This window comes from Bacillus sp. V3-13 (assembly GCF_002860165.1).
Lineage (GTDB): Bacteria > Bacillota > Bacilli > Bacillales > Cytobacillaceae > Bacillus_BJ.
On sequence record NZ_PGUZ01000002.1, the window covers coordinates 56051 to 112422 of the forward strand.

General features: G+C 43.6%; 63 protein-coding genes and 3 riboswitches (2 of these 66 running past the window's edge). Of the genes, 47 read left to right on the top strand and 16 right to left on the bottom strand.

What is annotated here, in order from left to right; all coding sequences use genetic code 11:
• On the bottom strand, positions 1–231 hold the start of the coding sequence (locus tag CU633_RS00730) for an FMN-dependent NADH-azoreductase (protein WP_101657809.1). Its footprint begins 396 nt before the window's first position; only the first 231 of its 627 coding nucleotides appear in the window; it begins with the start codon at positions 229–231; its stop codon lies beyond the left edge, outside the window.
• A gap of 323 nt (positions 232–554) precedes the next feature.
• Here CU633_RS00730 and CU633_RS00735 point away from each other — a divergent pair, with 323 nt between their 5' ends.
• The 3 genes from CU633_RS00735 to CU633_RS00745 are packed head-to-tail and all read left to right on the top strand — an operon-like array spanning position 555 to position 1598.
• Positions 555–758: a hypothetical protein gene (locus CU633_RS00735; RefSeq protein ID WP_101657810.1), complete on the top strand. Its 204-nt coding sequence runs from the start codon at positions 555–557 to the stop codon at positions 756–758.
• The gene (locus CU633_RS00740; RefSeq protein WP_101657811.1) at positions 758–994 is read left to right on the top strand and encodes a hypothetical protein; all 237 of its coding nucleotides are present in this window, start codon (positions 758–760) and stop codon (positions 992–994) included. The genes CU633_RS00735 and CU633_RS00740 overlap by 1 nt, the downstream gene beginning before the upstream one ends.
• Entirely contained in the window at positions 969–1598 is a 630-nt protein-coding gene (locus CU633_RS00745) for a precorrin-2 dehydrogenase/sirohydrochlorin ferrochelatase family protein (RefSeq protein WP_101657812.1), read from the top strand. The genes CU633_RS00740 and CU633_RS00745 overlap by 26 nt, the downstream gene beginning before the upstream one ends.
• Before the next feature lie 37 nt (positions 1599–1635).
• Here the strand turns inward: CU633_RS00745 and CU633_RS00750 are convergent, their stop codons facing one another.
• Positions 1636–1845, bottom strand: coding sequence for a hypothetical protein (locus tag CU633_RS00750; RefSeq protein ID WP_101657813.1), 210 nt, complete (start codon positions 1843–1845; stop codon positions 1636–1638).
• A gap of 294 nt (positions 1846–2139) precedes the next feature.
• On the opposite strand from CU633_RS00750, the gene CU633_RS00755 reads away from it, so the two are divergent.
• Positions 2140–2376 (top strand): hypothetical protein, encoded by a 237-nt coding sequence (locus tag CU633_RS00755; protein ID WP_101657814.1) that lies wholly within the window; start codon positions 2140–2142, stop codon positions 2374–2376.
• Positions 2377–2435: 59 nt separating this feature from the next.
• On the opposite strand, the gene CU633_RS22630 is transcribed toward CU633_RS00755, so the two are convergent.
• Together CU633_RS22630 and CU633_RS00760 are read right to left on the bottom strand one after the other, a co-directional pair.
• Positions 2436–2600, bottom strand: coding sequence for a hypothetical protein (locus tag CU633_RS22630; protein WP_180954811.1), 165 nt, complete (start codon positions 2598–2600; stop codon positions 2436–2438).
• A 61-nt stretch (positions 2601–2661) separates the two neighbouring features.
• Positions 2662–2952 carry a helix-turn-helix domain-containing protein gene (locus CU633_RS00760; RefSeq protein WP_257958355.1) on the bottom strand — a complete coding sequence of 97 codons (291 nt, stop codon included), beginning with the start codon at positions 2950–2952 and terminating at the stop codon, positions 2662–2664.
• A gap of 171 nt (positions 2953–3123) precedes the next feature.
• Between CU633_RS00760 and CU633_RS00765 the strand changes: the two genes are divergently transcribed.
• Complete coding sequence (locus tag CU633_RS00765) at positions 3124–3504, top strand: helix-turn-helix domain-containing protein (RefSeq protein ID WP_101657815.1); 381 nt, start codon at positions 3124–3126, stop codon at positions 3502–3504.
• 190 nt (positions 3505–3694) lie between these two features.
• Here the strand turns inward: CU633_RS00765 and CU633_RS00770 are convergent, their stop codons facing one another.
• The 5 genes from CU633_RS00770 to CU633_RS00790 form a co-directional block, all read right to left on the bottom strand.
• A complete protein-coding gene (locus CU633_RS00770) occupies positions 3695–4450 on the bottom strand; it encodes a (S)-benzoin forming benzil reductase (RefSeq protein ID WP_101657816.1) in 756 nt (251 codons plus the stop codon).
• A 102-nt stretch (positions 4451–4552) separates the two neighbouring features.
• Positions 4553–5299 carry an energy-coupling factor ABC transporter ATP-binding protein gene (locus tag CU633_RS00775; RefSeq protein ID WP_101657817.1) on the bottom strand — a complete coding sequence of 249 codons (747 nt, stop codon included), beginning with the start codon at positions 5297–5299 and terminating at the stop codon, positions 4553–4555.
• Positions 5292–5993 carry an ABC transporter permease gene (locus CU633_RS00780; protein WP_101657818.1) on the bottom strand — a complete coding sequence of 234 codons (702 nt, stop codon included), beginning with the start codon at positions 5991–5993 and terminating at the stop codon, positions 5292–5294. The genes CU633_RS00775 and CU633_RS00780 overlap by 8 nt, the downstream gene beginning before the upstream one ends.
• 27 nt (positions 5994–6020) lie before the next feature.
• Entirely contained in the window at positions 6021–6866 is an 846-nt protein-coding gene (locus CU633_RS00785) for a substrate-binding domain-containing protein (RefSeq protein WP_257958356.1), read from the bottom strand.
• Positions 6867–6868: 2 nt separating this feature from the next.
• Positions 6869–7252 (bottom strand): substrate-binding domain-containing protein, encoded by a 384-nt coding sequence (locus CU633_RS00790; protein WP_101657819.1) that lies wholly within the window; start codon positions 7250–7252, stop codon positions 6869–6871.
• 271 nt (positions 7253–7523) lie between these two features.
• On the opposite strand from CU633_RS00790, the gene CU633_RS00795 reads away from it, so the two are divergent.
• Both CU633_RS00795 and CU633_RS00800 read left to right on the top strand, forming a co-directional pair.
• Positions 7524–7994 carry a FixH family protein gene (locus CU633_RS00795; protein ID WP_180954812.1) on the top strand — a complete coding sequence of 157 codons (471 nt, stop codon included), beginning with the start codon at positions 7524–7526 and terminating at the stop codon, positions 7992–7994.
• Between the two features lie 109 nt (positions 7995–8103).
• Positions 8104–9276 carry an FtsW/RodA/SpoVE family cell cycle protein gene (locus tag CU633_RS00800; RefSeq protein WP_101657821.1) on the top strand — a complete coding sequence of 391 codons (1173 nt, stop codon included), beginning with the start codon at positions 8104–8106 and terminating at the stop codon, positions 9274–9276.
• Positions 9277–9362: 86 nt separating this feature from the next.
• Here CU633_RS00800 and CU633_RS00805 read toward each other — a convergent pair whose 3' ends face one another.
• From CU633_RS00805 to CU633_RS00820, 4 genes are all read right to left on the bottom strand, one after another.
• A complete protein-coding gene (locus tag CU633_RS00805) occupies positions 9363–10424 on the bottom strand; it encodes a Ger(x)C family spore germination protein (protein ID WP_101657822.1) in 1062 nt (353 codons plus the stop codon).
• A complete protein-coding gene (locus CU633_RS00810; RefSeq protein ID WP_101657823.1) occupies positions 10421–11515 on the bottom strand; it encodes a GerAB/ArcD/ProY family transporter in 1095 nt (364 codons plus the stop codon). Before CU633_RS00810 ends, CU633_RS00805 begins: the two co-directional genes overlap by 4 nt.
• 15 nt (positions 11516–11530) lie before the next feature.
• Positions 11531–13024, bottom strand: coding sequence for a spore germination protein (locus tag CU633_RS00815; RefSeq protein ID WP_101657824.1), 1494 nt, complete (start codon positions 13022–13024; stop codon positions 11531–11533).
• Between the two features lie 171 nt (positions 13025–13195).
• Entirely contained in the window at positions 13196–14188 is a 993-nt protein-coding gene (locus CU633_RS00820) for an ABC transporter substrate-binding protein (protein WP_101657918.1), read from the bottom strand.
• A 177-nt stretch (positions 14189–14365) separates the two neighbouring features.
• Between CU633_RS00820 and CU633_RS00825 the strand changes: the two genes are divergently transcribed.
• From CU633_RS00825 to yunB, 33 genes are all read left to right on the top strand, one after another.
• Positions 14366–15370, top strand: coding sequence for a FecCD family ABC transporter permease (locus CU633_RS00825; protein WP_101657825.1), 1005 nt, complete (start codon positions 14366–14368; stop codon positions 15368–15370).
• A complete protein-coding gene (locus tag CU633_RS00830; RefSeq protein ID WP_101657826.1) occupies positions 15367–16419 on the top strand; it encodes a FecCD family ABC transporter permease in 1053 nt (350 codons plus the stop codon). The genes CU633_RS00825 and CU633_RS00830 overlap by 4 nt, the downstream gene beginning before the upstream one ends.
• 54 nt (positions 16420–16473) lie before the next feature.
• The gene (locus CU633_RS00835) at positions 16474–17298 is read left to right on the top strand and encodes an ABC transporter ATP-binding protein (protein ID WP_101657827.1); all 825 of its coding nucleotides are present in this window, start codon (positions 16474–16476) and stop codon (positions 17296–17298) included.
• A 68-nt stretch (positions 17299–17366) separates the two neighbouring features.
• Complete coding sequence (locus CU633_RS00840; protein WP_101657828.1) at positions 17367–17627, top strand: YusU family protein; 261 nt, start codon at positions 17367–17369, stop codon at positions 17625–17627.
• 207 nt (positions 17628–17834) lie between these two features.
• A complete protein-coding gene (locus tag CU633_RS00845) occupies positions 17835–18752 on the top strand; it encodes a proline dehydrogenase family protein (protein WP_101657829.1) in 918 nt (305 codons plus the stop codon).
• Between the two features lie 264 nt (positions 18753–19016).
• Positions 19017–21422 (top strand): 3-hydroxyacyl-CoA dehydrogenase/enoyl-CoA hydratase family protein, encoded by a 2406-nt coding sequence (locus CU633_RS00850; protein ID WP_180954813.1) that lies wholly within the window; start codon positions 19017–19019, stop codon positions 21420–21422.
• 61 nt (positions 21423–21483) lie between these two features.
• Positions 21484–22659 (top strand): acetyl-CoA C-acetyltransferase, encoded by a 1176-nt coding sequence (locus tag CU633_RS00855; protein WP_101657831.1) that lies wholly within the window; start codon positions 21484–21486, stop codon positions 22657–22659.
• A gap of 62 nt (positions 22660–22721) precedes the next feature.
• Positions 22722–24506, top strand: coding sequence for an acyl-CoA dehydrogenase family protein (locus tag CU633_RS00860; protein WP_101657832.1), 1785 nt, complete (start codon positions 22722–22724; stop codon positions 24504–24506).
• A gap of 220 nt (positions 24507–24726) precedes the next feature.
• Positions 24727–25083: an arsenate reductase family protein gene (locus CU633_RS00865; protein ID WP_101657833.1), complete on the top strand. Its 357-nt coding sequence runs from the start codon at positions 24727–24729 to the stop codon at positions 25081–25083.
• Positions 25084–25183: 100 nt separating this feature from the next.
• The gene (gene gcvH, locus CU633_RS00870) at positions 25184–25567 is read left to right on the top strand and encodes a glycine cleavage system protein GcvH (RefSeq protein WP_101657834.1); all 384 of its coding nucleotides are present in this window, start codon (positions 25184–25186) and stop codon (positions 25565–25567) included.
• A gap of 179 nt (positions 25568–25746) precedes the next feature.
• Positions 25747–26103 (top strand): toprim domain-containing protein, encoded by a 357-nt coding sequence (locus CU633_RS00875; protein WP_101657835.1) that lies wholly within the window; start codon positions 25747–25749, stop codon positions 26101–26103.
• A gap of 8 nt (positions 26104–26111) precedes the next feature.
• On the top strand, positions 26112–26426 hold the full coding sequence (locus CU633_RS00880) for a thioredoxin family protein (protein ID WP_101657836.1): 315 nt from the start codon (positions 26112–26114) through the stop codon (positions 26424–26426).
• Positions 26427–26644: 218 nt separating this feature from the next.
• Complete coding sequence (locus CU633_RS00885; protein WP_101657919.1) at positions 26645–27916, top strand: MFS transporter; 1272 nt, start codon at positions 26645–26647, stop codon at positions 27914–27916.
• 162 nt (positions 27917–28078) lie between these two features.
• The gene (locus tag CU633_RS00890) at positions 28079–28450 is read left to right on the top strand and encodes a sterol-binding protein (protein WP_101657837.1); all 372 of its coding nucleotides are present in this window, start codon (positions 28079–28081) and stop codon (positions 28448–28450) included.
• A gap of 58 nt (positions 28451–28508) precedes the next feature.
• Positions 28509–28633, top strand: a riboswitch (SAM riboswitch).
• 129 nt (positions 28634–28762) lie between these two features.
• Entirely contained in the window at positions 28763–30079 is a 1317-nt protein-coding gene (locus tag CU633_RS00895) for an O-acetylhomoserine aminocarboxypropyltransferase/cysteine synthase family protein (protein WP_101657838.1), read from the top strand.
• Between the two features lie 127 nt (positions 30080–30206).
• Positions 30207–30321, top strand: a riboswitch (SAM riboswitch).
• 195 nt (positions 30322–30516) lie between these two features.
• A complete protein-coding gene (locus CU633_RS00900) occupies positions 30517–31542 on the top strand; it encodes a methionine ABC transporter ATP-binding protein (RefSeq protein WP_101657839.1) in 1026 nt (341 codons plus the stop codon).
• Positions 31535–32203 carry a methionine ABC transporter permease gene (locus tag CU633_RS00905; protein WP_101657840.1) on the top strand — a complete coding sequence of 223 codons (669 nt, stop codon included), beginning with the start codon at positions 31535–31537 and terminating at the stop codon, positions 32201–32203. The genes CU633_RS00900 and CU633_RS00905 overlap by 8 nt, the downstream gene beginning before the upstream one ends.
• A 12-nt stretch (positions 32204–32215) precedes the next feature.
• A complete protein-coding gene (locus CU633_RS00910) occupies positions 32216–33070 on the top strand; it encodes a MetQ/NlpA family ABC transporter substrate-binding protein (RefSeq protein ID WP_101657841.1) in 855 nt (284 codons plus the stop codon).
• Between the two features lie 108 nt (positions 33071–33178).
• Positions 33179–33547 carry a carboxymuconolactone decarboxylase family protein gene (locus CU633_RS00915; RefSeq protein WP_101657842.1) on the top strand — a complete coding sequence of 123 codons (369 nt, stop codon included), beginning with the start codon at positions 33179–33181 and terminating at the stop codon, positions 33545–33547.
• Between the two features lie 209 nt (positions 33548–33756).
• Entirely contained in the window at positions 33757–33897 is a 141-nt protein-coding gene (locus CU633_RS22635; RefSeq protein WP_180954818.1) for a hypothetical protein, read from the top strand.
• Between the two features lie 343 nt (positions 33898–34240).
• Entirely contained in the window at positions 34241–35026 is a 786-nt protein-coding gene (gene sufC / locus CU633_RS00920) for a Fe-S cluster assembly ATPase SufC (protein WP_101657843.1), read from the top strand.
• A 17-nt stretch (positions 35027–35043) separates the two neighbouring features.
• Positions 35044–36354 carry a Fe-S cluster assembly protein SufD gene (gene sufD, locus CU633_RS00925; RefSeq protein ID WP_101657844.1) on the top strand — a complete coding sequence of 437 codons (1311 nt, stop codon included), beginning with the start codon at positions 35044–35046 and terminating at the stop codon, positions 36352–36354.
• Complete coding sequence (locus CU633_RS00930) at positions 36354–37583, top strand: cysteine desulfurase (RefSeq protein ID WP_101657845.1); 1230 nt, start codon at positions 36354–36356, stop codon at positions 37581–37583. Before sufD ends, CU633_RS00930 begins: the two co-directional genes overlap by 1 nt.
• Complete coding sequence (gene sufU, locus CU633_RS00935; RefSeq protein ID WP_101657846.1) at positions 37573–38013, top strand: Fe-S cluster assembly sulfur transfer protein SufU; 441 nt, start codon at positions 37573–37575, stop codon at positions 38011–38013. Before CU633_RS00930 ends, sufU begins: the two co-directional genes overlap by 11 nt.
• A gap of 120 nt (positions 38014–38133) precedes the next feature.
• A complete protein-coding gene (gene sufB, locus CU633_RS00940; protein ID WP_101657847.1) occupies positions 38134–39531 on the top strand; it encodes a Fe-S cluster assembly protein SufB in 1398 nt (465 codons plus the stop codon).
• 125 nt (positions 39532–39656) lie between these two features.
• Positions 39657–39769, top strand: a riboswitch (SAM riboswitch).
• Positions 39770–39905: 136 nt separating this feature from the next.
• On the top strand, positions 39906–41030 hold the full coding sequence (locus CU633_RS00945) for an iron-containing alcohol dehydrogenase family protein (RefSeq protein ID WP_101657848.1): 1125 nt from the start codon (positions 39906–39908) through the stop codon (positions 41028–41030).
• Positions 41031–41045: 15 nt separating this feature from the next.
• On the top strand, positions 41046–41879 hold the full coding sequence (locus CU633_RS00950; protein WP_101657849.1) for a MetQ/NlpA family ABC transporter substrate-binding protein: 834 nt from the start codon (positions 41046–41048) through the stop codon (positions 41877–41879).
• Between the two features lie 25 nt (positions 41880–41904).
• Positions 41905–42936, top strand: coding sequence for a methionine ABC transporter ATP-binding protein (locus CU633_RS00955; protein ID WP_101657850.1), 1032 nt, complete (start codon positions 41905–41907; stop codon positions 42934–42936).
• Positions 42917–43591, top strand: coding sequence for a methionine ABC transporter permease (locus tag CU633_RS00960; protein ID WP_101657851.1), 675 nt, complete (start codon positions 42917–42919; stop codon positions 43589–43591). Before CU633_RS00955 ends, CU633_RS00960 begins: the two co-directional genes overlap by 20 nt.
• Positions 43592–43813: 222 nt before the next feature.
• A complete protein-coding gene (locus CU633_RS00965) occupies positions 43814–44659 on the top strand; it encodes a DUF72 domain-containing protein (protein WP_101657852.1) in 846 nt (281 codons plus the stop codon).
• A gap of 60 nt (positions 44660–44719) precedes the next feature.
• A complete protein-coding gene (locus tag CU633_RS00970) occupies positions 44720–46102 on the top strand; it encodes a bifunctional metallophosphatase/5'-nucleotidase (protein WP_101657853.1) in 1383 nt (460 codons plus the stop codon).
• 93 nt (positions 46103–46195) lie between these two features.
• Complete coding sequence (locus CU633_RS00975) at positions 46196–46498, top strand: YunC family protein (RefSeq protein WP_101657854.1); 303 nt, start codon at positions 46196–46198, stop codon at positions 46496–46498.
• Between the two features lie 107 nt (positions 46499–46605).
• Entirely contained in the window at positions 46606–47364 is a 759-nt protein-coding gene (gene yunB, locus CU633_RS00980) for a sporulation protein YunB (protein ID WP_101657855.1), read from the top strand.
• Positions 47365–47434: 70 nt separating this feature from the next.
• On the opposite strand, the gene CU633_RS00985 is transcribed toward yunB, so the two are convergent.
• Positions 47435–48400 carry a M23 family metallopeptidase gene (locus CU633_RS00985; RefSeq protein ID WP_101657920.1) on the bottom strand — a complete coding sequence of 322 codons (966 nt, stop codon included), beginning with the start codon at positions 48398–48400 and terminating at the stop codon, positions 47435–47437.
• 233 nt (positions 48401–48633) lie between these two features.
• Here CU633_RS00985 and lipA point away from each other — a divergent pair, with 233 nt between their 5' ends.
• Together lipA and CU633_RS00995 are read left to right on the top strand one after the other, a co-directional pair.
• Positions 48634–49551: a lipoyl synthase gene (lipA, locus tag CU633_RS00990; protein WP_101657856.1), complete on the top strand. Its 918-nt coding sequence runs from the start codon at positions 48634–48636 to the stop codon at positions 49549–49551.
• Positions 49552–49765: 214 nt separating this feature from the next.
• Positions 49766–50086, top strand: a complete 321-nt coding sequence (locus CU633_RS00995) for a YutD family protein (RefSeq protein ID WP_101657857.1) — start codon at positions 49766–49768, stop codon at positions 50084–50086.
• Between the two features lie 224 nt (positions 50087–50310).
• Here the strand turns inward: CU633_RS00995 and CU633_RS01000 are convergent, their stop codons facing one another.
• On the bottom strand, positions 50311–50580 hold the full coding sequence (locus CU633_RS01000) for a DUF3055 domain-containing protein (protein WP_101657858.1): 270 nt from the start codon (positions 50578–50580) through the stop codon (positions 50311–50313).
• Between the two features lie 213 nt (positions 50581–50793).
• On the opposite strand from CU633_RS01000, the gene hepT reads away from it, so the two are divergent.
• A complete protein-coding gene (hepT, locus tag CU633_RS01005; RefSeq protein ID WP_101657859.1) occupies positions 50794–51231 on the top strand; it encodes a type VII toxin-antitoxin system HepT family RNase toxin in 438 nt (145 codons plus the stop codon).
• A gap of 179 nt (positions 51232–51410) precedes the next feature.
• Positions 51411–52175 (top strand): TIGR01457 family HAD-type hydrolase, encoded by a 765-nt coding sequence (locus tag CU633_RS01010; RefSeq protein WP_101657860.1) that lies wholly within the window; start codon positions 51411–51413, stop codon positions 52173–52175.
• Positions 52176–52270: 95 nt separating this feature from the next.
• Here the strand turns inward: CU633_RS01010 and CU633_RS01015 are convergent, their stop codons facing one another.
• On the bottom strand, positions 52271–52774 hold the full coding sequence (locus tag CU633_RS01015) for a phosphatidylglycerophosphatase A family protein (RefSeq protein WP_101657921.1): 504 nt from the start codon (positions 52772–52774) through the stop codon (positions 52271–52273).
• Between the two features lie 207 nt (positions 52775–52981).
• On the opposite strand from CU633_RS01015, the gene yutH reads away from it, so the two are divergent.
• From yutH to thrC, 3 genes are all read left to right on the top strand, one after another.
• Entirely contained in the window at positions 52982–53986 is a 1005-nt protein-coding gene (gene yutH, locus CU633_RS01020; protein ID WP_101657861.1) for a spore coat putative kinase YutH, read from the top strand.
• Positions 53987–54249: 263 nt separating this feature from the next.
• Entirely contained in the window at positions 54250–55545 is a 1296-nt protein-coding gene (locus tag CU633_RS01025; RefSeq protein WP_101657862.1) for a homoserine dehydrogenase, read from the top strand.
• On the top strand, positions 55545–56372 hold the 5' portion of the coding sequence (gene thrC / locus CU633_RS01030; RefSeq protein ID WP_101657863.1) for a threonine synthase. The gene runs 234 nt beyond the window's last position; 828 of the gene's 1062 nt are visible here — the first part of the coding sequence; it begins with the start codon at positions 55545–55547; its stop codon lies off the right edge, out of view. Before CU633_RS01025 ends, thrC begins: the two co-directional genes overlap by 1 nt.

Below are 56372 nucleotides of genomic sequence, written 5' to 3' on the forward strand. Positions count from 1 at the left end.
TGCTGCTTGCTGTTCTTCAGGTGTGAGTTCAAGACCGCGGCCGAGCTTGAACATACCGTTGATTTTATCAGTATCGTAATATGGCAGATTCTCTGCGAACAAATCTAGTTCTGTGATTTGATCTTCTGGATGGGATTCTTTATAGCTGCTTAGAAAAGCCTCGTATAATTGCACACTGACTGCTTGCTCAGCAGGACGTGAATTTGCTTTTACGAATAAAACATTTGCCATTGGCTGTTTCCTCCATTATCTATGTTGTCGTTGTTGTATTAGAAAGTGCAATTGTTAGCAGGGAGGTTAAATATGTAGTTAACAAATCTTCCTCTCGTTAAAATCTTTCAAATACGGATCATCCGGCCGCCAAACAACAATATGATCATAATGAACAATTTAAAAGATCACCTTGCCACATAGCTGCACAAACAAAATACTTTGCGATTATATAATAGCTATTTTTTGGCTGTCAAAAAAACTGCCTGCACCGGAGCGAGCTATGTTTTTGAATGGAACCTTTCGGGAAAAAAACTAACAACGATTTTGAAGGAGTGATAGACATGGCAGCTAACAAAAAAGAAAAAGAAAGCTTATTGGACCATCAGCGGAAAATACAAGAAGAACAAAAGCAGGAGAGTCAATTTAAGGAACAGGGAAGAGTGACGAACAGGAATTCAGCCGTCTTGCAGAAATGTTCCAATTCAATCTTGCTTCACAGGTTTATACCGGGTATATTAAAGCTGATCCCAATCACCGGGTTGTGATGAACGGAATCAATACGAATAAAGTGTATATCGTCCAACATTTTCTGTTTACGGATGGCTTTGCAAAGCAGATTTCAGAAAGTCTTGCAGGGGAAAAATCGATTTTGAGTGATCCAACCGGTTTTGATGCAAGGCTCCGAAACGTTCTGCGCAAAAGAGTTGCTGACACAAGGGTGAGCCGTGCTATATTTGGATGTAGAGGTGCTAAGGATGAAAGAAGAGTATTATCCGGTTAATCTTAATTTATCCGGAAAGCTGACTGTCGTGATCGGCGGGGGAAAAGTGGCCGAGCGAAAGGTTTACGGCCTTCTGAACACGGGCGCCAGGATTTGCGTCGTCAGCCCTGAAATAACGGAGGGCCTAAAAAAATTGGCAGATGGACAGAAGATTCTTTGGCGTAAAAAAAGTTTTTCCGCTGAGGATATTCAAGATGCAGCATTGATTTTCGCCGCTACAAATAATAAAGAAGCGAATATGGAAGTCCGCAGGGCTGCTTCGGATTTTCAGCTTGTCAGCATGGCGGATGATCCTGAGCATTCAGACTTTATCGTGCCGTCTGTTTTGAAAAGGGGAAAGCTTTTGATAACAGTCTCCACCTCCGGAGCCAGCCCCTCACTGGCAAAAGCAATACGGGATGACCTTGCCGAAGCGTATGATGAAAAATTCGAAAACTATCTCGCATTTCTCGATGATTGCCGGCAGCTGATCTTAAAAAATGTTACCGATCCCATCAAAAAACAACAGCTGCTCGCAGCCATCATTGATCCTGCTTTTTTAAACAGCAACACCAGGGAAGAAGAGTTTACAAAATTGTATGCGGAAATTTTAGGAACGGACTAATTCGCCTTCCCCGGTTGTTTTTTGCTGACAGGAAATTCTATAGAATATATGACAAAAGATAAATAATCGAGCCGATCAGCGAACACCCCGCAAAAATATAGACAATGTCTGATGCATCAATATCTTCTATATTTTCGATCTCCTCCAACTGATTTTCAAAATAAAATGTTTGATACGATTCGCGTGTTAAAGATTCTCCGTGGCTCATATATTCCAAGTTAGACGCCCTTACAGAATTTTCGTTCATTTCTTCATCTCCTTTTGAGAAAATATGATATTAATAAGGTGAAAATGTTTTTACTATAGATACCCATTGACAGCCTCTGTGAAACGTTTACGGAATTGGAAAATAAATCTAATGTAAATTTCACTTGGAAAATTCATTGTGTATAGTTTTTGCTCTTGGCTGGAAGGATTATCAAGTTATACTGCATGCTTATTTGGGTATTAACAAGATAAAGCCAGCAAATTCATTTTGAAAACCGGTGTAAAAGAAGGCAGCAATGAGAATACTAGGCTTGTCATTGGAGGAGGTTTTTAAATGAATAGAAAAGAAACGGAAAATAAACTGGTTGAGACGAATTTGAAGCTGAACAGCAGGGATACCGAGAGGCGAATTCATGGTTCCACTGAGGGCATGTCTGAGGCCGAAGCTGCAAATTTAAAGATTCAGGAAGAGTTTTATGGTGAGGAGCATCGTTCAGAATACTCGATATTGCCCTATATTTCAGGCAATCCCAACCCGATTCTTATAAAGAATCCTTATGAAAAGGAATAAATCGGCTTTCACAATGAAAGCCGATTTTTGCATGTCAGCGTGCCAACAACACTCATGAATTATTCAAAAGGATAGTGAACTCCATTCATTTCCCGAAGCAATTCTTTAATATCCTCAATCGCATCTTCCCGTTCATACAGTTCATCCTCGGTCATACGATGAAGGAGCCTTAACAAGGAAACTTGTATTTCTGCGATCGTTAAAGCTGTTTCGAGCTTCGTCATATAAGGATCTCCCCTTAATTCCATTTTCGTTCAGCTTTCAATTAGCGGGCTGCGGTACTCGTTACCCCTCATCAGGTTTTTTACTTCTATCGCTTTTGGGCTGCTCTAATGCATCCTCATTGCCAATACTATCGATTTCCCTTATAACTGCTTCCGTTAGTTTGTCATCAAAAAAAATACTCGGATTTACGTTTAAAATAAGTCCAATAACCTTAAGCCGTTCTGCGTCCAATCTGACACTTCCAGAAGCAATATGCCGATAACCCTGTAGAGATAAATTCAACTTCTTGGCCATATGTGTTTTTGTAACCCCTCTTGCCTGACGAATACGTTCAACATTTATATGAATCAAAGTACCCCCTCCAAAACAAGAATAACGATTTCCGTTAATAAAATGATACTACCATTTCCTGTTAATGTCAAATAAATTCCATCGGCTCTCAAATTCCGTTAGTTTTCTATCGAAATTAGTTACCAATTGGTATTATTGAAATAAATACTAATCCGATAGCAGGTGATTTATATGTCAATCGGTCACCGAATTAGAGAATATAGGAAGAAAAGAAAACTAACACAAAAGGAACTGGCTATAAAAGTCAATGTTTCGTCACAGGTCGTCTCAAATTGGGAGCGGGGATACACATCTCCGGGCACCGAAGATATTACCAGACTGACAAAGGTACTTGAAGTAACTGCGGATTATTTATTGGGCCGGGAAAACCAGGTGAGAGAACACGGTTATGAAAAGCTCGCCACGAAACAAGAGGAAAACGAGATACTCGAGCTTCTTAACGATCCAGAGTTTCGGATGTGGCGTGAAGAATTAAAGAATTCTCCAGAAGAAAATCGCCAGGAAGCTTTTCGTTTTCTCAAATGGCTAAATACGAAAGGGAAAAAATCTTAAAACCTGTACCGCATTCAGAAACTGAAAAAAGGCAGGGATTTCAGCGTAAAATAATAAGCTGATTTAAGCGAAACCCCGGCCTTTCTTTAGGAAAACTCTTTTTTATTCTAGCGAAAAAATACATCGTGAAGCGAAACGGGCGATTGTTTAAGCAAAACCATTTCCCCAGCTCTTTGCGGGGGCAAACGGATCATAACAATTCATTGATATGATAAATCCTGCCTGAATCAATTGTTCCGTTCAGCAGCTTGTCCATTAATGCATTGGCAACTGTGTGCGGGCTGCGCAAAGCGCCTGTTTCCTTGTATTGCTGAAATTTATCAACATCGTGAAAAGCTTCTGCTGAAGCGGAACGGATCGTCCCCTGCATGTCAGTATCCATTACACCAGGGCTAAAAGCAATGATTTTATGTGGCCGGCCTGCTGAACGTTGCTCAAGTGCTGCTGTTTGTGTAAACATGTTTAAGGCAGCTTTCGTGCTGCAGTAAATGCTCCATCCTTGAATAGGCCGCTCGCCTGCCCCTGAGGAAACGTTAACAATCTGAAGAGGTGTGTTATGGCGATTTGCTTCCGCAATGAACAGGTTTGTCAGTAAAACGGGTGAGGTTAAATTGATTTGAATGCTGTCTTCGACCAGCTGGTCATCAAGGCGTCCGACCGTTTCAATCGGTTCAATGGCACCGGCGTTGTTGATGAGATAAACAAGCTTTGGCTGCTTTGATAAAAGCGTTGTTGCAGCTGATTTAAAAGCTTCACGGGCCTGCGGCAAATCGGAGAGGCTGCAGGAGATATGCTGATAAAACAGACCCTTTTCAGCTGCGATCGTTTGCAATTCCTCGTTTGCGCTTCGGGAAACGGTGATGATGCCAATGTTCTCTGCGAGCATTCTTTTGGCGATTTCTGCACCCAACCCTTTTGATGCCCCGGTAATTAATGCATAGTCCATTATTTTCACTCCTATTTGACATGATTAACACTAGTGAAGCACAAAAATCCGCTGAAATCCAAAATAAAGCTGCCGTCACAACCATAAATGCGGGAGGGGGGACTAGTTTGTTTGTTCATCCATTAATGGATTCCAGCCATTTAAAAAGGTGGATGCCTGCCGATTGGGGTGAGCGATGACTTCTGCAGTTGGTCCTGCTTGAATAATTTTTCCTTCCTTTAAAATAATCAGTCGATTTGTTAAATACTCAATTTCCATTAGGTCGTGGCTGACGAGCACGACCGTTATCTTTGTTTCCTGGATGGCTTTCTTTAAATTTTGAATCAACTTCCTTTTTGTCGGATAATCAAGCGCGGAAAACGGTTCATCAAGGAATAATACCTCAGGTTCGAGCACAAAAGCCCGTGCAAGATTGACTCTCTGGGCTTCTCCTCCGGATAAATGCTGTGCCTGTTTTTTAGCAAGATGGCCAATTTCAAAAGCATCAAGCCAAAGCGCAACCTTGCGTTTTAACTCGTTTTTGCCGGAATTTCGGAATTTTAGGCCAATCGCGGCGTTCCGGTGGACTGAGGTATTGAACAACAGCGGCTGTTGCAGAGCAATCGCAAATCTTCTGCGCAATTCAAGAGGTGGCTTTTTGAGAGGGATTTTTTTTCCCCGAAAAAAATAACTTCCCATACATTTCGGTTCCAACAAAGAAAGGACCTTTAACAGCGTGCTTTTGCCTGCACCATTTGGACCCATGATGCCTAAGATTTCTCCACGGTTGATGGTTAATCGAGTTATATCAAGAATATTTTTTCCTTTCGCAGCCCGTTTCATCTCTTCAATGCGAATTAATTCATTCATAAGCTCTCGTCCTTTGCTGTAAGAAGGTTAGGCAGAATGTAATCATGAAAGCAAGAAGCATCAAAATAAACGACAGGGCAAGCGCAATATCAAAGTTCCCTTTTGAAACTTCCATGACAATGCTGGTCGTTAGTATTCTTGTTTCGCCGCGGATGTTTCCGCCGACCATCATCGCGGCGCCCACTTCCGCAATCACCCGGCCAAAGCCAGCCATCACAGCTGCGAGAATGCCAATCTTCGTTTCTTTTAAAAGGATTAACAGCATTTGCAGCTTTGTCGCTCCGAGGCCTTTTATTTGCAGCAGCATTTTTTCATCGATTTGTTGAAACGCGGAGCTTGTTAATCCTACAATCAGCGGGAGAGACACAACGATCTGGGCAATAACAATCGCTGCCGGTGTAAACAGAAGCGCGTAATCGCCGAAAGGTCCAGATCGCCATAATAAAATCGTAATCCATAATCCCGCAACAACAGGGGGAAGCCCCATTCCGATATTGACGAATACGAGCAGGAGCTTTTTTCCTGGAAACGAGAGTAAACCGAGACAAACTCCAACTGGAATCCCGATCACCGTACTGATGAGGACAGCTGTTAAGGAGCTTTTTAATGTGAGCCAGGCAATCTCGATCACTTCGGGATCCCCGGTTAAAAGCATTTCGAACGCCCGTTTTAGTCCATCCAGTAAAAGCTCCATATCGCTACATACCCTCCGTTAGTTTAGCTATTCTGAAAACAAAAAGAACAGCTGCTCGCCAAATTCTTTGACGCCAAATTGCTGAATCGTTTCCTGTGTCTTTTCATTGGTCATAAATTCAACAAATTGCTTTGCGCCTTCTTCGTTTACTTTCGGATGCTTTTCAGGATTTACTTGCATCACGTGGTAAACATTTAATAGCTCTTCATCGCCTTCAACCATTAATGCGAGGTCTGTGAGCTGTTTTTGCTGGGCAAGATAGGTGGCCCGGTCTGTGAGCACATAGGCGCGTTTTTCTGCAGCAACCCTCAGCGTATTGACCATGCCCTGGCCTGTTTCCAAATAAAAGTCCGCTTCGAAAGGCTGCAAATCAATGTTCTTCCATAGTTCAAGCTCTTTTTTATGGGTTCCGGAATCATCCCCCCGTGAAACAAACGGTGCTTTACTCTCATTTATTTTGTTTAAAGCTTCAGCCATCCCAAGTCCGCTTATCCCGGCCGGGTCTTCTTTTGGGCCGACCATGATAAAGTCGTTATACATCACTCTTTTCCGGTTAATCGCATCGTTGCTTTCGATAAGCTCCTGCTCCGCTTCCGGTGCATGAACGAGCAGGACATCCGCTTCACCTTTTTTACCCATGTCAAGAGCCTGTCCTGTTCCAACAGCGATAGTCTTAACATTTATGTTGTTTTCTTTTTCAAAAGCAGGAATCAGCACATCGAGCAGGCCGCTGTCCTGCGTACTGGTCGTTGTTGCAAGAATAAGATTTGGCGGCGCTTCTTTCACTGTCGAGCCAGATGCGGAAGAGCAGGCTGATAATAGGATGAGCATAGCTGCAATCAAGGAAGAGATGCAAAGGTTTTTTAAATTCAAGATTATTCCCCCTCGTTTTTAAATTGATAGATAATCTTTCCAAGCTCACTAACATCATAGCCGGATAGATTTGTAACCGTGTTTTTGAAATCCTGCGATTGGATGATATCGATTAATTGTTCAAGAAGCAGCGTATTTTCCGGTTTCCAGCGAAAGACAAGATCAAATGGCTCGCTTCTGATCGGGATAAAATCGAGATTCAGTTGCTCTGCGGCTGAACGAATACCGAATGCCGCATCGGCCAGACCGTTGCTTATATATGAAGCAGCAGCAAGATGGGTCCATTCCTCGTGGTCATAACCGTTTACGGCAGCAGGTTCAATCCCGGCCAAGGATAAAAAGTAATCGAGCGAGAAACGGGTGCCTGACCCTTTTTGCCTGTTTATTTAAAAATACAAGCAGCTGTGTCTTTCCATCTGTGATTTTTGTTACAATTCGTTTAGAATCGTTAAGTTTCGTCAAGGATTGTTAGGTTGATTCGAATAAATCTGGGTTTTTGCCTCCTTAATCCAGTGAAGCTTGCAGGTTGATCCTACTTTTGAAGGGGAGTTTTTATGAATTTTTTGTGACAATATGGAGAATTTTTTTGTTATAACGCATTTAGCTGGTATATTGAAGCTAAGATACTATTAACTGATGGTCAGGGAGAGAAAAAATATGAAAATAAGAATTACAGTAATGCTATTTGCAATGCTTCTTTTGGCAGGCTGCGGTACGTCTGATGAGGCGCCCGGTAAAAACGGGAATGGTGATGAAATGCCGGCGTTAATAGAGGCGGAGTTAAAGGTTCCTGAAAAAGCCGAAACGCCAGGGGAAGTTGAGCTGAGTGTCGTCGTTACCCAAGACGGTGAAGCCGTCGAGGATGCAAATGAGGTGAAATTTGAAATTTGGCGCGACAGTGATAAGGATTCAAGCGAGCTGATTCCTGCGGAGCATCAAGGCAAAGGAAAATATACGGCGACCAAAATGTTCTCAGAAGAAGGCAATTATACGGTTCAGGTCCATGTGACGGCACGCAGCATGCATACGATGCCAAAGCAGCAAATACAAATTGGCAACCCGGCGGAAATGAGCGATGAACCTCATCATCAAGAAAGTGACCAGGATCATTCGCAACATGACGGATAATCAGAAAAATTGAATGTAATAATATCCAAACGCAAGTAAGAAGTTGTGCTTTTCCCATAATAAAAATATAATGAACTATTGTACACAATCCTTTTTTGGGAGAATGGCTATGACTTCAAATCAAAAATCGAATTCCAGACTGGATTTCGGCCTGGTTTTAATATTATTTTTGTTATTTCTGGCCAGCTGTGCCGCCATTTATAGTGCGCAAACAACGGGGCAGTATGGTGAGAATTTTTTAATAAGGCAGATTGTCTTTTATGCGGTCGGGTGCGGAATTATCGCTGCCGTCATTAATCTTGACTCCGATCAGCTGAAAAAATTAGCCTGGTATGCCTACGGATTTGGCATCCTGTTGCTCGGCTTTTTAGTTGTGGCTCCAGAGAGTATTGCTCCTCGAATCAATGGTGCTAAAAGCTGGTTCAAGGTACCTGGAATGGGGTCGCTTCAGCCTTCCGAGTTTGTAAAGGTATTTATCATTCTTGCGATTGCAAGGGTGATTGTTGAACACCATCAGAAATACCTGATTAAAACCATACAAACCGATTTATGGTTACTGGTTAAAATCGGCTTGATTACGCTGTTTCCGCTCCTTCTTGTTATGCAGCAGCCCGACCTTGGGACTTCGCTTGTTTTTATTGCAATTATGGTCGGAATGATCTTTATTTCCGGCGTCAGCTGGAAGCTGTTATTGTCTGTTTTCGGCGCGGGGCTGTCGATTATCTCGATTATTATGTACTTCGTCCTTTGGAAGCCGGAAATTCTTGAAAAATATCTTGGTGTGCAAGAATACCAGTTCGGAAGAATTTATTCCTGGATTGATCCTTACAACTATCAAAGCACGACAGGGTTTCAACTGACCCGGTCACTGCTCGCGATCGGGTCGGGACAAACAGGGGGAAAGGGCTACGGGAACCGTGAGGTCTATTTGCCTGAAAGCCATACCGATTTTATTTTCAGTATTGTCGGTGAGGAATTTGGCTTTGTCGGAGCCAGTGTGCTTGTCAGTTTGTTCTTTTTGCTTATCTACCAAATCACAAAAGTAGGCATGGAAACGAAGAATGATTTCTATACATTTGTTTGTGTAGGGGTCATTAGCATGATTACCTTTCATGTCTTTCAAAATATCGGGATGACGATCGGCTTGCTTCCTATCACGGGAATTCCGCTGCCGTTTATCAGCTACGGCGGAAGCTCGTTAATGGGAAACATGCTGGCGATCAGCCTCATTTTCTCGATACGGTATCATTACAAAAAGTATATGTTCTCAAAGGATGCATAAGAGCGATGCCAAAAGATTGATTTTACGCGGAAAGGCCAACATAAACAGAGCGGAGGGGATTTCTCTTCGCTCTTTTAAATGCCCTGTTATTCAAGCACACCTGACTCAGTGAGCGTCACATCAGGATTGATGTTAACGGTTAAGTGCTTGTACTCATCCGGCCACCTGTTGTAGTCGAAATGCCGGGTTCTGCTGCTCACGTACATGCCAAAGCCGATCGGGTCAATGTTTTTATCCTGAAACCGGCTGATCATGCCAGAACATTGTTCTTTTATATTTTTAACCATTGTATCTTCTATCTTCTTTACTTTTGCGGGGCTTAACTTACCACCGGAATATTCTTTGATAATTCCTTCTACTTTAATGTCGAGGTCGAGTTCATATGGTTCCCGCTTATTGATTTTCAGCTTGAATTTAGACTTGATACTGCGGACATACGCTTCCTCTTTCTTAGTCATGTGAACCTTTAATCCGCCCCTTGTATGTTTATCTACCATTAATTTAAAATAAAACATTTTGTCAGCCGGGATTTTATCAACAACTTTGTCTCCCTTGAACAGGGCCAATCCGTTAATGATTGCTTTCCCGCCGCCGATATCTTTAATAATCGGCAGGAATGGATCCTGGCCTTTTTGGAAATACATCGCAGAAAAAACATGAAGGTTTACATTTGGTACATTCCTATTTTCCATATTATGCTCCAGCATATCCGCGAAATAAACAGCGGTGCCCCTCGTTCCGAAGTTACCACCGATTATTTTGCTGCCCTCTCCTTCAGTTACCGCTAAATAAAGGCGTTCTGCGATGCTTGGATCCCGTTGAAAAGCATCGATTAAGTTAGCAATTCCTCTCCTGGAAAGATCTTCTCCAAACATGGCAACTTCGAGGCTGCCGGTTACGAGCGGATCTGCCGACATTCTTTGAACTTCGGAAATGATCTCCTGGCGCAAAGTCGAAGTAGCTGTAAAGGTAAGGTTTTTAATCTTCTTATCCGGTTCATATTGGGGGACGACGAATGTGCCTTTAAGACGGCCATCATGTGAATCGTAAGATACCCCGGCTTCAATATTCACATCATCGACAATTTCCTTTTGCAAACAGCCGGTCAGCAATACGGTGACAAGCATCGCCGTAAGATACGTCCTCATCCTTTTTTCACCTTCTTTGCAACCAGAATTGAAAGGTAAAGGATCGGGATATAAACATAAATAAAAGCAAAACCGATTTTCGATGTCAAAGTGTTGAGGAAATCAACCTGACTACGGGTCTCGATTAAAATGGTTACTGTGATACAAATGATCGCAATCAAAAAAACGCTCTTTTTTTGCTGAACAGAAAAAATTCTCTTGATTAATCTGCTTGCACACCAAACTGCGATGCATATATTCGGGAGAATCACAAGACTCCAATTGGCAATACCAATGTATTCAAAGCGTTCGACAAAGGGCATTTGGACGATTTTCCAGATGGTAAGGGTAGCCCAAATCGTTTTTTGCAGCTGTTGCTCCGAAAAATACGCGAAGGAAATAAGGGTTAACAATGTATAAAAAATAGTTGTTGTTAAGATCGCCAGATGAGCCCATTTTTTTGACTTATCGGGATTCTTGATAAATGGATATATAAATAAAATTGCCTCAAAGCCGATATAGGTTAGCGACATTTTATAAGCGCTGATTAAAAATTCGACTGCCGAGTGGTCAAACAACGGAAGCATGTTCGCAAATTTCGCGTATTTTAAGGCAAATCCAAACGTAAGGAGCAAATAAGCTGGAAGGACTGTTCCAAAAAAGGCTATCCCGACAACAGTCCTAAATCCACCGTATATAATGTAAATGACGAGCAGTAAATAGGCGAGTGAATACCAAAAAATACTCATTTCCGGAAACATCCATACTTGAATGACCTCGATAAAGGTGCGAAGGACAATAACGGCAAGTAACGTGAAATATGCAATGAATAGCGTGCTGATTGCTTTCCCCAGCTTTTTTCCAAATACAAAAATATTGGCGGTTACGAGATCCCCCTCAACGCTGCTGCAGATTTTATAAATCAACCACATAATGATATGGAGGGATAGTCCGGAAATAAGGACGGAAATCCATGCTTCATAGCCTGCTCCCTTGGCAATGATCCGCTGGTAGCCAAGGACCCCGATGCCGATTTGCATCGATAAAACGATATAAAAGACGAGAAAAGGGGAAATTTTCAACCGTTCAGGAATCAACTCATTCTGGACCATATTTCACCTCGACAACTATTCATCTATGTCTTTCTTTTTATTGCCCTTGTTAGCGTTGAAACGGACCGGGTCTTCCGGCCGTAAAAATAGCGGCCGCAGCGCTTGTTTCTCAAAAGGAAGCCGGATTAAAGCATCCCTGAAATCGATGGCTCTCGGTGGATAAAGAGGTGCTAAAAATGGCCTTTCCAATGAAGTGAGCCTTAACAAATGAGTGATTAATAAGCAGAAGCAGAAGACGATTCCAATCAAGCCCCAAAGCTCGGCGAAAAGTAAAAACGGAAATCTCAGTAAACGAATGGTATTGCCTATCCGATAGATTGGAGTTGTAAATGAAGCCAGCGCGGCAAGTGCTACAATAATCAACAGGACATTACTTGTCAGGCCGGCCTCAACGGAAGCGGTTCCGATCACAATTCCGCCGACGATACCAATAGTCTGGCCCACTTTTGTCGGCAGGCGGGCCCCGGCTTCCCTCAGCAATTCAATCGTTAGTTCAAGAAACAATGCTTCCAATATAGGCGGGAGCGGAACTACCCTGCGAGACGTAACCAATGTGGTCAGAAGATCTTTCGGAATCAGTTCGTAATGATAGGAAAGGACAGCCACATAGACAGGTGTAACCAAAACCGAGAAAGCAACCGAAAACAGGCGGATAAGCCGGAAAAATGAGGCCAAATACCAATTTAACAAATAATCCTCAAAGGAACTGAAAAATTCAACTAATGTAGTAGGGCCGATAATGGCATGCGGTGAACCGTTGACAAGCACCGCCACTTTCCCCTCTGCGAGCACAGCCGCAACCCGGTCAGGCCTTTCAGTGTCCAATAGCTGTGGAAAGGGAGAGTTTTGATTATCAGTGATTAATTGGGCAATGTAGGCGCTGTCTAAAATTTCATCAAAATCAATGTTCTTTATTCGTTCCTTGACGGTATTCACATTCTCAGGATTGGCAATTCCGTCAATATACAGAACGCAAACCTTTGATTTCGATAAATCACCGACAATGATTTCGTCGACCACCAATTCCTTAATGGGAATCCGTTTCCTGACCATGTTCAAATTCTGGTCAATGGCTTCAACGAATGATTCTTTCGGACCGATCACGCTGAACTCGACCTCTGGCGGTGTAACCGTTCTGGTAACGTTTTTTTGTGCCAAAATAAAGGCAAACCGTTTCGGCTCTTTTTCAACGGTTAACATGACATATCCGCTAAAGAGCTTTTTCTCGATGTCTGACGGGTCTTCAGAGATTTCCACTTCTGCTACCGGGATAATTTTTTTCACATCATCGATAGCAGTAAACGGCTGATCCAGCAAAAAGGGAAGTGCATTTTCCCGCAAAATTTTTTCATCAACAAGCGTTGCGATGAATGTAAAAGAAAAACGCATATTCGTTTTTCGGTTAATATAAGAGGTTTTCTTATAATCCTTTGATTTACTAAGGTCTTTTTCCCAGTCTTTGCTCTCGGCATCTTTTTGTATTTGCTTTTTTTTCAACCATTGTTTCATATATTCCCACCGCCAGTTTTGCCATAAAGCTATTATTTCCTTATCTGCCGGCTTTATGAGAAATAAAAAAGAATCCGCAATTCTTGCGGATTCTTTTTTATTAAGATATTTTTAAGTAATATTGCACAAAGAGTTTGGCTGATTTATTTTTAGCTGCTGACAGGGGGGACGTTATTTCAGCAAATAGTTTTCAAGATCATCGAGCATTAGATTGGCTGCAATGACACCGCCGGCTGTGTTCCAGATTGCGTCACTAACCTCATGGGCGTTTCCGCTTTTCACTGCGTTTAAGTTTTTCCAAAGGGGATCATTTGTCCATTCTTTCGCTGTATCCAGAGCGGCTTGATCACCTTTTGGAGCATATGTGAAGTAGAAAAGGATGTCTCCGTCCATTTTTGGAATGACCTCTTTTCCAACTTCAATCGCAAGGTTGCCAAGCTTATTATCCGGAGTGAAAAGTTCTTGCTGCTGTGAAGCGCGTTTAAACCCCAATTGATCGAAAATAACCCCGGAAAAAGAATCTGTGTAATAAATACGGGACTTTCCGGCCATAAACCGGACGACGGAAACTTCCTGGTTTACTTTATCACCCAGTTTTTGTTTTAACTCTTCTACATGTTTATCAAACTCGTTTAATACTTTGTTTCCTTTTTCTTCTTGATTTAAAGCTTTTGCATATAATTTAAAGTTCTCTTTCCAATCTCCTCTTAGCGTCTCTGAAAAGATGGTAGGAGCAATCGCATTCAGTTGGCTGTATACAGCTTCCTGGCGCAGCTTGTTACCAATAATTAAATCAGGTTTCAGCGCGGCGACTTTCTCCAAATTGACCTCGTGTTCAACACCGACAACTTCTGCGCCATCCATATCCTTTTTAATATGATCGTACCATGGGTCTCCAAGCCATGATTGGACAGCACCAACTGGTTTTACTCCTAAAGCCAATAATGCTTCGGTACCTTCGTTTGTAAGAATGACGACTCTCTTGGGTGTTTTTTCTATAGTAGTGCTTCCCATTGCGTGTTCAACCGTATAGCTTGTATCTTCCGCTTTGCTGCCAGCTTCTTTTGTTGCAGCAGGTTTTTCTTCAGCTGCGTTCCCGCAAGCGGCAAGCAGGAAGAGGGCAACTAAAGAAACCATTGCAAATAAATGTTTAAAGCCCTGCATCATATGTAGCCTCCTAAAAATGTTGTTAATGATAATCATTTTCATTTATGCATTAATCATAAAATGATCCTGTTACTATGTCAATAACTAAATGAAAATGATTATCAAAGTCATTGACACGATGATACTGTTGCAATAGACTGAAAATATATTTAGTAGTTGGAAAGGTATTAAGCGATGTTGTTCAAAAATAACTGGCAAAAATGGACTGGCTTGGTTGTAGCGATTATCATTTTGCTTTTGTTGATGTGCGCAAGTATTGTATACGGGTATACGGATACATCCTGGCAGATGGCCATTGATGCGTTTGCAAATTTTAATGGTTCAAATGAACATATCATCATTCAATCGGTAAGGGTTCCGCGTGCATTTATTGCGGCTGCTGTTGGAGCGAGTTTGGCGATTTCAGGTGTCTTGATGCAGACATTAACGAAAAATCCGCTCGCCTCACCGGATATTTTTGGGGTAAATGCGGGAGCCGGAGCCCTTGTCGTAATAGCCGTAACAATCTTCAGTATCGGGAATCTTCAATTATTCACGTGGGTTTCTTTTGCAGGAGCGGCTATAGCTGCGGTAAGTGTTTATGCTGTTGGATCAATAGGAAGGGAAGGGTTGACTCCGATGAAGCTGACACTTGCCGGAGCAGCCATGACGGCGATGTTCGCTTCTTTTACGCAGGGGCTCCTCGTTTTAAATGAAGCAGCGTTAGAGCAAGTGTTATTTTGGCTGGCGGGTTCAGTATCCGGGCGAAAGCTTGAAAACTTAACGGCTGTTCTTCCTTATTTGGCGGCAGGTTGGATTGTTTCTCTTGTTGTTGCATCCAAAATGAATGTGCTATCCATGGGTGAGGATGTGGCAAAAGGCTTGGGCTTAAATACGGCTTTCATAAAAATAAGCATTGGGGTTATTGTTATCCTGCTTGCCGGAGGATCAGTTGCCGTTGCAGGCCCAATCGGATTTATTGGAATTGTTGTTCCGCACCTAACCCGTTCGCTCGTTGGAATTGATCATCGCTGGTTGATCCCGTTTTCCGGCATTCTGGGCGGAGTATTACTTGTTGCGGCTGACATTGCATCCAGATACATTTTGATGCCGCAGGAAGTCCCAGTCGGGGTCATGACTGCCATTATTGGAACCCCATTTTTCATTTATATTGCCAGGAAGGGGTTCAATGGGCGATGAGGCAATACAAATTCCTTCGAATTAAAGAGAAAATTTCTTTCTTAATCGATAAAAAGGCATTATTTATTGTCTTTGCATTGTTGCTTGCGGCTGCGTCAGTTTTTATTGCCAGCACCGGATTGGGAGAAATGAAGATCAACCCTTTAAAGGTATTGCAAGTGTTTTTCGGCGGAGGTTCAGAAATGGACCGGCTTGTCATCCACTCATTCCGGTTGCCGAGAATTATCACCGCTTTCATGGCAGGGATGGGCCTGGCAGTAGCAGGGGCGATTTTGCAGGGAATGATCCGAAATCCACTTGCTTCTCCGGATATCATGGGGATTTCCGGTGGAGCCGCAGTTGCGGTAGTCGGTTTTTTGGCCGTATTTAGTGATGAAAATCATGTATTGACTGTAAGTGTTAAATGGTTGCCTGCTGCTGCTTTTATAGGCGCAGCAATCGTCGCATTCCTTGTTTATTTTTTGGCCTGGAAAAATGGCGTCTCTCCGATAAGACTCGTTCTTGTCGGAATTGGGTTAATGACGTTAACCAAGGCTTTAACAACATTGATGATGGTTTTGGGGCCTATTTACCAAACAAGCCAGGCAAACATCTGGATTACCGGGACGGTATACGGCTCAACATGGGAAAACGCAGGTGTTTTAGTACCATGGTGTGGCATATTGATTGTAATAGCATTCATTTATGCAAGGCATGTCAATATTCAAGAGCTTGGCGATGAAGTAGCGACAGGGCTTGGAGGCCGTGTGCAAAAGCAGCGCTTTACGTTATTGATGCTGAGCACGGGCCTGGTTGGCGGCTCGGTCGCTTTCGCAGGAGCAATCGGTTTTGTCGGTTTAATGGCTCCGCATATGGCAAGAAGGCTGGTCGGTGCTTCTTTCGGAGCGCTGATCCCTGCAGCTGCTTTGATTGGCGGCATTCTCGTCATGCTGGCTGATCTGGCCGGAAGAACATTATTTTCACCGCTCGAGGTGCCGGCAGGGGTCTTTACAGCAGGAATCGGCGCGCCATACTTTATTTATTTGTTGTACAAAACCCGCAATTCTTAGGCTGACTAAAGAACTTTTTTGAAAAAGATATTTGCAAAAAAAGGAGCTGGCACAATGGGGCAGGCAATTGAAACGAGAAATCTTACGCTTTCATATGGGGACACGATCATCATTGAGGATCTGGACCTGGTAATTCCGAAAGGTGAAATTACTGTGTTTATTGGCGGGAACGGCTGTGGAAAATCGACGTTGCTTCGTTCCGTTGCGCGGCTGCTCAAGCCGCAGGCAGGGACGATTTTACTGGAAGGAGAGGCGATTGCCAAACAATCGACCAAGGATGTCGCAAAAAAAATGGCGATTCTTCCCCAATCTCCAATTGCACCGGAAGGGCTGACCGTTCTGCAGCTTGTGAAACAAGGGCGCTATCCGCATCAAACATGGCTGAAGCAGTGGACCGAACTTGATGAGAAAAAAGTAATCGGAGCTTTGGAAGCAACCGGGCTCGCGCATCTGAAAGACCGTTCCGTCGACTCCTTATCGGGCGGACAGCGGCAGCGGGCATGGATAGCAATGACCCTTGCCCAGGACACGGATATCATCCTCCTCGATGAGCCGACTACTTACCTTGACATGACTCATCAAATCGAAATACTGGATCTGCTTTTTGAATTAAATGAAAAAGAACAGCGAACGATTGTAATGGTTCTTCATGATCTGAATTTAGCATGCCGTTATGCACATAATATTGTCGCGATTAAAGATCGTAAAATATTTGCACAAGGGAAGCCGGAAATTGTGATCAACTGCAGCCTCGTCAAAAATGTGTTTGGAATGGATTGTGAAGTGACGATGGACCCGCTTTTCGGCACGCCATTATGCATTCCCTATGGCAAGGGAAGATGCATTATCGAGAGGCCAGGCGTCTTAAGTGGAGTTTAAGCCAACGGTGACAGAAATGAATAAAACCTGTCAGCTAAAATGCGGGAGGCTGACAAAGGAGGGACAGCATGGATGAGAAATTCTTAAGCCAGTTTGAGGCCTTGCTGGACAAATACACGGAGCTTTTGATTGGTGAAAGCAATGAGGATTTGAAAGAAAAAGTGAAAGTCTGGGCTCTGTACAGCTATATTGCCAAATCGATGCCTCCGCTCGCCAAGCATTGGAATGAGCTGTACCCTGAGGCAAAGGAAGAGGTAAAAACGATCATAAGCGAAATAAAAAAATTAAATGAAGCGCATCGCCAGCATGGAAGCCGTGATCAAAAATAAACAGCCATAACCCAATTGACTCGGGATGGCTTTTCTTTTTTTGGAACATGGATAATCAAGTATCACTTGTATATGTGGTCTGTTCAAAGTTGTCCGACAAAACTCGATTATTTTCTTGCAAACCGATATTCAAAAATTAGAAAAAATGATAAAATTGATCATGCCATTCAGGTGTTCTTTTAATGGTTGCGAGAGGGGATAATGAGGGTGGAGCAAGTATTAAGAAACTTTTTTCTCTTTTTATCTAAAAATAAAACTTTAACAAACATGGCGAAAAAATACGGATTGCGCTTTGGAGCTTCCCGTTTTGTCGCCGGAGAATCAATTGAACAGGCTGTAAAAGTGATCAAAGACCTTAATGAAAAAGGCCTCGTTGTGACAATTGATTATTTAGGTGAATTTGTCGACAATGAAAGGGAAGCAAACGAAATGGCAGATCACTCAATTGAAGCGATTAAAGCGATTGGCCACGAAAAGCTCGATGCACAGCTTTCCTTGAAAATGACCTCAATGGGATTGGATATTTCAGATGAAATTGTCATGCGCAATATGCGGCGGATTCTTGATGCTGCAAAGGAAAACAATGTGTTTGTTACGATCGATATGGAAGACTTCTCACGTTGTCAAAAAACGATCGATATTTTTAAAAGATTAAAGGCTGAGTATGATCATGTCGGTACCGTGATTCAGGCATATTTATATCGCACTGAAGGCGATATGCACGACTTAAATGATTATTCACCGAATCTACGTCTCGTAAAAGGAGCCTACAAAGAGCCTCCGGAGGTTGCTTTTCCCGACAAACAAGACGTAGACGAGAACTTTAAAAAAATTATCGGGATCCATCTTTTAAACGGCAATTATACGGCTATCGCCACCCATGATGAAGCCATCATTGAATTTACGAAACAGTTTGTTAAAGAACATAATATCCCAAACAGCCAGTTTGAATTTCAGATGCTGTATGGAATCCGCCCTGAGCGGCAGCTTGAGCTGGTGAAGGAAGGCTATAAGATGAGAGTGTACGTCCCGTACGGCACCGATTGGTACGGCTATTTTATGCGCCGCCTCGCCGAACGGCCGGCCAATGTGGCGTTTGTGTTAAAGGGAGTCTTTAAAAAATAAAGGGGAGCTAATCTAAATTCTGCTTAACATAAAGCAGTTTTCCAGATTAGCTTTTTTTAGTAAAAACCGCCTCCGGGAATTGTGGTTTATTTTTAAGAAAAGGACTAACCGGATCACTCTAAAAAACATTTTTCAAAAAATTTTTATTTTTCCGCTGTTTATTATTGCGGAAATTTTGTAAATATTTTATAGTTATATGTAGCACGACTCATTCGAAAAGCAAATTTTTTTTGGCAGAAAAATGAATGAGTATTCATTCAAAAAATGTCAAAGGGGGAAACAGAATTGGTCCAACGTATTAAAAAAGCTGCAGTTCTTGGGTCAGGCGTGATGGGTTCCGGAATTGCTGCGCACCTTGCCAACATTGGAATCCCAACATTGCTGTTGGATATTGTGCCTCGCGAGTTAACCGGGGCTGAAAAAGCGAAAGGCTTGTCGCTCGAAGATAAGCAGGTGCGCAACCGAATCAGCGCAGATGCCCTGCAAAAATTGCTCAAGCAAAAGCCAGCCCCGCTTACCTCAAAAAAGAATCTTGCTTTAATTGAAGCAGGTAACTTTGAAGATGATATGCCAAGATTGAGTGAAGTTGACTGGATTATTGAAGTCGTTGTCGAAAATCTAAATGTAAAAAAACAAGTGTTTGAAAAAGTAGATCAATTCCGTAAACCGGGAAGCATTGTCAGCTCCAATACCTCGGGAATTTCTGTAGAAGCGATGGCGGAAGGGCGCTCAGAGGATTTTCAAAAGCATTTCCTTGGCACGCACTTTTTTAATCCGCCTCGTTATTTAAAGCTTTTAGAAGTAATTCCGACTAAACATACAGATTCTGAAGTCCTTTCATTTATGAAGCAATTCGGTGAAGACGTTTTGGGTAAAGGAGTTGTGGAGGCAAAAGACACTCCGAACTTTATCGCAAACCGGATTGGAACTTACGGGTTACTCGTTACGGTTCAAGAAATGTTAAAAGGCGGGTACAGTGTCGGCGAGGTTGATTCTATTACAGGGCCGCTCATAGGCCGTCCAAAGAGCGCGACCTTCCGTACCCTTGATGTGGTCGGCCTTGATACATTTGCCCATGTTGCGGGTAACGTATATGAGCAGGTAGAAGGCAAGGAAAAAGAAGCTTTTGAAGTGCCTGCCTTTATGAAAGAAATGCTGAACAGGGGCTGGCTCGGCAGCAAATCAGGTCAGGGCTTCTTTTTGAAAAAAGGCAAAGAAATACTCGAACTTGATCCGAACACATTGGAGTATCGGGAACGAAAGAAGCTTAAAACAGCGTCAACCGAAATGAGCAAGCAGGAAAAAGGGCTCAGCAATAAAATGAAAGCGCTCATATATGCTGATGACCGCGCCGGCCAATTACTATGGAATATTATCAGCCCGGTGCTCGTCTATTCCGCTGAATTGCTGGGGACGATCGCCGATGATATTGTCGCAATCGACAGAGCGATGAAGTGGGGGTTTGGCTGGGAACTTGGCCCATTTGAAATATGGGATGCCATTGGTTTGGAGAAATCTGTTGAAAAAATGGAAGCTTCTGGCCTCGATGTTCCTGTCTGGGTAAAAGAAATGCCCGGAGCGGGACATACTTCATTTTACAAAGAAGAAGGCGGAAAGATCAGCTTTTTCCACAATGGTGAATATCACCTGATCGAAGAAAACCCGAAGGTGATCAACCTGAAACAGCTAAAAAATCAAAAAGGCGTGATCAAAAAGAATAGCGGGGCAAGCTTGATTGATCTGGGAGACGGTGTTGCATTGCTTGAGTTCCACTCACCAAATAATGCGATTGGGCTCGATATTATCCAAATGATTAATTTTGCCGTTGACGAAGTTGAAAGAAGTTATAAAGGTCTTGTGATCGGCAACCAGGGGAAAAACTTTTGTGTCGGGGCCAACCTGGCGATGATGTTAATGGAAGCACAGGATGATAATATTTATGAACTCGATATGACGGTCCGCCAATTCCAGCAGGCGATGATGAAAATCAAATACAGCACAAAGCCGGTCGTCGCTGCGCCATTTGGCATGACGCTTGGCGGCGGTACAGAAGTGTGTCTTCCTGCCGCACATATCCAGGCCTCGATGGAAACATATATGGGACTTGTGGAGGTTGGTGTCGGCTTAATTCCGGGCGGCGGCGGAAATAAGGAATTGTATATTAAACACCTGAACAGCCTGCCGAACGGTGTTGAATTTGACCTGCAAAAAGTCGCCAATAAAGTGTTTGAAACGGTTGCGATGGCAAAAGTGTCCACGTCCGGGGAAGAGGCGCGCGATTATAATTTCTTGAATGCCGCGGATGGCATCAGCGTGAATGGAGATCATCTTCTCCATGATGCAAAGCAGGCAGCGCTTGCCCTTTATGAACAGGGGTATAAACCACCAATTCGCAAGAAAATTCCGGTCGTCGGTGAACCCGGCTATGCGACGCTCCTTCTTGGCGCCCAAACGATGATGTATTCCGGATACATTTCCGAGCATGATTTAAAGATTGCGAAAAAGCTTGCTTATGTTCTTGCCGGCGGGAAGGTGCCTTACAGGACAGAAGTGGATGAGCAATATTTGCTGGACCTTGAACGGGAAGCATTCTTGAGCTTAATTGCTGAGCCGAAATCGCAGCAAAGAATGCAGCATATGCTTGTTAAAGGGAAGCCGTTGCGCAACTAACCAGAACAAGATTGATAGTTTTAGATTTTCTCGACATTGCTGAGGAAAGAGAGGGAACAAGATGAGAGAAGCGGTAATCGTTGCAGGTGCCCGCACTCCTGTAGGAAAAGCGAAAAAAGGCACGCTCGCGAATGTCCGGCCTGACGATCTTGGCGCGCTCGTTGTCAAAGAAACGTTGAAGCGGGCAGGAAACTATGAGGGCAATATAGATGATTTAATTATTGGATGTGCCATGCCGGAAGCGGAACAGGGCCTGAACATGGCCCGCAATATCGGTGCATTGGCAGGCCTTTCCCATACCGTACCGGCGATCACGATTAACAGGTATTGTTCATCAGGACTCCAGTCGATTGCCTATGCAGCAGAAAGAATTATGGTTGGTGCTTCCGACACGGTGCTTGCCGGCGGGGCAGAGTCGATGAGTCTGGTCCCGATGATGGGGCATGTTGTCCGGCCAAATGCAAAGCTTGCAGAAACAGCTCCCGAGTACTATATGGGGATGGGGCATACCGCGGAAGAAGTCGCAAAGAAATACGGCATTTCCCGGGAAGATCAGGATGCCTTCGCGGTTCGCAGCCATCAAAAGGCTGCCAAAGCAATTCAAGAAGGTAAATTTGCAGACGAAATAGTTCCTGTTGATGCTACGATTCGCTCAGTCGGCCGAGATCATAAGCTGACCGAGAAAACGATTCAATTTACGCAGGATGAGGGTGTTCGCCCGGACACAAATATGGAAACGCTCGCAAAACTGCGCCCGGCATTCTCTGTCACTGGTTCGGTAACGGCCGGCAACGCTTCGCAAACGAGTGATGGCGCGGCAGCTGTCATGGTGATGGACAGGGAAAAAGCGGATTCGCTCGGCTTAAAGCCGCTTGCCAAGTTCCGTTCCTTTGCTGTGGGTGGAGTTCCGCCTGAAATCATGGGGATTGGCCCGGTTGTGGCGATTCCAAAAGCATTGAAGCTCGCAGGCCTTGAGCTTTCCGACATCAGCTTGTTTGAATTAAATGAAGCATTCGCGTCACAGTCTCTGCAAATAATCCGTGAGCTTGGACTTGATGAAGAAAAAGTAAACGTCAACGGCGGAGCGATTGCGCTCGGCCATCCACTTGGCTGTACCGGAGCAAAGCTGACTTTGACGCTCATTCATGAATTGAAGCGCCGCAACGAACAATTTGGTGTTGTCACGATGTGTATCGGCGGCGGAATGGGTGCTGCAGGCGTGTTTGAGCTTTTATAAAAAAGTTGAGGGAGAGACTTGAACATAAGCCTCTTCTGCAAAAAGACTGGAGGAATATAAAAATGGCAAATCAGACAGATAGCATCGTTAAAGGCGGCAGTTTTTTAATCGAAGATGTATCACTCAATCTTATTTTTACGCCAGAGGACTACTCCGATGAGCAGAAAATGATTGCTAAAACGACTGAAGATTTTGTTGTGAATGAAGTCATTCCTCACTTGGAGCATTTGGAAAATCATGAATTTGACCGTTCGGTTAAGCTTTTAAAACAAGCAGGTGAACTGGGCTTACTCGGTGCAGATGTTCCGGAAGAATATGGCGGTCTCGCCTTAGACAAGATAAGCTCAGCTTTAATTGCTGAAAAAATGGCCCGTGCCGGCGGGTTTTCGATTTCGCATGGTGCTCATGTCGGAATCGGATCACTGCCGATTGCTTTGTTCGGAAATGAAGAGCAGAAACAAAAGTATTTACCGCTTTTAGCGACAGGTGAAAAGATTGCTGCCTATGCATTGACAGAGCCTGGTTCCGGATCGGATGCGCTTGGAGCAAAAACAACCGCGAAACTGAATGCGGAAGGAACGCATTATGTCCTAAACGGTGAAAAGCAATGGATCACGAACGCCGGCTTTGCCGATGTATTTGTCGTCTATGCAAAGATCGATGGCGAGCATTTTTCAGCATTTATTGTTGAAAGGGAATATCCGGGTGTGTCTACAGGAGCAGAAGAAAAGAAAATGGGCATCAAAAGCTCGTCAACCCGTACATTGATCCTGGAGGATGCGCTTGTTCCAAAAGAAAATCTGCTTGGTGAGTTCGGCAAGGGTCATGTGATTGCCTTCAATATTTTGAACATTGGCCGCTATAAATTGGGGGTAGGTGCAGTCGGGGCATCCAAGCGTGCGTTTGAAGTGACCGTTCAGTATGCCAACCAGCGCCAGCAATTTAAAACGCCGATTTCCCAGTTCAATCTTACGAAAGAAAAAATCGCCACAATGGCCTCAAAGCTTTACGCTGCAGAAAGCTCTGTTTACCGCACGGTCGGTCTATTTGAAGACAGGATGAGCCGGCTGACAGACGAAGAAGCTAAAGATGGAAAAGAAAACGCAAAAGCGATTGCCGAATACGCAATCGAATGTTCATTAAATAAATTTTTTGCGAGTGAAGTATTGGATTATATTGCTGATGAAGGTGTGCAGATTCATGGCGGATATGGTTTTATGGCCGAGTATGAAATTGAAAGAATTTACCGTGACTCCCGCATCAACCGTATCTTTGAAGGAACGAATGAAATTAACCGACTGCTTGTGCCGGGCACTCTTCTCCGCAAAGCATTAAAAGGAGAGCTTCCATTGCTGCAAAAAGCGCAGGCCCTGCAGGAAGAGCTGATGATGCTCATGCCGGAAGAACCGGGAGATGAGCCATTGGCACAGGAAAAATATTTAGTGAAAAATGCAAAGAAAATCGGCTTGCTCGCTGCCGGCCTCGCTGCACAAAAATTTGGCAAGGCGCTTGATAAGGAGCAGGAGATCCTTGTAAATATTGCCGATATCATCTCCAATGCCTATGCAATGGAATCGGTTGTTCTTCGTACAGAAAAAGCAATTGAAAAAGATGGTCTTGAAAAAAGCAACCAAAAGCTGCTCTACACACAAATTTTCTGCCAGGAAGCTTTCAACGAAATTGAAAGCCATGCAAAAGAAACACTGGTCGCTGTTGAGCAAGGCGATACGCTGCGGATGCTTGTATCTGCTCTTCGCAAATTCACACGCCATACACCGATTAATGTAATCGGCAAAAAACGTGAAGCATCTGAAAAATTAATCGCTGCTGAAAGGTTTGTCGTTTAAAAGTGTGCCAGACTCGGCCGGAAAGAAACACTGTTCCGGCCGGTTTTTTTGTTTTTTTAGATTGATGCACGCAAGACGGGAAGGAAGGCGGAGAAGGGTGTCGAATCATTATGTGAACGCATCCGTTGGGATTTTATCTTAAATTATGGTACTATTCATATGAATCACAGGAAGCATGTCAAAAGAGAAAATGGACAAGATTACATTGGGTGGTGGAAGCATGGCATTAACGTTTTATTGGTATCCTAAGTGCGGTACGTGCCGAAAAGCGAAGAAATGGCTTGATGAGCACGGGATAGCTTATGAAGAAGTACATATTGTAGAAAACTCTCCTTCCCGCGCCGGGATCGAAAAGCTGTATCGAAAAAGCGGACTTGATATTAAGAGGTTTTTTAACACGAGCGGGCAAAAATATCGTGAGCTTGGTTTAAAGGACAAAGTGAAAACGTCGTCAGAAGAAGAGCTTCTTGATTTATTGGCAACCGATGGCATGCTGATTAAACGTCCGATTGCGACAGACGGACAAAAGGTGACGGTCGGGTTTAAAGAAGAAGATTACGAAAAAGCATGGCTTTAATTTAGGTTAGTATTTCTTGCCGGGAAAGGAAATGCTTTTACTTACCTGGCAAGAAAATCTATAATATATTGTTGAATGACAGGATCATGGAGGGATATGAATGAATACACCAAATGAATTGCGTTATTCGGAAGAACATGAATGGGTCAAAGTGGAAGGCGAGAACGTCCGTGTTGGAATCACTGACTTTGCTCAATCGGAATTGGGTGACATCGTTTTTGTTGAGCTTCCTGAAGTGGGAGATGAAGTGACAGCTGACGAGCCATTTGGAAGCGTTGAGTCCGTAAAGACCGTTTCCGAGCTGTATGCACCGATCAGCGGAACAGTTGTGGCGGTGAACGAGGATTTAAATGACAATCCTGAATTTGTCAATGAGTCACCATATGAAAAGGCATGGATGATTGTCGTCAAACCGTCAGATTCCAGTGAAATTGACAACTTAATGAGTGCCGAACAATACGAAGCAATGACGAAAGAAGATTAAAAAATTCGCCTTGAGTGATCAAGGCGTTTTTTTATCATCCGAAGTGCGTCTTTTTTGCATACCTTATGAAAATAGGTGAAAATAAACTTGGCTACATGAATAACAGGTACCTACACCACCATCATCCCGTCTGAATACATTATCGTAATTAGATACAACTCCAATTATAGGTGATCATAATGAACAGTGACAGTTTTGAGAAGGTTCTTATTGTTGAGGGAAAATCGGACAAGAAAAAAGTGAAAAACATTGTGAAGGAACCTGTTGAGATTATTTGTACAAATGGCACAATCAGCTTATCCAGACTCGATGAATTGATTGAGCTTCTGTTTGAGAAGGATGTATATATATTGGTTGATTCGGATGAGGCAGGGGAAAGGCTTCGCAAACAATTTAAACGCGAAATGCCCCAGGCAGCACATCTCTATATTGACAGAATGTACCGGGAAGTAGCGACGGCTCCCGAACACCACCTGGCAACTGTTCTTCTCGGCGCCAATATTGATGTTCATTCTGAATACTTGGAAAGAGGATAATTATTCAAATGAAGGAATGGCCGCGCGAAGATATCGAAAAACAGCTCCGGGGAAACGAACCGGCAATGATCTACTTTTACACGCCTTTATGCGGCACATGCCAGCTTGCCGGAAAAATGTTGGGAGTGGCAGCAACGCTGTTTCAAGATGTGCCGATTGGACAGGCAAATTTAAACTTCGTCCCGGAGTTTGCCGAAATCCTTACGATTGAAAGTGTACCATGTCTTGTCATTTTCAAAAATGGCAAAATTAAAGAAAAACTGTATGCTTTTCATTCTGTGCCGTACTTGGTTGAAAAAATAAATGCTTCACTAAAAGAGTGACCAGGGTTCATTTCCTGGTTATTTTTTTGATGGCTGAACAGTAAGAGCACCAGCCCTTCTTTTGTTTGTTCCGCAGTCTATCTGCTTTTTCCACGGTTTTTTCCACTTTATATGTTCTTTCAAATTTTTCGAAATATTTTCCTCTTAAATATTTACAGATTGATTCAAAAAAGATTATGATATTTAGGGATTCGAAATATTTAAGGGGCGAAGCTGGGATGGCATTATATTTGGAATGGGCAAATCAATTTCGCAGTTATAATCGCAATGTCAAATTATCAATTACAGCAAATATTTTCACCCAAATTGGCCTGGGTGTTTTCATGGTGATCTATAACTTTTATATTCGTGAGCTCGGCTATTCGGAACAGGTGAACGGACACGTTATTTCAATGACTTCTTTAGCTACAGCGTTAATCTTAATACCTGCGGGTCTTTTAAGCGATAAGCTTGGCAGAAAAAAGGTCATGCTGTTCGGGGCAATTGCTTCCGGAATTGTTCTCATATCAAGAAGTGTTGTTGAACCTCAAACGCTGCTTATTTTGTTTGCCTTTGCCACCGGACTGACGACTTCCTTTATACAAGTTTCCGGCATTCCGTGGCTGGCCGAGAACTCGAAGCCGGAGCAGCGCGTCCATCTTTTCAGCTTGCATTTTGCGATTATGACAGCTGCCAATGTAGTGGGGAACTTGCTTGGCGGCATTTTTACTGATTTACTCTCCTTATTTATTGATCCGCTCACGAGCATCAGGGTAACGTTATTAATGGGTAGTGTCATTTACCTGTGCGGAGTTATACCGATCTTGCGGTTTCAGGAAAAGCCGGCATTACTTAACCAGAAAAATGCTGTCAAAACAGCGGCTTTTAAAAAAGTGCAGTTAAACTGGGGAAGCTTAAAAATAATCATTCTATTCGCCGTTGCGCAATTGATTATCGGTGTGGGGGCAGGTTTAGTCATCCCGTATTTGAACTTATACTTTGCTGACCGTTTTTCTGCTTCAAATTCAATAATCGGACTGATCATTTCACTGGGACAGGCTGCGACAGCTGTTGCGATGGTCATCGGACCTTATGTTGTCAGAAGGCTTGGAGAAGTAAGGGCAGTCGTCTTTCTTCAATTGCTGTCACTGCCGTTTTTGCTGCTAACCGCGTATACGGAACAGCTGTGGATTGCGGCGCTCGGATTTTTGTTCAGGCAGGCGCTAATGAATGCCGGAAATCCGATTCAAATGTCCTTGATGATGTCCCATGTTGATGATTCGATGAAGGGGCTGGCAAACTCTGTCAACCAGATGGTTTTTAGTCTTGGCTGGGCGATCATGGGACCAGTGTCAACCGGCATTGTGATGAAATACGGGGAGTACTGGGGATATGCCTTCGTCTTTTCAATTACGGCCGGACTGTATCTTATTGGTTCAACCTATTTCTTTATCGTGTTCAGGAGCATAAACCGTCCGGAAAGGACAGCAGCTTCGGTAAAGACGGTCTAGCGTCAGAAAAAAGCCATATTCCTCGGGAAATGATTTGGCAATGCCGAAATATCAGCGGCATTGTCTTTATTTATTTGTGAAGTTGTCGAACTTTTCATGCAGGTTTATCAAACAAAAAAGTCGAATGAAAGAATAGATATCGATTATAACGAGGTGCGACAAATGGAACAGCACTTAACGATTTTTATTGAAGAAATAAAAAGCAGAAGCCATACAGTCTGTTTACTCGAAAATATATCATTGACTATTTTGTTCTCCTCCGAAAAGACGGACTTCTGCCTGAATATTGGAGACGGGGATATCAGCATGGCAAAAGAAAATGTGGATACCCCCAATGCTGCAATAGAAGGGGAAGAAGGATTAATTTGTTCATTGCTTGACGGGGAGTTAAAGTTGAGGGAAGCGATGGCAAATGGATTGAGCATCACCGCTCCATTTCGGATCATTCTTTTTCTTGAATCACTTTTCTTTTTAGGAAAACCTTATAATCCAGCTGTTTATGGGAGAATTCCGACAAAGGAAACAGTTGACTGAGCGGCAACAGGCATGATATTATCTGTTTAAATATTCCGACAAAAATAACAATTGAATACTCTTATCGAGAGAGGCGGAGGGACTGGCCCTACGAAGCCCGGCAACCGGTTCATAAACACGGTGCTAATTCCAGCAGAGCATGTAAGTATCAATGCAAACTTGACTTGCTCTGAAAGATAAGAAGAGATGACCCCCCCCCTCTTCTTTGAAAGGGGGGTTTTCATTTCTTCTTTTAATAAATCCTGGTTTGTTTTCTGCCATTGGCAGCTTATTGTTAAAAGAAATCACCAAAATAAGAGGAGAGATGAAAAAATGAGTGAAAAGCAGCAAAAATATCGAATTGAAACAATTGGCGTTCATGGCGGTCTGGATCCTGACCCGATAACAGGTGCCAGGGCTGTACCGATCTACCAAAACAATGCGTATCAATTTAAAAATACTGAGCATGCAGCCAACTTGTTTGGCTTAAAAGAAGAAGGATATATATACACGAGAATCCATAATCCAACCGTTACCGTTTTCGAGGAAAGAGTTGCGCAGCTCGAAGGCGGAATTGGCGCGCTTGCCGTATCGAGCGGAATGGCTGCGATCACGACAGCAATTTTAAATGTGGCCGAAGCTGGCGATGAAATAGTCGCATCTGCAAATCTTTATGGCGGCACCTATAATTTGTTTGCGGTTACATTACCGAAGTACGGGATCAAGGTAAAGTTTGTTGATTCTACAGACCCCAATGAAATTAAACAGGCGATCACGGAAAAAACAAAGGCTGTTTTTGCAGAAACAATCGGAAACCCGAGCTTGAGAGTTTTGGATATTGAAGCTGTTGCAGAAGTAGCTCATAGTGCTGGTGTTCCATTAATCATTGACAATACATTTGCTACACCATATTTATGCAGGCCGATCGAACACGGCGCCGATATTGTGATCCACTCGGCCACGAAATGGCTCGTCGGCAATGGAACGACCCTTGGCGGGATTATTGTAGATGGAGGGAAGTTTGACTGGAGTTCAGCAAAATTCCCGGGCTTCAATGAGCCTGATTCAAGCTATCACGGTCTTGTTTATAGTGAGGCATTGGGGCCAGCTGCGTTTATTGTCAAAGCGAGAGTCCAGCTTCTTCGCGACCTGGGACCGGCGCTGAGCCCGCAAAACGCTTTTCAATTCACGCTCGGATTGGAAACGCTCCATGTCAGAATGAAGGAGCATATTGCCAACACGAAAATTATGATTGAGTATCTGGAAAACCACCCTGCCGTGAAATGGATTCTTTATCCGGGGCATGATTCCCACCCTGATAAGAAATTAGCTGAAAAGTATTTGCCGAAAGGGCCAGGTTCCGTTGTTGTATTTGGAATTGAAGGCGGAAGAAAAGCTGGAGAAAAATTGATCAATTCTTTGTCATTATGGGCACATGTTGCGAATGTCGGAGATGCCAAAAGCTTAATCATCCATCCTGCAAGTACGACCCACCAGCAGCTTGATGCAGACGGACTGGCGGCAGCCGGTGTTCCGGAAGACCTTATTCGTTTATCGATTGGCATCGAAAATGCGGAAGATTTAATCGAAGATTTAGAACAAGCAATCGAAAAAGCAACAGGAATGATTTCAAGGACTGCCCACGTATAATTTTAATAGGATTCAGAGGAAACACTTTGTCGTTGACACTCTTTTTTATCCATGATACGATATCACTCGTAATTAAAACTGCTTATTTTCAGGCAGCACCTAATTTAATATAAAATAAGATTTATGGCTCTTATCAAGAGAGGTGGAGGGATGTGCCCGATGAAGCCCGGCAACCGTCATTGAACATCATTCAATGAAATGGTGCCAATTCACACAAAGCTTGAGGCTTTGGAAGATGAGAGAAAGGACATAGATGATATGCCTTTCTGCTCATAGAGCAGAAAGGCTTTTTATTTGCAATAAAGGGTAGATAAACATAGATACGAGTTTGCATGATTTGGTGCATTGAAAATAGAACAAGAGAGTAAGGCAGTTTTTTAAAATTTTCCATATTAAGACAGCCCACCGGGTGAATTGGATGTAAGAGGGTGAATCGATTGATTACGATAAAAAACGTAAAAAAGGTTTATCCTTCGAAAAATGGACAGATTAGCGCAGTTGAGGACGTGAACCTGGAAATAAAAGAAGGAGAAATCTTTGGTGTCATCGGATATAGTGGCGCTGGAAAAAGTACATTGATTCGCATGCTGAATGGTCTTGAAATCCCGACTCAAGGATCGGTTACCGTTGCTGGGCAGCAGGTTTCACAAATTAAGGGCAGCCAGCTTCGCAAGGCGCGCCAGGAAATCAGCATGATTTTCCAGCATTTTAATTTGCTTTGGTCGAGAACGGTACGCGAAAACATTGCTTTTCCTCTTGAAATTGCCGGAGTTCGAAAGAAGGAAAGATTAAAGCGCGTCGATGAATTGATTAATTTGGTCGGACTGGAAGGGCGGGAAGATGCCTACCCTTCACAATTGAGCGGAGGACAAAAACAACGGGTCGGAATCGCAAGAGCACTGGCCAGCAATCCGAAAGTGCTTCTTTGCGATGAAGCGACATCTGCCCTTGACCCGCAAACGACGGACTCCATTCTTGAGCTGTTGGTTGATATTAATAAACGCCTTGGGTTGACGATCGTGCTGATAACCCATGAGATGCATGTGATCCGGAAAATTTGCCATCGGGTCGCTGTCATGGAAAGCGGCCGGATTGTCGAACTTGGACCGGTGCTTGATGTATTTAAAAACCCGCAGCAGCCGATCACGAAAAAGTTTGTTCAGCAAGTGACCGAACCGGAGGAAACAAAGGAAACAATTGAACACATGCTGGAAAGCTATCCGCACGGCCAGGTCGTTCAATTGACCTTTGTAGGGGAAGGTGCGGAACAGCCGTTAATTACAAACCTGATCCGCAATTTTCAGGTGACAATTAACATCTTGCAGGGGAAAATTTCAAAAACCCAGAATGGATCTTACGGCACACTGTTTATCCATATTGATGCTGAAGAAGCAGAGGCAGCGAAGGCAATTGATTACATTCGCACCCAGCAGGTTGGCGTGGAGGTGATCACGAATGATTGAAACAATGCTGCCTAATGTCGATTGGGAGAGAATGTGGGAAGCAACAACCGAAACGCTTTATATGACAGCTATATCCGTGCTCGCTACATTTGTTTTAGGTTTAGTGCTCGGTCTGCTGCTGTTTTTGACGTCAAAAGGCAATGTTTGGGAAAATAAATTGGTGAATGCAGTGATCAGCAGCTTTGTTAACATTTTTCGCTCAATCCCGTTTATTATTTTAATTGTCCTTTTAATTCCTTTTACAAAATTCATTATTGGCACGATGATTGGTGAAAATGCGGCCCTTCCCGCGCTGATCATCGGCGCTGCCCCTTTTTATGCGCGGATGGTTGAAATCGGACTCCGCGAAATAGATAAAGGGGTGATTGAAGCGGCCAAATCAATGGGCGCAAAAACAAGCACAATCATTTGGAAAGTGCTTCTGCCGGAGTCCATGCCGGCTCTCGTCTCAGGTATTACCGTAACGGCGATTGCTTTAGTCGGCTACACGGCTATGGCAGGCGTAATCGGCGCCGGAGGACTAGGAAACCTTGCATACCTTGATGGCTTCCAGCGCAGCCGTTTTGATGTCACGCTTGTCGCGACGATTATCATTTTAATTATCGTATTTGTACTTCAATTTATTGGAGATTTTATTACATCAAAATTAGATAAAAGATAGGAGAGTCTACAGATGAAAAAATGGTTACTTTTTATTTCAACCCTTGCAATTGCCCTCGTGCTTGCAGCATGCGGAACTGGTGAAAAAGAAAGCTCCGAAGGCGGCAATGCTGGTGGAAGCAAAGAAGAAGAAAGCAAAACTTTGGTGGTCGGTGCCTCCAACGTACCACATGCTGAAATTCTTGAAGAAGCAAAACCGTTGTTGAAAGAGAAAGGGATTGAGCTTGAGATCGAGACATTCCAGGACTATATCGTGCCAAACCAAGCGTTGGAATCCAAAGAGCTTGACGCGAACTACTTCCAGCATATCCCGTATCTTGAAGCGCAAATGAAGGAGCATGGCTACAAGTTTGAGAATGCCGGCGGAATTCACATCGAGCCGATCGGAGTCTACTCTAAAAAATACAAGAGCCTTGAAGAACTGCCTGAAGGTGCCCATATTATCATGAGCAGCTCTGTTGCCGACCATGGCCGTATTTTAGCCATGCTTGAAAAAGAAGGGCTAATCAAGCTGAAAGCAGATGTTGACAAGACAACAGCAACAGTTGACGATATTGCAGAAAATGAAAAGAACCTGAAATTCGATACTGAATATGAAGCGTCCCTTTTACCGCAAATTTTTAATAATGGTGAAGGTGATGCCGTGCTAATCAACTCCAACTATGCCATCGACGCTGGTTTAAATCCGTTAGAGGACTCAATTGCGATTGAAGAAGAAGATTCTCCGTACGTGAACGTGATTGCCGTTCGCGAAGGTGACGAAGAAAAAGAAGAAATTAAAACACTTGTCGAAGTACTTCGCTCAGAAGAAATCCAGAATTTTATTTTGGAAAAATATGAAGGAGCCGTTGTTCCGGTTTCCGAGTAATACATGAAAACAGGCATCCAAAAGGGTGCCTGTTTTTTCGCCTAAAAGAATAGTTTCTTTTTTATAAAACATACTAATGCTGTAAAAATAAGATGGGAGTGGATGTACATGGAACAAATGGAACCAAGAAACTCGACAGAGGCTGCCCTTTATGATTATAAAATGGGGCTCGGGCTATTTACGCAAAAAATGCCCGATCTGGCGGAGCATTATAACGCATTTACTGAGGCCTGCTTTAAAGAAGGTGCATTAACGCAGCGGGAAAAACAGCTGATTGCCCTTGGAATTAGCCTGTTTTCCCAAGATGAATACTGTATTATTTACCATGTAAAAGGATGTCTTGATCAGGGCGCTTCCGAAGAAGAGATCCTTGAAGCAGTAGGCGTTACAGCTGCATTTGGAGGAGGGGCCGCAATGAGCCAGGCTGTAACATTGGTTCAGGAAGCAATCGGCGAACTAAATGAGTTGAAGCAATAACCAGCATTTTTAAGCAATCAAGAGCTGAATCGGGGAGAATCACTCTCTATCCATTTAATCCATAAATTATCGGTTTTATCGGCTTTGAGCGTGGTAAAGGAATAATGTTAACATGGATTCGTGAAAAAAACGCGCAAGCGTAAAACCGAAAGGATGGATTCATTATCAGTCACTTACAGCTGAATTATACGAGTGAAATGGAGAAGGCGATGCACGGTGCGCACGGTGTTGGCTATGAAACTTACAGCAGAAAGCATGATGTCAGAATGAAAGTTGAGAAAAAACGAGAAGAAGATTATTTGAGAAGCCAGCGGATGGTTTCCGATCTGGAGAGAAAATTGCACATATAAGACTAAGAAGAAAACCAGTGTTCGAAAGCACTGGTTTTCGCTTTTTTTGCGCTTTTCAAAGTGGCCTGTTCCGAACCGGGATTCGCTTACATGAAAAGAAGACAGAAGGAAATCATATTAAAAGATGTTAACAGGCCATTAAAAATGGGCGAAAATATATGCATTCTCACATGAATCCGGTTCTTTATTTTATAGAATTTCATCTGCAGTAAAGTTGCTAACACTTTTCATTTGTTATAAGATTGTAATGAGAATAAAATGAGAATAGAATGAGAATAGAAAAAGTGTTAAGCTTTTAAAGCTGTTTGATACAAATTTTTCTTTTATTGACGGAGGTAATAAAATGGCAGGATCAACATTAACTATCAAGGATCTGCATGTTGAAATTGATGGCAAAGAAATTTTGAAAGGTGTAAACCTGGAGGTTAAAGGCGGCGAAATCCATGCGATCATGGGTCCGAACGGTACAGGTAAGTCCACTTTATCTTCTGCTATCATGGGACATCCAAAATATGAAGTAACAAAAGGAAGCATTACACTCGATGGCGAAAACGTCCTCGAAATGGAAGTGGATGAGCGCGCACGTGCCGGACTATTTCTTGCCATGCAATATCCGAGCGAAATCAGCGGCGTTACCAATGCCGATTTTTTACGTTCTGCGATTAATAGCCGCCTTGAGGAAGGAAACGAAATTTCTTTAATGAAGTTTATTCGCCAAATGGATAAAAAAATGGAATTGCTGGAAATGGATCAGGATATGGCCCAGCGTTATTTGAACGAAGGATTTTCTGGTGGAGAAAAGAAACGCAATGAAATTCTTCAGTTAATGATGATTGAGCCTAAGATCGCGATTCTCGATGAAATTGATTCGGGTCTTGATATTGATGCACTAAAGGTCGTTTCTAAGGGAATCAATGAAATGCGCGGCGAGGATTTCGGCTGCTTGATTATCACGCACTATCAACGCCTTCTTAATTATATTACTCCTGACCATGTGCACGTCATGATGCAAGGGCGCATTGTAAAATCAGGAGGTCCTGAGCTGGCCCAGCGTCTTGAAGCTGAAGGATACGACTGGATCAAGCAAGAGCTCGGTATTGAAGACGAAACAGTTGGGCAAGAAGCGTAAGCGTTAGGGGGATCGTAATGACGACTGAAACAAGATTACCGTTCGATCAGGAGTATGTGAGCTCCTTTTCAAAAGAAATGGGTGAGCCCGCCTGGTTGACGGAGAAACGCCTGGAGGCTCTGGCACAGGCTGAAATGCTGCCAATGCCGAAACCGGATAAAACGAAAATCGATAATTGGAATTTCACGAAATTCGATAAACATATTGTAAAAAGCGAAGACTATTCTTCGTTGAACGAGCTTCCCGAAGAAGTCAAAGTGCTGATCGATCTTGAATCTTCGAATAAAAATCTATACATTCAACGCAATAACAGACCGGCATTTTTATCTTTAACAAAGGAATTGCAGGATAGCGGCGTTATCTTCACAGATATATTCACGGCGGCACGCGAACATGGCGAATTGCTGCAAAAGTATTTTATGAATGCTGCAGTTAAAGCGGATGAGCATCGTTTAACTGCTCTGCATGCGGCATTGATGAACGGCGGGGCTTTCCTTTATATTCCGAAAAACGTAGAGCTGACAGCACCTGTTCAAGCGATCTATGTCCATGATGAGCCGGAAGCGAACTTGTTCAACCATGTGCTTGTTGTTGCAGAGGATAACAGTTCGGTCACTTATGTTGAAAATTATGTTTCTACTTCCGACGAAGGGACCGGCGTTTTCAATATTATTACAGAAGTAATTGCCGGTACAAATGCTAAAGTACAATACGGTGCAGTAGATAACCTGTCAAAAGGGGTAACGACATATGTTAACCGCCGCGGTGTTGCCGGACGGGATGCAAGAATTGAATGGGCATTAGGCTTAATGAACGATGGAAACACAGTTTCTGAAAATGTGACAAATCTGATCGGTGACGGCTCGTTTGGCGACACGAAAACAGTCGTTGTGGGACGCGGAGAACAAACGCAGAACTTCACAACAAGCGTGGTCCATTTCGGAAAGCATACTGAAGGGTTTATTCTCAAGCATGGCGTGATGAAGGACAGTGCTTCTTCGATTTTTAACGGAATCGGAAAAATCGAGCATGGTGCGACAAAATCAAATGCTCAGCAGGAATCACGCGTTTTAATGCTAAGCGAAAAAGCACGCGGGGATGCGAATCCGATCCTGTTAATTGACGAAGATGATGTGACGGCAGGCCATGCAGCCTCTGTCGGACGCGTTGACCCGCTTCAGCTTTATTACTTAATGAGCCGGGGCATCACCAAGACAGAAGCGGAGCGCCTCGTGATTCACGGGTTCCTTGCTCCGGTTGTGAACCAGCTTCCGATTGAAGGAGTTAAAAAGCAGCTCGTCAACGTTATTGAAAGGAAAGTTAAATAATGAATATCGCCGATATTCGTAAACAGTTTCCCATCCTCGACCAGGAAATAAACGGAAATCCGCTTGTCTATTTGGACAGCGCAGCAACATCGCAAAAGCCTTACCAGGTGATTGAGACATTGGATAAGTATTATCGCGAATATAATTCCAATGTCCACCGCGGAGTGCATACTCTCGGAACAAGAGCCACCGACGGCTACGAGGGCGCCCGCGAAAAGGTCCGAAAGTTCATCAAGGCAAAATCAACAGAAGAAATTATTTTTTCACGCGGTACGACGACCGCTTTGAACACAGTTGCGGCCAGCTACGGAAGGGCAAACCTTTCGGAAGGCGACGAGATTGTGATCAGCTATATGGAACATCACAGCAACATCATTCCGTGGCAGCAAGCAGCCAAACATACCGGCGCAACGTTAAAATATCTGCCCCTGCAGGCTGACGGGACGATTAACCTTGACGATGTCAGGGAAACAATAACAGAAAACACGAAAATTGTCTCGGTTACACACGTCTCAAATGTGCTTGGAGTGGTGAATCCGATCAAGGAAATTGCCAAAATCGCGCATGAAAAAGGTGCAGTGATGGTGGTGGACGGCGCCCAGGCTGCTCCACATATCAAAGTTGATGTCCAGGAGCTCGATTGTGATTTCTTTGCTTTTTCCGGCCATAAAATGTGCGGTCCGACCGGAATTGGTGTATTATATGGAAAAAAACATCTGCTTGAAAATATGGAGCCAATCGAATTTGGCGGCGAAATGATCGATTTTGTCGGCCTGTACGATTCAACCTGGAAGGAGCTTCCCTGGAAGTTTGAAGGAGGCACACCAATTATTGCCGGAGCCATTGGTTTGGGAGCGGCCATCGACTTTTTAGAAGAAATCGGCCGCGAACACATTGAAGCACATGAGCATAAGCTCGCTGCCTATGCCCTCGATCAGCTCGGGCAAGTAGAAGGATTAACGATCTATGGCCCGCATGATCCAGCAAAACGGGCAGGTGTTATTACATTTAATATTGAGGATGTTCATCCGCATGATGTCGCAACGGTATTGGATGCAGAGGGAATCGCCGTTCGGGCAGGCCACCACTGCGCGCAGCCGTTGATGAAATGGCTCGATGTATCGGCAACAGCAAGAGCAAGCTTCTATTTATACAACTCTGAAGAAGATATTGATAAGCTTTTAAAAGGTCTTGTCAAAACAAAGGAGTATTTCAGCAATGTCTTTTAATAACTTGGATACCCTTTATCGCCAAGTAATCATGGATCATTACAAAAACCCACGAAACAAAGGGGTTTTAGAAGACGGAAGCTTAACGATTGATATGAATAACCCGACATGCGGTGACCGGATCCACTTAACGCTGAAGGTTGATGACGGGGTTGTCAACGATGCAAAGTTTGAAGGGGAAGGCTGTTCCATTTCGATGTCTTCTGCTTCAATGATGACCCAGGCTATCAAAGGAAAGAATATTGAGGACGCAATCAAACTGTCCAAAGTTTTCTCAGAAATGATGCAGGGTAAAGAAATACAAGATGATGACCTTGATTTAGGCGACATTGAAGCCTTGCAGGGAGTATCGAAGTTTCCGGCCAGAATCAAATGTGCCACACTGGCATGGAAAGCGATGGAAAAAGGCTTGAAGGAAGACCGACTGTAAAAAAGTGGACCCGGACTTTGGATGAATGTGGTAACATAAGCTTTTAAGACCGTTACGGCGGATAAAAGGAGCGGAAGGGAAGAAGGTTCCCTGTCCCGCAAAGAATGGAGGAATACGACGATGGCCAAGAAAATGCCGGAAATCGGTGATTATAAATATGGCTTTGCCGATAAAGACGTTTCCATTTTCCGATCAAAGCGTGGCTTAACGCGTGAAATCGTTGAGGAAATTTCCAAGTTAAAGAATGAGCCGCAGTGGATGCTCGACTTCCGCTTAAAGTCTCTTGAATACTTTTACAATATGCCAATGCCGCAATGGGGCGGGGATTTGGCTTCATTAAACTTTGATGAAATTACGTACTATGTAAAACCGTCCGAAAAAACAGAACGTTCCTGGGATGAAGTACCTGAGGAAATTAAGCAAACCTTTGACAAATTGGGAATCCCGGAAGCCGAGCAAAAATATCTTGCCGGTGTTTCTGCCCAGTACGAATCAGAGGTCGTTTATCACAACATGCAGGAAGATCTGGAAGCACAGGGTATCATCTTTAAAGATACAGATTCTGCCTTAAAGGAAAATGAAGATATTTTCCGTGAGCACTGGGCAAAGGTAATCCCGCCGACAGATAACAAATTCGCAGCTTTAAACTCTGCAGTATGGTCCGGTGGATCATTTATCTATGTTCCGAAGGGCGTTAAAGTAGAAACTCCGCTTCAAGCTTATTTCCGGATTAATTCTGAAAATATGGGCCAATTTGAGCGGACGTTGATCATTGTTGATGAAGGTGCACACGTCCATTACGTTGAAGGCTGTACAGCACCTGTTTATACAACAAACTCTCTTCACAGTGCAGTGGTTGAGATTATTGTTAAGAAAGACGCTTATTGCCGTTATACAACCATTCAAAACTGGGCAAATAACGTTTATAACCTCGTTACAAAGCGCGCTGTCTGTGATGCAAATGCAACGATGGAATGGATCGACGGAAACATTGGTTCAAAACTGACGATGAAATATCCTGCGGTTATTTTAAAAGGCGAAGGCGCCCGCGGCATGACATTGTCAATCGCATTGGCAGGCAAAGGCCAGCACCAGGACGCCGGTGCGAAAATGACCCATCTTGCGCCAAACACATCGTCAACGATCGTTTCGAAGTCAATTTCAAAGCAAGGCGGTAAAGTAACGTACCGCGGTATTGTTCACTTTGGCCGCAAAGCGGATGGAGCACGTTCAAATATCGAATGCGATACGCTGATTATGGATAATAAATCAACTTCGGATACGATCCCTTACAACGAAATCTTAAATGATAACATCTCATTGGAGCATGAAGCAAAGGTTTCGAAAGTATCTGAAGAACAATTATTCTATTTGATGAGCCGCGGCATCTCCGAGGAAGAAGCAACAGAAATGATCGTAATGGGCTTTATCGAACCGTTCACAAAAGAATTGCCAATGGAATATGCAGTTGAAATGAACCGCCTGATCAAGTTTGAGATGGAAGGTTCAATCGGTTAACAACTTTCCGCCTGTCCACTGACGGGCGGGTTTTTATGAAAATGCAATAAATGTGCGAAAATAAAAAGTTCTTGACGACTAAGACAATAATGATTAAACTTACTATAACAATTTAATGAGCAAATCTCTTATTCAGAGTGGTGGAGGGACTGGCCCTGCGAAACCCGGCAACCGTTCTTGTCAATAGATGAGAAAAGGTGCTAAATCCTGCAAAACGCTATGTTTTGAAAGATAAGAGAGGACGATCTTCATTTTATTATGATTGAATGCCTCTCTTTGAACAGGGAGGCATTTTTATGTTTCAAAGGCTCATTTATTGCTGTACAACCTTTTTATAAGAGGTGATTGAAAAAGTTCAACAGGGGGGAAAAGACATGGATGCTATTACTGTCCAGGGCGCCCCGATGCAGTATGAATGCGGGCAGGGGGCTTTGGGGAAACTCCCAATCTATCTTCAGGCTTTACAAGTTGAACGCGTTACCGTTATACATGGAAAAACTGCCTTGCAGGCAGCTCAACCGTTCTTGACAAATGTGAAGACTGAAAATTGGGAGTTCATTGAATTAACGGGCCCTTGCACAGAGGAATTGACGGACAAACTTGCCAGTGAATTGCAGAGGGTGTCGGATGCAGTTATCGGCATAGGCGGCGGCACGATATTGGATATTGCGAAGGCTGTTGGTTTCAAGGCGAAGCTCAAAACGGTATTGATCCCGACTCTTGCGTCAACTTGTGCAGCCTGGACGCCATTGAGTGTTTTTTACAATCAAGCGGGCGAATTTTCGCATTACACGATCTTTCCGACAGCGACTGCACTTGTATTAATCGAGCCGGAGATCATCGCCAACGGGCCTGTAGAATATTTAAGAGCCGGCATTGGCGATACGCTCGCCAAGTTTTATGAAGCAGAGGCTTTGCTGCAATCGTTTTTTAAAAACGAATCATTGCCTGTTGCGGTTCGAGTCGGCAGGGAGGCAGCCGTCCTCTGTAAACAGATTTTGCTTGATGACGGACGGGAAGCCATTCGGTCATGTGAGAACCAGCTTGTCACTGCCGGGTTAGTTAGAGTGATCGAGGCCAACATTTTAGCAGGCGGGATGGTCGGCGGCTTTGCCGGCAAATACGGCCGGGTTGCCGGTGCCCATTCGATACATAACGGTCTAACGGCTGTTAAGGAAAGCCACTCATTCCTTCATGGCGAAAAAGTGGCCTATGGAATTCTCGTTCAGCTGGCGATTGAGGACAACTGGAAAGAAATTGAACAACTCATCCCTTTTTATGCGGAGACAAAGCTTCCATACCGGCTAAAAGAGTTTTCAATTGATCCTGAAAACAAGGAAGTTCTTGCCCTGATCATTGACAAAGCATTAAGGGAAACAGAATCCATTCATTTCATGAAACAGCCGGTTTCCGGGCATAGTCTCCTTGAAGCAATCTTGAGGCTCGAAAAATTTTCTGAAGCCATACTGAATTTATCATTTACTAAAAAATTATCTTAAAGGGGAAAAATCACCATGAAAAAGTTTTTAACAATTGCATCACTATTATTATTGTTGTTGCTTGCCGCCTGTGGCAGTAAAGAAGAGGCATCCGGAGATAAAGCAGCTAAAGACGAATCAGAATTAAGCGAAGAAAAAGTAATTGTCGGAGTAACAGCCGGCCCGCACGAACAAATTCTTGAAAAAGTAAAAGAAGTTGCTGAAGCTGATGGCCTTGAGGTGGAGTTGAAGGTATTCAATGATTATGTAATGCCGAATATGGCTTTAGCAGAAGAAGAGATTGATATTAACGTATACCAGCATAAGCCATACCTGGATCAATTTAAGAAAGACCGCGGTCTTGATCTGACTGAAGTTACAGAGGTTGTTAACTTCCCGATGGGACTTTATTCTTCAAAAGTGAAAGATCTTTCCGAAATCAAAGATGGCGCAAAGATTGGTTTGCCAAACGACCCAACAAATGGTGCGCGTGCGTTAATTCTTTTTGAACAAGCAGGCTTGATCAAATTAAAAGAGGATGCAGGCGTAAAGGCAACACTTAAAGACATTGAAGAGAACAAGCAAAACCTTGAATTCATCGAATTGGAAGCAGCGCAAATCCCGCGTCAATTAGGGGAGTTGGACGCAGCTGCGATTAACACAAACTTTGCTGTTGAACATGGATTTACTCCGGCAAAAGATGCGATTGCGATCGAACCGAAGGATTCTCCATGGGCCAATGTCATTGCTGTCCGGACAGGAAACGAGGATGACGCTGTAGTTAAGAAATTCGTAGAATACTATAAGTCTGATGAAGTAAAGCAATTTATTGAAGAAACCTTTGCTGGATCGGTTATACCAGCCTGGTAATCAGCGTTTCAAAAGGAGTGTTTGTATGATTGTTTTAGAAAATGTTTCAAAAACGTTTGCCGTTAAACAGGGGAAAGTCGATGCGTTAAAGAGCGTCTCGCTTGAAGTGAAAAAAGGCGAGATCTTCGGAGTGATCGGCTACAGCGGTGCAGGAAAAAGCACGTTGATCCGCTGCGTCAATCTTCTTGAAAAGCCAACAGAGGGGACGGTAACGGTAAATGGCTTGAAACTGACTGAACTTTCACCAGGTAAACTGCGGGAATCGCGCCGAAAAATTGGCATGATTTTTCAAGGCTTCAATTTATTAAAAACGGCAACGGTCTATGATAATATTGCCATTCCTTTACGATTAACAGGCTTGAGTAAAAAACAAGTTGATGAACGGGTTTCCAAGTATTTAAACATTGTCGGTCTCGCGGAAAAACAACATTCCTATCCTGCTGAATTATCAGGCGGACAGAAGCAGCGGGTGGCGATCGCCCGCGCCCTGTCCCATGAACCCGAAGTGCTGTTGAGCGATGAAGCCACAAGTGCATTGGATCCAGATACAACAGAAGCGATTCTTGATTTGCTCCTTAAGATCAACCGTGAACTCGGGATTACCATTCTGCTGATTACCCATGAAATGCATGTCATCCAGCGTATATGCGACAGGGTTGCAGTGATGGAAAATGGAAGAGTGATTGAAGAGGGAAAAACAATCGAGGTTTTCAGAGCACCACAGCAGGAGACAACCAGGAAATTTGTTAACAGCCTGTTTTCTCATAAGATTCCGGAAGATGTCCTCGATCATTTAAAAGAAACGGGTCATATTTTTACTTTATCGTTCGTCGGTATATCTTCGGAACAACCGGCTCTCGCCCTTGTCAGCAAAAAGTTCGATATTTACCCGAACATTTTATCCGGCTCGATTACCCAGCTGAAGGAAGAGCCTTTCGGACAGCTTCTTGTTCACTTGCAAGGTGAAGACGGGGAAATCAAGAAAGCAGTTGAATTTTTAAAAGAGCAGGGTGTACATGTAGAAGGGGTGAGTGAGCATGATTTCACGAGTCAATGAATTTCTTGATATGTGGGGCAGTGACATCTGGCAGGCGACGATACAAACCTTCCAGATGGTCGGGATATCATTGCTCATTTCGATTTTGATCGGTCTCCCGCTCGGGATTTTACTCGTTTTAACCCGCCCGGGGAAAAGCCTTGAGAACCGCTATATTTACCAGGCCTTAAATGTTTTGATCAATATCATCAGGTCCGTACCATTTATTATTCTGCTGTTCTTTATTCTTCCGTTCACGAAGTTGATTGTCGGGACGACGATCGGTGTTCAGGGAGTGATCGTGCCGCTTGTCGTTTATACGGCGCCATATATTGCAAGATTAATGGAAACGGCGCTCCTTGAAGTTGACAGGGGCGTGATCGAAGCATATGAGGCGATGGGAATTTCAACGAAAGATATTATCAGGCATGTACTTGTAAGGGAGTCGCGCTCATCGATTGTTCTTGGTTTAACGATTGCGACAATCGGCTTAATTGGCGCAACCGCAATGGCCGGCCTTGTTGGCGGCGGCGGGCTGGGCGATCTCGCTTACCGGTTTGGCCACCTTCGTTATGAAGCGGATGTTATGTACGTAACAGTTATCATTTTAATTATCCTTGTTCAAGGCCTTCAATCACTTGGGAACCGAGTGGCAGCGAGGCTGAAAAAAGATTAGTGAAAATGCACCGGCAACTTTTGCCGGTGTATTTTTATTGTCTTCAACCCTGGTTTATAAGCAGCGGGAATTGGGACAAAGATCAAAATTCTCCATTTTTAAAGAGCAGGAGTATATGTAACCGTTTTTGCAATTCCATATTCCGGGTCATATGTTTGTCGATCAGCCAAATGTTTGTCGTTGAAAAGAGTATGCTATTATTGAATGTATGGAGGTGTTCCCATGATCATCATCGGGTTAACGGGCTGGGGAGACCATGACAGCTTATATAGCAGCCGTACTGCTTCCCGTGACAAATTAAAAGAGTATGCCGGTTTTTTTCCAACCGTCGAAGTCGATTCTTCGTTTTATGCTGTACAGCCGATCCGAAATGCTGAGAAATGGGTACAGGAAACACCAGATTCGTTTCGGTTTATAGTAAAAGCATATCAAGGGATGACAGGCCATCAGCGCGGGGAAATCCCATTTGACAACAAACATGACATGTTTGCAGCCTTTCGGGAATCGCTGGAGCCCTATCAGTCGGCAAACAAGCTTGCGATGACACTTTTTCAGTTTCCGCCCTGGTTTGACTGCAAACGGGAAAACGTTGATTACCTGCGCTGGTGCAGAGAGAAAATGGGCGATATTCCATGCGCCCTCGAATTCCGCAACCAAAGCTGGTTTCAAGGAGAACTATGCGATAAAACGATTGAATATATGAAAAACGACGGATGGATCCACAGCATTTGCGATGAACCGCAAGCGGGAGAAGGCTCGGTGCCGACAGTGTTAAAGGCAACGAACGACGGGCAGGTGCTGGTAAGATTTCACGGCAGAAATGTCCATGGCTGGAATAAGCGCAGCGGCCAGAATTGGCGCGAGGTCCGTTACTTATACCGTTACAATCAGCACGAGCTTAAGGTTTGGGCAGCATGGCTGAAAGATTTAGAAAAGCAATGCCACAATGTGTATGCCATCTTTAACAACAATTCCGGCGGAGATGCGGCTGATAATGCGAAACAGCTTATGGAAATATTAAATATAAAATATGAGGGATTGGCACCACGGCAGCTTGACTTGTTTTAAAAAAGGGGAATCCGCCTGATTTCACAAGGGATAGCCGGTTAGTAAAAAGAGGTTGATAAAATGGAATACATTCATATTTACCATACAAATGATCTGCACAGCCATTTCGACCATTGGCCCCGCATTCAACAATTTCTTTCGAGCCGTAAACAGCTTCATCGTGAGCAGGGGGAAGAAGTATTTTTATTTGATATTGGAGACCATGCGGACAGGTGGCATCCATATACAGAAGGAACGCGTGGAAAAGGAAATACAGAGCTGTTAAACAGGGCGGGATATGATGCTGTCGCGATCGGCAATAATGAAGGAATCACCTTTTCCCATGAAGATTTGGACAGCCTGTACGAACATGCCGATTTTGATGTTATGGCCGCCAACCTTTATCAAAAAGACGGTAGCCGGCCAAGCTGGGCAAAGCCGCATACCATTAAAACGACAAAATCCGGCACCAGGATCGGGTTGATTGGTTTAACCGCGTACTTTTCACATTTATACGAATTGCTCGGCTGGAAGCTTACAGAGCCGCTTGAAGAGTTAAAGAGACAGGTGGAGGCGCTGAAAAACGAGACAGATTTGCTCATTATTTTATCCCATCTTGGACTCCATGAAGATGAAAGAATAGCCAGAGAGTTCCCGGAGGTTGATATCATTCTTGGGGCGCATACCCACCATGTTCTGCACGAAGGGAAAATGGTTGCTGGACGGCTGTTATGCGGAGCAGGGAAATATGGCATGTTTGTCGGCCAGGTGACGATCGAAATGAATCCGCAGGATAAACAAGTCGTGCAAAAGACAGCGCATTTATACGATACGAACGAACTCAATCAAGCCCATCAGGAAGAACAATGGACTGAAGAACTTTTTATAAAAGGAAAAGAACTGCTCAACAAGACGGTTACCATATTGCCGGAGCCGATTCAAACAGATCACTTTGAACGTTCCCCTCTGCCGCAAATATTGGTTGAAGCATTAAGAGAGTGGTGCCAGGCAGATTGTGCATTTTTAAACGCAGGACTATTATTGCATGACTTGCCGGCGGGCCCTCTGACGGAATATGACTTATTAAAGGTTTGCCCCCATCCGATCAATCCGTGTGTTATTGAATTGTCCGGACGCGAATTAAAGGAAATCATTATCCAAACTTTCGATGAAAAATGGCCGCATCTGCAAATAGTTGGCCTTGGCTTCCGGGGAACGGTGATGGGAAGAATCGAATATGACGGAATTTCATTTGAAGAACATAAAGGTTTTAAAAAAATTTATATTCAAAGTCAGGAGATTAAGCCGGACGCTTTTTATAAATTGGCGATTCCTGATATGTTTACTTTTGGCCGGTTTTTCCCGGGAATATTACGCGCTGAACATAAAAAATATTTTCTCCCGGAATTTCTGCGCGATTTGCTCGGCTGGAAGCTTGCCGAACTGTATCGGCAAGCGGAATAAAAAAGCTTGTTTACGACACTCCTGCCTGGATACACGCTTTTCCATTCCCATACATAAAGTGTAATGGAAGAAATAGAAAAGGAGCGTGTGAGCATGATCGAATTATCGCCGATTGAGATCCAGGGCCGGACTTTTCTTGCTGTGTCAGTAAAACTCCCGAAAACGAACCTCCTCGCTGTAATGAGCGATAAAGGATATATTATGTGCGGTGCCCTGGATGTGGCTCTGCTCAATGAAAAGCTGGCAGATCGAAAAGTGATTGCCGGACGTGCGGTCGGAGTCAGGACAATTGAGCAGCTTCTGGAGGCCCCGCTGGAATCTGTCACTTTTGCAGCTGTCGACCTGGGAATTCGAAAAGGCATGATTGGGAAAGAAGCATTGCTGAAGATGGTTTAAAGCGGCCGGCAAGCGGGCCGCTTTCTTTTTTAACTAACCTCTTTTACAACTAAACCTTTCATGAAAGCCTGCAATGGACATATACATTGGGTAAGGGAGGGTTTTCTGTGTTCAAACCTAGAAGAAAAACCTTTAAACAAGGTCCTTTACCAGTTAAGTATGTATTCATGATTACCTTTATTATGTTTATTGGCTGTACATTCTTCAGCTTAATCATCATAAATAAAAATATTGAACCTGCCTTGAAAAGCATTGCGGAAACAAGATCACGGCAGTTTGCAGCGCAGGCAATAAATGATGCAATCTCCCATACGATAGTTAAACAGGTTGACATCGAAAAATTAATTATCTCCCGTGAGGTTGGGGAAGATGCGATTATTAGTTTTAATCCCCAGATGTACAGCAAATTGATAGCAGATGCGACAATCCGCGTTCAGGAATACTTGGACCTGGTAGAGGCTGGTGAACTTGAAAAACTTGAGGCTTTTAAAAAAGACGAAAATATTGATTTTACGAAATCGCAGGAGCAAAAAGGAATTGTCTACAATATACCATTGGGAATGGCTACAAACATTACCCTGTTTTCAAACTTAGGGCCGGAAATACCGGTGCGTTTTGAAATCATTGGTGCGGTTACTTCCGATTTAGAAACGAAATACATCGAGACGGGGATTAATAACACGATAGTCGAAGTTTATATTAAAGTGAAAGTCCATATGAATGTCATTATCCCGCTGTTGGAGAATCAAATCGAAGAAGTGGTATCTGTAAAAATAGGGGAATACTTCCACCCTGGAAAAGTTCCACAATTTTATAACAATGGTGAAAAGGGCGGAGGTCCATCGATTGAGTTGCCTTCTAATTAAAAGATTTGAAAACAGTGAGGACTGCCGATATCCGGCAGTCCTCACTTGAGCAATGATGTCCCTGGTTAACCTATTTTTTTTGTTTCCGGGCATTTTGCCGTTCCTGCCTTTCCCATAGTTTTAAATGCGGATAGGGATCGTATGACCATTCTGTATAGCCGTTATCCTTGTACATGCCATAATGTAAGTGCGGAGGGAATTTTCCCGATGTTCCGGGTGGTCCATACCCGGAGCTCCCGACTCCGCCTACGACCATACCCGGTTCAACAATTTGCCCCACCTGCAAGTCCTTCGCAAACCCGCTTAAATGGGCGAAGTAGTGATAGTTATTGTTAATATCCCGTATGCCGATCCGCCAGCCTCCGTATCTGTTCCAACCTTTCATTTCAATGATCCCGTACGATGTAGCGCGAACAGGCACGCCATAACCTGCAAAGATATCAGTACCTTCGTGAATGCGCCTGCCTCCCCAGCCGCGTGCATCGCCCCAAGTATCGCGGTAGCTGTAAGTGCTCCTTAGTGGGACTGGAAAGGCATGCGATTCAAGGTCAAGACGTCCAAAATGCTTATAAATTTTTGCTTTGCCGATAATGATGCCAACCGTTTTATCACGCTTATAGTAATTCCAAAGACCGATTTTGAGATTATCATGGTCGACCCCATAAGATAGAAGATAATTGGCAAAAGCGTGGAGAACATCTTCATCATTTTTTAAGCTTGCTTTACCGTCACCATTTCCATCGAAGCCAATTCCGTCGAAAAACTGAATGGAGGCGGGGTTTTCATCCGTCAGGTTAGGATTCAGCAAACCTGCCCATTCTTCCGGCCGAAAATAAATGCCGATGGCGCCTTCAGCTTTTGGTAAATCACGCCGGGATTGGCGGACATTTCTTTCATACTGGTCGATCGCTGCTAAATAATACCATGGAATATGCGTTGTGGCTTCAACCTTTTTGTATAATTCCATTCGAATGGCATTAAAATCCGGCTCTTCAGCGTTGACTGTCAATGGTGGACATAATTGCAAAGTCAACATCAAAATGAATGGAATAATAAAAATAAACCGCACTGGAATCCTCCCTCCTAATTCATTTGCTTCTTTAGTTTGTGAGAAAAAGGAAAATTAATATATATCAATTAATGGTAATCCGAAGCTGTTCAACTTGTCCTGCTTATGTTTAATATGTTAAAGTGACAATTGAATACATATCATAACACTTCGAATGATGTATTTTTTTGTGATGCTTTAAGTGATTGGAGTGGAAAAAATTGAGTAAGAAAGAGGAACATTTGCGTAAGCCTGAATGGCTTAAAATAAAGCTGAATACAAATGAGAATTATACCGGCCTGAAAAAGATGATGCGGGAAAAAAGCCTTCATACAGTTTGTGAAGAAGCCAAATGCCCAAACATCCACGAGTGCTGGGCAGTAAGAAGAACGGCGACATTTATGATCCTCGGGGATGTTTGCACGCGCGCATGCCGGTTTTGTGCGGTTAAAACCGGTCTGCCGACAGAGCTTGACTGGAAAGAACCGGAACGGGTCGCTGATTCTGTAAGTTTGATGAATTTGAAGCATGTCGTTGTAACAGCAGTTGCCCGCGATGATTTAAAGGATGGCGGTTCCGCCGTTTTTGCGGAAACCGTCAGAGCGATTAGAAGAAAAAACCCGTTTACAAGCATCGAAGTTCTTCCTTCCGATATGGGAGGAGTTCTTGAAAACTTGGCGACGCTAATGGATGCGCGCCCTGATATCTTAAATCACAACATCGAGACTGTACGCCGCCTGACACCGAGAGTACGGGCAAGAGCAACGTACGAGCGTTCACTTGAATTCCTGCGCCGTGCAAAAGAATTGCAGCCGGACATTCCGACAAAGTCAAGCCTGATGATTGGACTTGGTGAAACAAAAGAAGAAATTCTTGAGACGATGGATGACCTCCGGGCCAATCATGTCGATATCATGACGATTGGGCAATATTTGCAGCCAACCAAAAAACATTTAAAGGTTCAAAAGTATTACCATCCCCACGAGTTCCGGGAATTAAAAGAAATAGCGATGAGCAAGGGATTTAGCCATTGTGAAGCAGGTCCATTAGTCCGCTCTTCCTATCATGCGGATGAGCAAGTAAATGCCGCTGCAAAACAAAAGCAGCTGATGGGTGAAACGACTGCTCAGGAAGCATAACGAAAAGAGTTCAGCATGTGCTGGACTCTTTATTTAGATGGGAACCTGCGAATAATATTTGTCGATTTATTCTCATAATTGTTGAAAAGACCGGATTTCATATTATGCTTATCCAGGGTTATAATGACCAATGAGTTCGTTTTTTCCGTAGTAATTGCTGGCTAATCAGTTATAATCAAAATAAAAGCACATGCAGCATAAAGAGGTGAACAAAATGATTTGCATTAATAATGTTTGCTATGAAGTAGTCGAAGAACAGCGGAATGGTTTCAATGAAGAAGCATTTCGCGCCCGATACAGCGAAATATTAACAAGGTACGACTATATTGTTGGAGATTGGGGATATGGCCAGCTTCGGCTCAAAGGTTTCTTTGACGACCAGAATCAGAAGGCCTCATACGATACAAAAATAAGTACTTTGACGGAATACCTTTACGAATATTGTAATTTTGGCTGCCCTTATTTTGTTGTTAAAAAAGTGAAAAACCATAAACTAAACGAAGCCCAATCGGATAACTCTGTGTTAGGAAGCTAGTGGATAAAACAGCCAGGCATGTCAAGCTGGCTGTTTTATTTCAAATTATATGATTTCATATAGGCTTTTTTAGAAAAACTTTGTTGCCATTGTCAATATAAGAACATTTGTTCTATAATAAATATGGGGAATCTACAGGATTACCCATTTGCCATGAATGCACGTTACACTTGATAATTCACAATATCAAGCAACTCATGGCTTTTCTAAAAAACAACAATCTTTTAGAAAAGAGCGTCATATAAAAAAGAACGGAGTTCGGCCGCGTCTTCCTCCGAGAGCTGAAAGGCGTACTCCAAATATCCCTCTTCATCCAGATCGTCCTGGCCAATGATGGCAAACCGGCTTCCTTGCATATCAAGGACGAGAGACTTTCCATAATGGCGGTCAGTTTGTGTTATCGCTAAATCGAAACGTGTATTTTCTCCCATAAAGCTGACGAACCTCGTTTTTGTTTCCTCTGTATCATCGTATAAAAAAAATCGCTCTGCCATCTATCGTTCCTCCGTATCTGCACAGTTTTTTCGCTCAATTCCTTTTTCTATCTTAACAGAACTGCTATCATTTCTATATAATAGCAGGGGAAAACATGTATTTCTACATACTTATGATACAATATTGGGATAAAGCAGCTTTCCATATTAAAACAATATTAGACATTTGTCGAAAGCATTTCACCGCAGTATCCTTTGGAAGGAGGACAAAAAGTGTACTTTGTGGACAGGGAAAAGATCGACGAAATACTGCGATACTTAGAAAGACAAATTCGCCTGTTTGAAGAAAGAGACAAATGGGAGGATCCGCTTGAGCAGGCAGCGTTGGAGCGGCTAACCCATACGATAATCGAAGCTTGTTTGGATGTTGGCAATGCGATGATCGATGGATTTATTATGCGTGATCCGGGCAGTTATGAAGACATAGTCGATATTCTGGCAGATGAAAAGGTGATCACGGCCGAAATGGGCCGCGCCTACAAAAACATCCTGACATTTAGAAAGGTGCTCGTTCAAACCTATACGGAAATTGATCATGATGCCCTTAAATCCGCGTTCCAAACACATATAGCAGCTTTAAAACAGTTTGCGCCGGCAGTACGGGCTTATTTGCTGAATGAACTTGGGCCGGTATCAGCCTTTAAAAATTGACAGTATACACTGCGGGACCACTGCCCGGTCCTGTTGTTTTTTTACAGATTGGGTCGAAGAAAGCCCACTGCTTCAGCTGTGGATGGTGTCATAAGCAGTATAGAAAGTGAAGCATTGCACAAATCTATATTTTTTAATAATATAAAAGATCGGGTATCATATAGTTGGGAGTGACAGACTTGAGAAAATATAAAGGGTACTTAATTGATTTAGACGGCACAATGTACAAGGGGACCGAGTTGATTGAAGAGGCTGCAGTTTTTGTTAAACAGCTGCGCGATCATGGCATTCCTTATTTATTTGTAACGAATAATTCATCACGGACTCCGGCCCAGGTTGCTGAAAAACTGACAGCCTTTGGCATTCCTGCCGAGGAAAATCTGGTGTTTACGACCAGCATGGCGACCGCGAATTATATTTATGAACAAAATAGCAACGCATCTGTTTATTTTATTGGGGAAGATGGACTTCGCACCGCTCTTGAAGAAAAAGGCTTCGCTTTTGCAGGGGAAGATGCAGAATATGTAGTCGTTGGCCTTGATCGGTCAGTCAACTATGAAAAACTTGCCATCGGCTGTTTGGCAGTGCGGAACGGGGCAACGTTTATTTCAACCAATGGTGATATTGCTTTGCCGACTGAGCGAGGGTTCCTCCCCGGCAATGGTTCAATTACGTCCGTCATTACGGTTTCAACACAAACGAAACCGATTTTTATTGGCAAACCGGAATCGATCATAATGGAGCAAGCCTTAAAGGTTCTTGGGACAGACAAGGAAGAGACATTAATGGTTGGGGACAATTATGACACCGACATTCTTGCAGGTATAAATGCCGGGATGGATACTCTGCTTGTCCATACGGGTGTCACAACAAAAGAAATGCTGAAAAACTATGAGCAGCAGCCCACATATGTGGTGAATTCGCTCGATCAATGGGAAATATAACACAGAGAAACCCTGCCTCCAAACTTGTGGCAGGGTTTCTCTGTGGGAACGATAAATTATCGAAGTGTTAAAAATCAACACGTGGAGATTGTGATTTATTCAGCGTTCGCTGAGCTGTGGGCGAGCCGGCTTGAAGCGGCAGCAGCGATCGCACCTACAATATCATCCAGGAAGGTATTGCATTTTCCCTTCGATTTATCGTTTAAATGCTTTAAAATCCCGGGTTTTTCTTTATCGATGTATCCATAATTCGTAAAACCGATCGAACCGTAAACGTTAATGATTGATAATGCCAATATTTCATCGACGCCATAAAGGCTCTCATCTGTTTGGATAATGGTTTGCAAAGGGTCCTCGAGCATCCTTTTTTCAGCCAATATATCCAATTGGATGCCGGTCAGAATCGCATTTTGCACTTCCCTTTTTGAGAGAACCTTCTCGACATTTTGTATGCAATCGTTTATATCCAGGTTTGGGTGGTACTTTTCCTGCAGGAAAAATACAAGTTCCGCAATGTCCTGGATTTCTACTCCCCTTTCATGAAGCCATTTACGGGCTGTTTTTTCGGTCATACCGACTACTTTTTTTTGTTCTTCCATTTCCTCACCTTTTCCTTTGTTTTTCACTGTATATATGTGTTATCTATAATATGCTTTCCTGAATCTCAGTCTCCCTCCTGAGCATGAATTCTGCAAATGTCTTTTTTCATCATCTCCTTAAACGATATCCTTATTCGGCAAACTCAACAAGTTTTACGGATATCAGGCATATATTGAAAAGAAAATGATCGAAAAGGGTGAAAAGAATTGCTCCAACAAATGATCGAGCAGCAATATGGGATTCGCGCGGAAGAGGAGCTGCAACTTGGCCAGTATAGAGCTTTTAAAAAAAATAATGAACTGTATTTTTTAGTTCCTTCCAGCCTTGCACTGGAGGAGTTGACAGAGCTGGACCAAATAGCCCGGCATTTAATCAGCGCTGGAGACAGGAATGTGTCTGCCTTTGTAAAAACGAAAGCGGGGCAGTTCGTTTATGAATCGGGCGGGCAGGCGTACTGTCTGCTTGTTTACAGACAACGTGAATCGGTCCGCCAAATAAACATCGGCCGGAAGCTGGCCAAGTTCCATGTTCGCGGACGATCGTTACCATTCTCAGTTGAGAAGATCAGCAGGATCGGACAATGGAAACAGCTGTGGGAAAAACGGCTCGAGCAAATGGAAACCGTATGGAATGGTAAGCTGTTTCAACAGCCTGATTATGAATTTGATAAATTGTTTTTGGATTCCTTCCCTTATTATATGGGTTTGACAGAAAATGCGATCCAGTATTTAGTTGATACCGAAATAGACGAAGAACCGGCTGGTGCTGATGGGGGCACAGTCTGCCATGAACGGTTCTCGGAAACAACATGGGGGCAGCCATTCATAAAAAATCCGTTGGACTGGGTGTTTGACCATCCAAGCAGGGATCTTGCCGAATGGACAAGGGATCACTATTTTCATCATACGCAAACGTACCAGCCGGGGCTGAAGCAATTTTTGCAAAGTTATCAAACGATCTCCCGCCTTTCACCGTTTTCCTGGCGACTTTTATACGCAAGGATTTTATTTCCTCTTCACTACTATGATTGTGTCGAAAACTATTATACAACATCCTCAGAACAACAGAAGCATTTGCTGGAGGATCGGTTCAACAAGTATTTATCGCAATCTGGCGAATACGAACGCTTCCTGGGCGAGTTTTATCAGCTTGCAGAAGTTCCCGTGCGCAGGCTGAGAGTCCCTGAACCGGAATGGCTCAAAAATCGCTGATCAACATGCCGTAAAAATAGGTTGAAGCTGATCCGGCATGGCGATTAGCTCCGAAATTGAAAAAGCAGCACCAAATCCAAAGTTCAAAGCCTTTTTTTAAAAATAATAAAAATATTTTTATCATTGATAGACGTGCATGTAAAGCGGTTACAGACAGAAACCGGCTACAATTTGCTATTGTAAAAGTACAATAACCAAATTATAATGTCTTTTATATATAAACAATTGTACGCATAAAAAAGACATTGTTGGGGAGGCAAAGCATGAAAGCAATTTCGATAGGTTTGTTGGGATTGGGAACAGTAGGATCAGGTGTCGTAAAAATCATTGAAAACCATCAGGATAAGCTGATCCACCAAATTGGCTGCCCAGTGCAGGTGAAGAAAGTTCTCGTCCAGAGCATACATAAAGAGAGAGAGGTAGCAATAGATCAATCCTTGCTGACCGCAAATGCTGAGGAGATCATCGATGATCCGGATATTGACATTATTATAGAGGTAATGGGAGGAGTCGAGGAGACTAAGGAGCTTCTCTTAAAGGCACTTAAACAGAAAAAGCATGTTGTTACTGCCAACAAGGATTTAATGGCGGTCCATGGTGCGGAATTGCTTACAACGGCTTCCTCAAATGGTTGTGATTTATTTTATGAAGCAAGTGTGGCCGGCGGGATTCCTATCCTGAGAAGCCTTGTTGACGGGCTTGCATCTGACCGGATTACGAAGATGATGGGAATTGTCAATGGAACAACAAACTACATTCTTACTAAAATGAGCAAACAAGGCAGTGCTTATGCGGATGTACTGGCTGAAGCACAAAGGCTCGGATATGCCGAAGCAGATCCAACAGCAGACGTTGACGGTCTTGATGCCGCCAGAAAAATGGCGATTCTTTCAACTCTTGGTTTCTCCATGAAAATCGATTTGGATGATGTAAAGGTAAAGGGAATCCGTTCTGTGACAGAGGATGACTTGCAGTACGGAAAACAGCTGGGCTACACGATGAAATTAATCGGTATAGCCCAGAGGGAAGGCGAAAAAGTTGAAGTGAGTGTCCAGCCGACCTTGCTCGCCGATACACATCCTCTTGCAGCCGTTAATGATGAGTATAATGCTGTTTATGTGTACGGTGAAGCTGTAGGGGAAACGATGTTTTACGGGCCGGGGGCGGGAAGCCTGCCGACAGCAACGGCCGTTGTCTCAGACCTTGTCGGTGTCATGAAAAACATGCGTCTTGGCGTGAACGGCAAAAGTGCTATTTCCCCGCAGTATGAAAAAAAACTGAAGCATCCTGAAGAAATTTATTCCAAATATTTTTTACGGATTCATGTCAAGGATGAAGTCGGGGTATTCGCCAATATTACGTCGATATTCGCTGAACATGGGGTCAGCTTTGAAAAGATCCTCCAGCTTCCTTTGAAAGAAGCAGAGGCAGCCGAGATTGTGCTTGTCACACATCGTGCGTCCCTGGAGGATTACGAGCAAATTTTAAATAAATTAAGAGATTTGAGTGCTGTAAATGAAATCAAAAGCTCATACCGAGTAGAAGGGGGAGGCCGTTAATGAAATGGCCGGGATTATTAGAAGCTTACCGCGAATATTTACCTATTAATGAACAGACACCATTATTATCACTACACGAGGGAAATACACCCCTTGTCAGGCTGGAGCAGCTTTCTCTGGAATGGGGAGTGGACCTGTACGTCAAAACAGAAGGCGCCAACCCGACCGGTTCCTTTAAGGACAGGGGAATGGTGATGGCCGTCGCAAAAGCAAAGGAAGAGGGCAGTGACACGGTTATTTGTGCTTCCACAGGAAACACATCTGCTTCTGCTGCGGCGTATGCGGCGCGGGCCGGCTTGCGCTGTATCATCGTGATTCCTGAAGGGAAGATCGCAATGGGCAAGCTTGCCCAGGCCGTCATGTACGGGGCCGAAATCATTTCTATAGAGGGCAATTTTGATCAAGCTTTACAGATGGTACGAAAGATCAGCGAGACTGAGCCGGTTACACTCGTCAACTCCGTAAATCCATACCGGCTCGAAGGGCAAAAAACAGGTGCTTTTGAGGTTTGCGACCAGCTTGGCGGGGCGCCGGACATATTAGCCATTCCGGTCGGAAACGCAGGGAATATAAGTGCCTACTGGAAGGGCTTTAAAGAGTACCACGAGATAAAAGGGTATGCTCTCCCGCGGATGCACGGATTTGAAGCGGAAGGAGCTGCGGCAATTGTCCATAATCGCATCTTTGAGGAGCCGGAAACTGTCGCAACGGCAATCCGGATTGGCAATCCGGCAAGCTGGAGCTTAGCGGTCAACGCAGTTGAAGAATCGAACGGAAAAATTGACGAAGTCAGCGATGCGGAAATTCTTGCTGCTTACCAGCTTCTC

Excerpts from the sequence above, each read along its gene's own strand:
- gcvH (WP_101657834.1), top strand. The coding sequence starts at position 25,184 with ATGAATACACCAAATGAATTGCGTTATTCGGAAGAACATGAATGGGTC.
- CU633_RS00855 (WP_101657831.1), top strand. The coding sequence starts at position 21,484 with ATGAGAGAAGCGGTAATCGTTGCAGGTGCCCGCACTCCTGTAGGAAAA.
- CU633_RS00960 (WP_101657851.1), top strand. The coding sequence starts at position 42,917 with ATGATTTCACGAGTCAATGAATTTCTTGATATGTGGGGCAGTGACATC.
- CU633_RS00835 (WP_101657827.1), top strand. The coding sequence starts at position 16,474 with ATGGGGCAGGCAATTGAAACGAGAAATCTTACGCTTTCATATGGGGAC.
- CU633_RS01015 (WP_101657921.1), bottom strand. The coding sequence starts at position 52,774 with ATGGAAGAACAAAAAAAAGTAGTCGGTATGACCGAAAAAACAGCCCGT.
- CU633_RS00740 (WP_101657811.1), top strand. The coding sequence starts at position 758 with ATGAACGGAATCAATACGAATAAAGTGTATATCGTCCAACATTTTCTG.
- CU633_RS00815 (WP_101657824.1), bottom strand. The coding sequence starts at position 13,024 with ATGAAACAATGGTTGAAAAAAAAGCAAATACAAAAAGATGCCGAGAGC.
- CU633_RS00915 (WP_101657842.1), top strand. The coding sequence starts at position 33,179 with ATGGAACAAATGGAACCAAGAAACTCGACAGAGGCTGCCCTTTATGAT.
- sufD (WP_101657844.1), top strand. The coding sequence starts at position 35,044 with ATGACGACTGAAACAAGATTACCGTTCGATCAGGAGTATGTGAGCTCC.
- sufU (WP_101657846.1), top strand. The coding sequence starts at position 37,573 with ATGTCTTTTAATAACTTGGATACCCTTTATCGCCAAGTAATCATGGAT.
- CU633_RS00945 (WP_101657848.1), top strand. The coding sequence starts at position 39,906 with ATGGATGCTATTACTGTCCAGGGCGCCCCGATGCAGTATGAATGCGGG.
- CU633_RS00955 (WP_101657850.1), top strand. The coding sequence starts at position 41,905 with ATGATTGTTTTAGAAAATGTTTCAAAAACGTTTGCCGTTAAACAGGGG.
- CU633_RS00840 (WP_101657828.1), top strand. The coding sequence starts at position 17,367 with ATGGATGAGAAATTCTTAAGCCAGTTTGAGGCCTTGCTGGACAAATAC.
- CU633_RS00750 (WP_101657813.1), bottom strand. The coding sequence starts at position 1,845 with ATGAACGAAAATTCTGTAAGGGCGTCTAACTTGGAATATATGAGCCAC.
- CU633_RS00890 (WP_101657837.1), top strand. The coding sequence starts at position 28,079 with ATGGAACAGCACTTAACGATTTTTATTGAAGAAATAAAAAGCAGAAGC.
- CU633_RS00930 (WP_101657845.1), top strand. The coding sequence starts at position 36,354 with ATGAATATCGCCGATATTCGTAAACAGTTTCCCATCCTCGACCAGGAA.
- CU633_RS00905 (WP_101657840.1), top strand. The coding sequence starts at position 31,535 with ATGATTGAAACAATGCTGCCTAATGTCGATTGGGAGAGAATGTGGGAA.
- CU633_RS00880 (WP_101657836.1), top strand. The coding sequence starts at position 26,112 with ATGAAGGAATGGCCGCGCGAAGATATCGAAAAACAGCTCCGGGGAAAC.
- CU633_RS00895 (WP_101657838.1), top strand. The coding sequence starts at position 28,763 with ATGAGTGAAAAGCAGCAAAAATATCGAATTGAAACAATTGGCGTTCAT.
- sufC (WP_101657843.1), top strand. The coding sequence starts at position 34,241 with ATGGCAGGATCAACATTAACTATCAAGGATCTGCATGTTGAAATTGAT.
- CU633_RS00765 (WP_101657815.1), top strand. The coding sequence starts at position 3,124 with ATGTCAATCGGTCACCGAATTAGAGAATATAGGAAGAAAAGAAAACTA.
- CU633_RS00825 (WP_101657825.1), top strand. The coding sequence starts at position 14,366 with ATGTTGTTCAAAAATAACTGGCAAAAATGGACTGGCTTGGTTGTAGCG.
- CU633_RS00820 (WP_101657918.1), bottom strand. The coding sequence starts at position 14,188 with ATGCAGGGCTTTAAACATTTATTTGCAATGGTTTCTTTAGTTGCCCTC.
- CU633_RS00975 (WP_101657854.1), top strand. The coding sequence starts at position 46,196 with ATGATCGAATTATCGCCGATTGAGATCCAGGGCCGGACTTTTCTTGCT.
- CU633_RS00910 (WP_101657841.1), top strand. The coding sequence starts at position 32,216 with ATGAAAAAATGGTTACTTTTTATTTCAACCCTTGCAATTGCCCTCGTG.
- CU633_RS00745 (WP_101657812.1), top strand. The coding sequence starts at position 969 with ATGAAAGAAGAGTATTATCCGGTTAATCTTAATTTATCCGGAAAGCTG.
- CU633_RS00950 (WP_101657849.1), top strand. The coding sequence starts at position 41,046 with ATGAAAAAGTTTTTAACAATTGCATCACTATTATTATTGTTGTTGCTT.
- CU633_RS00965 (WP_101657852.1), top strand. The coding sequence starts at position 43,814 with ATGATCATCATCGGGTTAACGGGCTGGGGAGACCATGACAGCTTATAT.
- CU633_RS00885 (WP_101657919.1), top strand. The coding sequence starts at position 26,645 with ATGGCATTATATTTGGAATGGGCAAATCAATTTCGCAGTTATAATCGC.
- CU633_RS00850 (WP_180954813.1), top strand. The coding sequence starts at position 19,017 with ATGTCAAAGGGGGAAACAGAATTGGTCCAACGTATTAAAAAAGCTGCA.
- CU633_RS00800 (WP_101657821.1), top strand. The coding sequence starts at position 8,104 with ATGACTTCAAATCAAAAATCGAATTCCAGACTGGATTTCGGCCTGGTT.
- CU633_RS01025 (WP_101657862.1), top strand. The coding sequence starts at position 54,250 with ATGAAAGCAATTTCGATAGGTTTGTTGGGATTGGGAACAGTAGGATCA.
- CU633_RS00995 (WP_101657857.1), top strand. The coding sequence starts at position 49,766 with ATGATTTGCATTAATAATGTTTGCTATGAAGTAGTCGAAGAACAGCGG.
- CU633_RS00795 (WP_180954812.1), top strand. The coding sequence starts at position 7,524 with ATGAAAATAAGAATTACAGTAATGCTATTTGCAATGCTTCTTTTGGCA.
- CU633_RS00875 (WP_101657835.1), top strand. The coding sequence starts at position 25,747 with ATGAACAGTGACAGTTTTGAGAAGGTTCTTATTGTTGAGGGAAAATCG.
- CU633_RS00735 (WP_101657810.1), top strand. The coding sequence starts at position 555 with ATGGCAGCTAACAAAAAAGAAAAAGAAAGCTTATTGGACCATCAGCGG.
- CU633_RS00970 (WP_101657853.1), top strand. The coding sequence starts at position 44,720 with ATGGAATACATTCATATTTACCATACAAATGATCTGCACAGCCATTTC.
- sufB (WP_101657847.1), top strand. The coding sequence starts at position 38,134 with ATGGCCAAGAAAATGCCGGAAATCGGTGATTATAAATATGGCTTTGCC.
- CU633_RS22630 (WP_180954811.1), bottom strand. The coding sequence starts at position 2,600 with ATGACGAAGCTCGAAACAGCTTTAACGATCGCAGAAATACAAGTTTCC.
- CU633_RS00865 (WP_101657833.1), top strand. The coding sequence starts at position 24,727 with ATGGCATTAACGTTTTATTGGTATCCTAAGTGCGGTACGTGCCGAAAA.
- CU633_RS22635 (WP_180954818.1), top strand. The coding sequence starts at position 33,757 with ATGCACGGTGCGCACGGTGTTGGCTATGAAACTTACAGCAGAAAGCAT.
- CU633_RS00985 (WP_101657920.1), bottom strand. The coding sequence starts at position 48,400 with ATGTTGACTTTGCAATTATGTCCACCATTGACAGTCAACGCTGAAGAG.
- CU633_RS00830 (WP_101657826.1), top strand. The coding sequence starts at position 15,367 with ATGAGGCAATACAAATTCCTTCGAATTAAAGAGAAAATTTCTTTCTTA.
- CU633_RS01000 (WP_101657858.1), bottom strand. The coding sequence starts at position 50,580 with ATGGCAGAGCGATTTTTTTTATACGATGATACAGAGGAAACAAAAACG.
- CU633_RS00860 (WP_101657832.1), top strand. The coding sequence starts at position 22,722 with ATGGCAAATCAGACAGATAGCATCGTTAAAGGCGGCAGTTTTTTAATC.
- CU633_RS00770 (WP_101657816.1), bottom strand. The coding sequence starts at position 4,450 with ATGGACTATGCATTAATTACCGGGGCATCAAAAGGGTTGGGTGCAGAA.
- CU633_RS00805 (WP_101657822.1), bottom strand. The coding sequence starts at position 10,424 with ATGAGGACGTATCTTACGGCGATGCTTGTCACCGTATTGCTGACCGGC.
- CU633_RS00755 (WP_101657814.1), top strand. The coding sequence starts at position 2,140 with ATGAATAGAAAAGAAACGGAAAATAAACTGGTTGAGACGAATTTGAAG.
- CU633_RS00775 (WP_101657817.1), bottom strand. The coding sequence starts at position 5,299 with ATGAATGAATTAATTCGCATTGAAGAGATGAAACGGGCTGCGAAAGGA.
- CU633_RS00810 (WP_101657823.1), bottom strand. The coding sequence starts at position 11,515 with ATGGTCCAGAATGAGTTGATTCCTGAACGGTTGAAAATTTCCCCTTTT.
- CU633_RS00780 (WP_101657818.1), bottom strand. The coding sequence starts at position 5,993 with ATGGAGCTTTTACTGGATGGACTAAAACGGGCGTTCGAAATGCTTTTA.